Annotated in this window: 51 protein-coding genes and 1 pseudogene (1 of these 52 only partly in view); 16 read left to right on the top strand and 36 right to left on the bottom strand. The window is 45.5% G+C overall.

Going from position 1 to position 57,671, the window contains the following annotated elements:
- Positions 1 to 73 precede the first annotated feature (73 nt).
- On the bottom strand, positions 74 to 1,507 hold the full coding sequence (locus ACM1ND_RS03920; RefSeq protein WP_053324633.1) for a PTS transporter subunit EIIC: 1,434 nt from the start codon (positions 1,505 to 1,507) through the stop codon (positions 74 to 76).
- Positions 1,508 to 1,531: 24 nt separating this feature from the next.
- A complete protein-coding gene (locus ACM1ND_RS03915) occupies positions 1,532 to 3,724 on the bottom strand; it encodes an alpha-galactosidase (RefSeq protein ID WP_071559310.1) in 2,193 nt (730 codons plus the stop codon).
- 174 nt (positions 3,725 to 3,898) lie between these two features.
- On the opposite strand from ACM1ND_RS03915, the gene ACM1ND_RS03910 reads away from it, so the two are divergent.
- Positions 3,899 to 4,720 (top strand): AraC family transcriptional regulator, encoded by an 822-nt coding sequence (locus ACM1ND_RS03910; RefSeq protein ID WP_023986988.1) that lies wholly within the window; start codon positions 3,899 to 3,901, stop codon positions 4,718 to 4,720.
- A gap of 138 nt (positions 4,721 to 4,858) precedes the next feature.
- Here the strand turns inward: ACM1ND_RS03910 and mutY are convergent, their stop codons facing one another.
- Together mutY and acpS are read right to left on the bottom strand one after the other, a co-directional pair.
- Positions 4,859 to 6,091 carry an A/G-specific adenine glycosylase gene (gene mutY, locus ACM1ND_RS03905; RefSeq protein WP_071559311.1) on the bottom strand — a complete coding sequence of 411 codons (1,233 nt, stop codon included), beginning with the start codon at positions 6,089 to 6,091 and terminating at the stop codon, positions 4,859 to 4,861.
- A 4-nt stretch (positions 6,092 to 6,095) separates the two neighbouring features.
- A complete protein-coding gene (gene acpS / locus ACM1ND_RS03900) occupies positions 6,096 to 6,500 on the bottom strand; it encodes a holo-ACP synthase (RefSeq protein WP_023986981.1) in 405 nt (134 codons plus the stop codon).
- 184 nt (positions 6,501 to 6,684) lie between these two features.
- Between acpS and ACM1ND_RS03895 the strand changes: the two genes are divergently transcribed.
- On the top strand, positions 6,685 to 7,512 hold the full coding sequence (locus ACM1ND_RS03895; RefSeq protein WP_028541020.1) for an alpha/beta hydrolase family protein: 828 nt from the start codon (positions 6,685 to 6,687) through the stop codon (positions 7,510 to 7,512).
- A 212-nt stretch (positions 7,513 to 7,724) separates the two neighbouring features.
- Here the strand turns inward: ACM1ND_RS03895 and nadE are convergent, their stop codons facing one another.
- The 3 genes from nadE to ACM1ND_RS03880 form a co-directional block, all read right to left on the bottom strand.
- Positions 7,725 to 8,534, bottom strand: coding sequence for an ammonia-dependent NAD(+) synthetase (nadE, locus tag ACM1ND_RS03890; protein ID WP_025722646.1), 810 nt, complete (start codon positions 8,532 to 8,534; stop codon positions 7,725 to 7,727).
- 101 nt (positions 8,535 to 8,635) lie between these two features.
- A complete protein-coding gene (locus ACM1ND_RS03885; protein ID WP_023986978.1) occupies positions 8,636 to 9,070 on the bottom strand; it encodes a BrxA/BrxB family bacilliredoxin in 435 nt (144 codons plus the stop codon).
- Positions 9,071 to 9,211: 141 nt separating this feature from the next.
- Positions 9,212 to 10,951 carry a two-component system sensor histidine kinase NtrB gene (locus tag ACM1ND_RS03880; protein WP_028541021.1) on the bottom strand — a complete coding sequence of 580 codons (1,740 nt, stop codon included), beginning with the start codon at positions 10,949 to 10,951 and terminating at the stop codon, positions 9,212 to 9,214.
- Positions 10,952 to 11,242: 291 nt separating this feature from the next.
- Here ACM1ND_RS03880 and ACM1ND_RS03875 point away from each other — a divergent pair, with 291 nt between their 5' ends.
- Positions 11,243 to 12,502: an NAD(P)/FAD-dependent oxidoreductase gene (locus ACM1ND_RS03875; RefSeq protein WP_272639854.1), complete on the top strand. Its 1,260-nt coding sequence runs from the start codon at positions 11,243 to 11,245 to the stop codon at positions 12,500 to 12,502.
- Between the two features lie 282 nt (positions 12,503 to 12,784).
- On the opposite strand, the gene ACM1ND_RS03870 is transcribed toward ACM1ND_RS03875, so the two are convergent.
- From ACM1ND_RS03870 to ACM1ND_RS03845, 6 genes are all read right to left on the bottom strand, one after another.
- Positions 12,785 to 14,455: a ribonuclease J gene (locus tag ACM1ND_RS03870; protein WP_418027988.1), complete on the bottom strand. Its 1,671-nt coding sequence runs from the start codon at positions 14,453 to 14,455 to the stop codon at positions 12,785 to 12,787.
- Between the two features lie 112 nt (positions 14,456 to 14,567).
- Entirely contained in the window at positions 14,568 to 15,998 is a 1,431-nt protein-coding gene (locus ACM1ND_RS03865) for a YfcC family protein (RefSeq protein ID WP_028541024.1), read from the bottom strand.
- A gap of 2 nt (positions 15,999 to 16,000) precedes the next feature.
- Positions 16,001 to 17,584 carry an amidohydrolase gene (locus ACM1ND_RS03860; protein WP_418027085.1) on the bottom strand — a complete coding sequence of 528 codons (1,584 nt, stop codon included), beginning with the start codon at positions 17,582 to 17,584 and terminating at the stop codon, positions 16,001 to 16,003.
- A 135-nt stretch (positions 17,585 to 17,719) separates the two neighbouring features.
- Positions 17,720 to 18,433, bottom strand: a complete 714-nt coding sequence (locus ACM1ND_RS03855) for a GntR family transcriptional regulator (protein ID WP_220026973.1) — start codon at positions 18,431 to 18,433, stop codon at positions 17,720 to 17,722.
- Positions 18,434 to 18,529: 96 nt separating this feature from the next.
- The gene (locus ACM1ND_RS03850) at positions 18,530 to 19,342 is read right to left on the bottom strand and encodes a PfkB family carbohydrate kinase (protein ID WP_069080921.1); all 813 of its coding nucleotides are present in this window, start codon (positions 19,340 to 19,342) and stop codon (positions 18,530 to 18,532) included.
- Positions 19,343 to 19,370: 28 nt separating this feature from the next.
- Complete coding sequence (locus ACM1ND_RS03845) at positions 19,371 to 20,339, bottom strand: SIS domain-containing protein (RefSeq protein WP_053324625.1); 969 nt, start codon at positions 20,337 to 20,339, stop codon at positions 19,371 to 19,373.
- 271 nt (positions 20,340 to 20,610) lie between these two features.
- Between ACM1ND_RS03845 and ACM1ND_RS03840 the strand changes: the two genes are divergently transcribed.
- Complete coding sequence (locus ACM1ND_RS03840; RefSeq protein WP_081047444.1) at positions 20,611 to 21,243, top strand: LysE family transporter; 633 nt, start codon at positions 20,611 to 20,613, stop codon at positions 21,241 to 21,243.
- A 21-nt stretch (positions 21,244 to 21,264) separates the two neighbouring features.
- Here the strand turns inward: ACM1ND_RS03840 and ACM1ND_RS03835 are convergent, their stop codons facing one another.
- Both ACM1ND_RS03835 and ACM1ND_RS03830 read right to left on the bottom strand, forming a co-directional pair.
- Complete coding sequence (locus ACM1ND_RS03835; RefSeq protein WP_418027084.1) at positions 21,265 to 22,602, bottom strand: amino acid permease; 1,338 nt, start codon at positions 22,600 to 22,602, stop codon at positions 21,265 to 21,267.
- Positions 22,603 to 22,809: 207 nt separating this feature from the next.
- Positions 22,810 to 23,244 carry a hypothetical protein gene (locus tag ACM1ND_RS03830; RefSeq protein ID WP_053324623.1) on the bottom strand — a complete coding sequence of 145 codons (435 nt, stop codon included), beginning with the start codon at positions 23,242 to 23,244 and terminating at the stop codon, positions 22,810 to 22,812.
- Between the two features lie 290 nt (positions 23,245 to 23,534).
- On the opposite strand from ACM1ND_RS03830, the gene ACM1ND_RS03825 reads away from it, so the two are divergent.
- Positions 23,535 to 23,999: a MarR family winged helix-turn-helix transcriptional regulator gene (locus ACM1ND_RS03825; RefSeq protein WP_013369372.1), complete on the top strand. Its 465-nt coding sequence runs from the start codon at positions 23,535 to 23,537 to the stop codon at positions 23,997 to 23,999.
- A gap of 175 nt (positions 24,000 to 24,174) precedes the next feature.
- On the opposite strand, the gene ACM1ND_RS03820 is transcribed toward ACM1ND_RS03825, so the two are convergent.
- The 8 genes from ACM1ND_RS03820 to ACM1ND_RS03785 all read right to left on the bottom strand — a co-directional run bounded on the left by ACM1ND_RS03820 (position 24,175) and on the right by ACM1ND_RS03785 (position 33,896).
- Complete coding sequence (locus ACM1ND_RS03820) at positions 24,175 to 25,767, bottom strand: glycoside hydrolase family 32 protein (RefSeq protein WP_418027083.1); 1,593 nt, start codon at positions 25,765 to 25,767, stop codon at positions 24,175 to 24,177.
- 106 nt (positions 25,768 to 25,873) lie between these two features.
- Positions 25,874 to 27,373, bottom strand: a complete 1,500-nt coding sequence (locus tag ACM1ND_RS03815) for a glycoside hydrolase family 68 protein (protein ID WP_316243291.1) — start codon at positions 27,371 to 27,373, stop codon at positions 25,874 to 25,876.
- A 609-nt stretch (positions 27,374 to 27,982) separates the two neighbouring features.
- Positions 27,983 to 29,497 carry an MDR family MFS transporter gene (locus ACM1ND_RS03810; protein ID WP_023986965.1) on the bottom strand — a complete coding sequence of 505 codons (1,515 nt, stop codon included), beginning with the start codon at positions 29,495 to 29,497 and terminating at the stop codon, positions 27,983 to 27,985.
- A gap of 175 nt (positions 29,498 to 29,672) precedes the next feature.
- Complete coding sequence (locus tag ACM1ND_RS03805) at positions 29,673 to 31,232, bottom strand: ABC transporter ATP-binding protein (RefSeq protein ID WP_418027984.1); 1,560 nt, start codon at positions 31,230 to 31,232, stop codon at positions 29,673 to 29,675.
- A gap of 56 nt (positions 31,233 to 31,288) precedes the next feature.
- Positions 31,289 to 31,876 (bottom strand): ECF transporter S component, encoded by a 588-nt coding sequence (locus ACM1ND_RS03800; protein ID WP_023986963.1) that lies wholly within the window; start codon positions 31,874 to 31,876, stop codon positions 31,289 to 31,291.
- Positions 31,877 to 32,033: 157 nt separating this feature from the next.
- Complete coding sequence (locus ACM1ND_RS03795; protein WP_023986962.1) at positions 32,034 to 32,792, bottom strand: energy-coupling factor transporter transmembrane component T family protein; 759 nt, start codon at positions 32,790 to 32,792, stop codon at positions 32,034 to 32,036.
- Positions 32,776 to 33,372, bottom strand: coding sequence for a GNAT family N-acetyltransferase (locus ACM1ND_RS03790; RefSeq protein WP_023986961.1), 597 nt, complete (start codon positions 33,370 to 33,372; stop codon positions 32,776 to 32,778). Before ACM1ND_RS03790 ends, ACM1ND_RS03795 begins: the two co-directional genes overlap by 17 nt.
- Positions 33,373 to 33,590: 218 nt before the next feature.
- Positions 33,591 to 33,896: a hypothetical protein gene (locus ACM1ND_RS03785; protein WP_028541032.1), complete on the bottom strand. Its 306-nt coding sequence runs from the start codon at positions 33,894 to 33,896 to the stop codon at positions 33,591 to 33,593.
- 341 nt (positions 33,897 to 34,237) lie between these two features.
- Between ACM1ND_RS03785 and ACM1ND_RS03780 the strand changes: the two genes are divergently transcribed.
- A complete protein-coding gene (locus tag ACM1ND_RS03780; protein ID WP_023986959.1) occupies positions 34,238 to 34,717 on the top strand; it encodes a GAF domain-containing protein in 480 nt (159 codons plus the stop codon).
- 89 nt (positions 34,718 to 34,806) lie between these two features.
- Positions 34,807 to 35,283 carry a hypothetical protein gene (locus ACM1ND_RS03775; RefSeq protein ID WP_023986958.1) on the top strand — a complete coding sequence of 159 codons (477 nt, stop codon included), beginning with the start codon at positions 34,807 to 34,809 and terminating at the stop codon, positions 35,281 to 35,283.
- A gap of 98 nt (positions 35,284 to 35,381) precedes the next feature.
- Here the strand turns inward: ACM1ND_RS03775 and ACM1ND_RS03770 are convergent, their stop codons facing one another.
- Positions 35,382 to 36,146: a MerR family transcriptional regulator gene (locus tag ACM1ND_RS03770; protein WP_069080926.1), complete on the bottom strand. Its 765-nt coding sequence runs from the start codon at positions 36,144 to 36,146 to the stop codon at positions 35,382 to 35,384.
- 243 nt (positions 36,147 to 36,389) lie between these two features.
- On the opposite strand from ACM1ND_RS03770, the gene ACM1ND_RS03765 reads away from it, so the two are divergent.
- Positions 36,390 to 38,105 carry an FAD-dependent oxidoreductase gene (locus tag ACM1ND_RS03765; RefSeq protein ID WP_418027982.1) on the top strand — a complete coding sequence of 572 codons (1,716 nt, stop codon included), beginning with the start codon at positions 36,390 to 36,392 and terminating at the stop codon, positions 38,103 to 38,105.
- A 76-nt stretch (positions 38,106 to 38,181) separates the two neighbouring features.
- On the opposite strand, the gene ACM1ND_RS03760 is transcribed toward ACM1ND_RS03765, so the two are convergent.
- Together ACM1ND_RS03760 and ACM1ND_RS03755 are read right to left on the bottom strand one after the other, a co-directional pair.
- The gene (locus ACM1ND_RS03760) at positions 38,182 to 38,553 is read right to left on the bottom strand and encodes a MerR family transcriptional regulator (protein ID WP_013308707.1); all 372 of its coding nucleotides are present in this window, start codon (positions 38,551 to 38,553) and stop codon (positions 38,182 to 38,184) included.
- 115 nt (positions 38,554 to 38,668) lie between these two features.
- A complete protein-coding gene (locus ACM1ND_RS03755) occupies positions 38,669 to 39,583 on the bottom strand; it encodes a transcriptional regulator (protein WP_069080929.1) in 915 nt (304 codons plus the stop codon).
- 248 nt (positions 39,584 to 39,831) lie between these two features.
- On the opposite strand from ACM1ND_RS03755, the gene ACM1ND_RS03750 reads away from it, so the two are divergent.
- From ACM1ND_RS03750 to ACM1ND_RS03740, 3 genes are all read left to right on the top strand, one after another.
- Positions 39,832 to 40,296: an AbrB/MazE/SpoVT family DNA-binding domain-containing protein gene (locus ACM1ND_RS03750; RefSeq protein ID WP_023986953.1), complete on the top strand. Its 465-nt coding sequence runs from the start codon at positions 39,832 to 39,834 to the stop codon at positions 40,294 to 40,296.
- Between the two features lie 419 nt (positions 40,297 to 40,715).
- Positions 40,716 to 41,222 (top strand): hypothetical protein, encoded by a 507-nt coding sequence (locus ACM1ND_RS03745; RefSeq protein WP_069080930.1) that lies wholly within the window; start codon positions 40,716 to 40,718, stop codon positions 41,220 to 41,222.
- Positions 41,223 to 41,441: 219 nt separating this feature from the next.
- Entirely contained in the window at positions 41,442 to 41,960 is a 519-nt protein-coding gene (locus ACM1ND_RS03740) for a hypothetical protein (protein WP_076265261.1), read from the top strand.
- 178 nt (positions 41,961 to 42,138) lie between these two features.
- Here ACM1ND_RS03740 and ACM1ND_RS03735 read toward each other — a convergent pair whose 3' ends face one another.
- Positions 42,139 to 42,705, bottom strand: coding sequence for an NAD(P)H-dependent oxidoreductase (locus ACM1ND_RS03735; protein ID WP_028541035.1), 567 nt, complete (start codon positions 42,703 to 42,705; stop codon positions 42,139 to 42,141).
- A 423-nt stretch (positions 42,706 to 43,128) separates the two neighbouring features.
- Here ACM1ND_RS03735 and ACM1ND_RS03730 point away from each other — a divergent pair, with 423 nt between their 5' ends.
- The 3 genes from ACM1ND_RS03730 (at position 43,129) to ACM1ND_RS03720 (ending at position 45,436) form a co-directional block, all read left to right on the top strand.
- Positions 43,129 to 44,040, top strand: a complete 912-nt coding sequence (locus ACM1ND_RS03730) for a helix-turn-helix transcriptional regulator (protein ID WP_264454191.1) — start codon at positions 43,129 to 43,131, stop codon at positions 44,038 to 44,040.
- A gap of 88 nt (positions 44,041 to 44,128) precedes the next feature.
- Positions 44,129 to 44,479 carry a nuclear transport factor 2 family protein gene (locus ACM1ND_RS03725; RefSeq protein ID WP_023986948.1) on the top strand — a complete coding sequence of 117 codons (351 nt, stop codon included), beginning with the start codon at positions 44,129 to 44,131 and terminating at the stop codon, positions 44,477 to 44,479.
- A gap of 162 nt (positions 44,480 to 44,641) precedes the next feature.
- Complete coding sequence (locus ACM1ND_RS03720; RefSeq protein WP_076265259.1) at positions 44,642 to 45,436, top strand: SDR family oxidoreductase; 795 nt, start codon at positions 44,642 to 44,644, stop codon at positions 45,434 to 45,436.
- 112 nt (positions 45,437 to 45,548) lie between these two features.
- Here ACM1ND_RS03720 and ACM1ND_RS03715 read toward each other — a convergent pair whose 3' ends face one another.
- The 7 genes from ACM1ND_RS03715 to ACM1ND_RS03685 form a co-directional block, all read right to left on the bottom strand.
- Complete coding sequence (locus ACM1ND_RS03715) at positions 45,549 to 46,967, bottom strand: aldehyde dehydrogenase family protein (RefSeq protein WP_418027082.1); 1,419 nt, start codon at positions 46,965 to 46,967, stop codon at positions 45,549 to 45,551.
- A gap of 42 nt (positions 46,968 to 47,009) precedes the next feature.
- The gene (locus ACM1ND_RS03710; protein ID WP_023986945.1) at positions 47,010 to 47,438 is read right to left on the bottom strand and encodes a universal stress protein; all 429 of its coding nucleotides are present in this window, start codon (positions 47,436 to 47,438) and stop codon (positions 47,010 to 47,012) included.
- 27 nt (positions 47,439 to 47,465) lie between these two features.
- The gene (locus ACM1ND_RS03705; RefSeq protein WP_264454193.1) at positions 47,466 to 48,677 is read right to left on the bottom strand and encodes an MFS transporter; all 1,212 of its coding nucleotides are present in this window, start codon (positions 48,675 to 48,677) and stop codon (positions 47,466 to 47,468) included.
- A gap of 40 nt (positions 48,678 to 48,717) precedes the next feature.
- Positions 48,718 to 49,173 (bottom strand): MerR family transcriptional regulator, encoded by a 456-nt coding sequence (locus ACM1ND_RS03700; RefSeq protein ID WP_023986943.1) that lies wholly within the window; start codon positions 49,171 to 49,173, stop codon positions 48,718 to 48,720.
- A gap of 342 nt (positions 49,174 to 49,515) precedes the next feature.
- The gene (locus ACM1ND_RS03695) at positions 49,516 to 49,617 is read right to left on the bottom strand and encodes a hypothetical protein (protein WP_023986941.1); all 102 of its coding nucleotides are present in this window, start codon (positions 49,615 to 49,617) and stop codon (positions 49,516 to 49,518) included.
- A 113-nt stretch (positions 49,618 to 49,730) separates the two neighbouring features.
- Positions 49,731 to 50,315 (bottom strand): TetR/AcrR family transcriptional regulator, encoded by a 585-nt coding sequence (locus ACM1ND_RS03690; RefSeq protein WP_023986940.1) that lies wholly within the window; start codon positions 50,313 to 50,315, stop codon positions 49,731 to 49,733.
- Positions 50,316 to 50,569: 254 nt separating this feature from the next.
- On the bottom strand, positions 50,570 to 51,181 hold the full coding sequence (locus tag ACM1ND_RS03685; protein ID WP_023986938.1) for a pyridoxamine 5'-phosphate oxidase family protein: 612 nt from the start codon (positions 51,179 to 51,181) through the stop codon (positions 50,570 to 50,572).
- 115 nt (positions 51,182 to 51,296) lie between these two features.
- Between ACM1ND_RS03685 and ACM1ND_RS03680 the strand changes: the two genes are divergently transcribed.
- Complete coding sequence (locus ACM1ND_RS03680; protein ID WP_075153719.1) at positions 51,297 to 52,811, top strand: PLP-dependent aminotransferase family protein; 1,515 nt, start codon at positions 51,297 to 51,299, stop codon at positions 52,809 to 52,811.
- A 9-nt stretch (positions 52,812 to 52,820) separates the two neighbouring features.
- On the opposite strand, the gene ACM1ND_RS03675 is transcribed toward ACM1ND_RS03680, so the two are convergent.
- The gene (locus tag ACM1ND_RS03675; protein WP_028541040.1) at positions 52,821 to 53,459 is read right to left on the bottom strand and encodes a pentapeptide repeat-containing protein; all 639 of its coding nucleotides are present in this window, start codon (positions 53,457 to 53,459) and stop codon (positions 52,821 to 52,823) included.
- A 151-nt stretch (positions 53,460 to 53,610) separates the two neighbouring features.
- Here ACM1ND_RS03675 and ACM1ND_RS03670 point away from each other — a divergent pair.
- A pseudogene (locus tag ACM1ND_RS03670) lies at positions 53,611 to 56,909 on the top strand (DUF5695 domain-containing protein).
- A gap of 277 nt (positions 56,910 to 57,186) precedes the next feature.
- Here the strand turns inward: ACM1ND_RS03670 and ACM1ND_RS03665 are convergent.
- A protein-coding gene (locus ACM1ND_RS03665; protein WP_418027081.1) for a hypothetical protein crosses the window boundary here: on the bottom strand, positions 57,187 to 57,671 show its 3' portion. Its footprint extends 562 nt past the window's final position; the window shows 485 of its 1,047 coding nt (coding positions 563-1,047); its start codon lies off the right edge, out of view — the gene reads right to left on this strand; the stop codon is at positions 57,187 to 57,189.

The raw sequence follows: 57,671 nt of genomic DNA, 5'->3' as shown, positions 1-57,671 counted from the left end.
TCTTCTTTTAACCGTTTTCATAAAGCCTGATTGTAACTGATTAAGTTATTCAACTTATCAATACTCTCTTGGTTCAGAGTGTTGACCTCTTGCTCTTGATAGCACCGTAAGCCAATGTAAATAATGCTCCACATAACAGGGCAATAAGATGAGCGATGAGATAATTCATATGACCATGGTTCTCTGACGCTGCAATTGCAAAGCCAGGAAGAGCCGTGGTTCCGAATCCTATGGCTGTCAGCTTGCTTAAATATACATATGCTCCCGCAATCATTCCTCCAAGGCATCCAGCAATCAGGGGGAACTTATACTTTAAAGTGACCCCGAAGATCGCTGGTTCGGAGATTCCAAAAAGTACAGACCCGAATGCAGAGTAACCCATTTCTTTAACCTTGGTGTCTTTGCGATTCAAAAGAATATACCCCAAAACGGCGCCCCCTTGAGCCATCAAAGCTACTGATGCCAATGGGTTGATAAAATTTCTGCCTGTATCGGTTAACAGCTGCGCTTCTACCGCACCCATAACATGATGTAAGCCTGTAATAACAATGATCTGCTGAATGCCTGCAAAAAACATAAAACCGAATATCCCAAGGTTTTGCGTCATCCAAAGCAGCGAAACGGTGACCAGACTGGCTAGCTCTCGCCCAAGAGGGCCGATAATCGTAAACAATAGCAGGGAAGAAATAAAGACCGTCAGCAACGGAGCCAAAAATAGTTTAATCATGTCTGGAACCTTTTTGTTAAAAAACTGATCCAACTTGGCTACCACATATCCCATCATTAGAGCAATAATAATACCGCCCTGAAATCCAACCAACTGTACGGGAAGGCCGAAAAGACTGATCGATTCCGGATTTTGACTCCCTTTAGCTACCTCAAAAGCATCTGCCAGTGCCGGATGAAGCATAATCGCACCCAGCACAAGCCCCAGAATAGGACGACCGCCGTATCTCTTGGTTGCGGAATAAACAACAAGCAGCGGCAGGATTGTAAAAATACCCGTGGAAACGATTTGAACGAAGCGATTGATCCCTTGAAAAATTGGATACATCTCCACAATTGACTTAGGACCGAATAACCCCTTCTGACCTAACAGCCCGGTTATCCCCATTAACAATGCGGCAGCAAGAATTCCCGGCATGATCTCAATGAAGACATCTGACAGCGATTTAATGGCCTTTTGAAAAGGATTTTGCTTTTGTGCGGACTTCGATTTGACATCACTTAATGACATATCTTCTGTTCCGGTCAGTTTGGAGAACACGGCATAGATGTTATTGACCAACCCTGCTCCAAAAATGATCTGCAGTTGGTCCCCCGCTATGAAAACGCCTTTAACCAGATCAATATCTTCAATCTTTTTTAATTCCGCTTTTTCATTGTCCTCAAGTACAATTCTTAATCTTGTGGCACAATGGGCCACACCGATAATGTTCTCTTCACCACCGATATATTTTAAAATTTCTTGAGAAATTTGCTTATACTGCTTTTCTTTTGCTTCCATCTAGTAAAACCTCCTCTAGCTGAGTCAGATGTCTTCTTTAACAAATCTCCAGAACATGCCTAAAAAGTCCTGCTTTACCCTGGCAAGCGTTATGCCGACATGCATTAATTCATCACCGCCGAACAGCTCACCGGTTTCTACATTTCTATAAACGTAGTCTGGATTCAGACCTTTGAATTTTAATGTTTTAATCGCGGCAGCAGGTTGGGATAAAATCTTGAAATAGCTGGCCGCCATTTCCGTTTGATCCTCTGATACAAAGCTCCATGCGGCTTCATTTTCATCAAACGGATTAATTATTCTGTAAAACTTCCCAAATTGAATGAGCGATCTCATTTCTTTATATAGAGCTATCTGTTTTTTTACTATTTCTTTTTCCTCAACGGTTAATGTCGTCAAATCTAGCTCATATCCAAAATTCCCGGCCATGGCGACATAACCTCTTGTCTCCAAGGGAGTTATTCTGCCCACTTGATGGTTGGGTACTGTGGAGACGTGTGCCCCCATGGTAATTGGAGGGTAGACAAGACTTGTTCCCCATTGAATTTTCAGTCGGCAAATGGCATCCGTATTGTCACTCGTCCAGGTCTGAGGCATGTAATAGAGCATACCGGCATCAAAACGACCTCCTCCACTAGAACAGCTCTCGAATAAAACATGGGGAAACTTTGATGTAAGCTCTTCCATAATATTATAGAGTCCCAGGATATAACGATGCGCAGTCTCCCTTTGTCTCTCAGGCGGCAAGGCTGCCGAACCCACATCCGTCATGTGACGATTCATGTCCCATTTTACATAAGTAATTGGAACGTCCGATAAAATATCGGAAACCGACTTAATAATGTACTCACACACTTCCTTCCTCGATAAATCCAACATCAGTTGATTTCTTCCCAACGTATACGGACGATTAGGGACATGGATACACCAATCTGGATGCTTTCTGTATAAATCGCTGTCTATGGATACCATTTCAGGTTCAAACCACAAACCAAACTCCATACCCAGATTTCGTATGCGGTTTGCAAGATCCGGCAATCCATCTGGAAGTTTGCGACGATCCACCACCCAATCGCCTAATGAAGTATTGTCATCATCCCGTTTTCCAAACCACCCATCATCCAGTACAAACAGCTCCACTCCTACACTTTGAGCCTCCTTCGCCAACTGCTCAATCTTGTCGGCATCAAAGTTAAAGTAGGTGGCTTCCCAGTTATTAATCAGGATCGGCCGCTCCTTGTCACGAAAAGGCCCACGACATAATCTGCTCCTGTATAATTCATGATAAATTCTCGACATGCCGCCCAATCCATTTTCGGTGTATACCATGACCACTTCTGGCGTTTGGAAGGATTCCTCCGGTTCAAGCAGCCATGTAAAATCAAAAGGATTAATCCCCATCGCGACTCTTGTGTTCCGATAGGAATCTACCTGAGCCTGTGCCGTAAAGTTCCCGCTGTACACCAGATTAAAGGCGTACACTTCACCCTGTTCTTCATCTGTTCCTTCTCTTACAAGTGCCATAAAGGGTGCCTGTTGAGGGCTGCTGGCTCCACGGCAGCTGTCTACCATTTGAATTCCGGGTAAAATTTTTCGCCTTGCTATATTTTTTTCATTATTATGCGCACCGTACAAGGTAATTAGTTCGTATTCATCATCACGAAAATCCACACTAGCACTTAACGCTCTAAGCAGTTTTAGCTGCTGTCGACCTTCATTATCGAAACGGACTGAACGGGTAATGACATCCCACTTTTGATAAAGGCTATAGGATAGTACAATCTTTACATCAATTAATGGGTCTTCAAGGACGATTTCCAGAGTTTCTACTTCGCCATCATCCTCTGCATAAGTAGAAGGAAGCCCTTTCAATTTGGGCTTGCCTTGGTAAACCTGATGTTCTTTATACCGAAAGTCTGTCACGGTAGAACCATTCTCCAATTGAAGCTGATACGCAGGAATTCTGAAATCACTATTTCCAAATGATGGATACTCTTGTGGGATGGTGTCCAGTGAAAAGGCTCGATCCTCACCATCCGGATTGGGTGAAAATCCTCTATCCATAAAGATGATCTTATTGCTTCCCCGATAGTTCTGAATTTTCTTTCCCCAATACAGATGGGCTAAATAACCATCTCGTATAACCTGCATGACATAACTCGTATTGCTGCCTTGTAAATGGAATAAAAGATTCTCTTTATCGATGTGTATAGTCATAGCAACCCCCTTATAGCGCCAATAGTACGTTTTTTCAAAATTATAAATTATGTTGTTTTCTTATTGTTTACATCCTAATAATAATTGAATAGTTTTAATAATTATATGGAATAATGTAGACTCTATATGAAACGGTGTGATAATATACAGAGATGAATTAAGGGGTGAAAACAAATGAGTTCGCACTTTTCCAATCATTCCTATAACAACCTGGATCTCAATTTATACACATGTGGCAAAGAAAGCTGTACCAGCAAGCACTCTTATGGTCCAGCCATTCGAAGCGGGTATATGGTGCATTATATTTTAAAAGGAAAAGGGATCTTTAAAGTCAACGATAAAATCTATCATTTGGAGAAAAACGATGCTTTCTTCATTGAGCCGAAGGTTTTAATTTATTATGAAGCAGATGAAATGGACCCATGGGAATATGCCTGGATTGGTTTTAATGGGGTGCAAGCAAAAGAATATCTAAGCCGAACCTGTATCAATAGGGACAATCCCATTTTCCGGTTTGAAGCGGAGGGTAGCCTTGCCCGCTGTATGGAGAGCATCGTCGTTTCTTCTACACTGAAATCCAACAAAGACCTGCTGCTTGCATCCAAGCTATATGAATTTCTGTATTTGATGTTTGAACATTACCCTAATCAGGAAGTCAACCATGAAGTAAGACAGCAGCGGTATATTAAAGAAGCGCTTCTCTTCATTCAGCAAAACTATTCACACTTCATTACCGTAAGTGACATTGCCAAGTACATTTCAATTGACCGTTCGTATTTGCATCGTTTATTTAAACAGCAACTAAATAAGTCACCGCAGGAATTTTTATTACATTTGAGGATTGAAAAATCGTGCTCCCTATTAAGAAATACTTCCCTTAAAATCGGAGATATTGCGCGGTCTGTAGGGTATAAAGATGTACTCCTATTCTCCAAAATGTTCAAAACGGTCAACAAGGTGACTCCATCCGAATACCGAAAAAATCCCCCAAAATAACACGCTTCGTTCGCAATTAAATTAGGCATATTCATTCCAAAAACAGAAAAATAGCGGCAGTATGGATCAACCTCATGTCCATACTGCCGCTATTTTTTTAACTACCATCTTTTATGGGCAAAACCTTTAGTTTGATAATTAGTTCTCTTTTTGCTTCGCATAATACTCGGTGATCAGATCAAGGAACACCTTGGGAAATGCCAAGGTGGCCATATCCGCCTCGCTGATCCAGCGGTACCCCGCTGGCAGCACATTGCGCGTGTACTCCGCCTGCTCTGCCAGCGTAATCAACGCCCCCGGCTTCGCTCCGGTACTGTAGCTGGCCCGCTGCTCGGCAGCCAGCGGTTGTCCTCCCGCCTCCCCGGCAGGGGCGGCGACCTCTTCACACTGGAACACACGTAGGTTCCAGTGAATGTGGCTGAACGTGTGCTCCGCCTCACGTACAAACCGCACCGGGCGCGCAAGCACGCCCTCTGCCAGCAAATGAGCCGCCAAATGGTCCATGGCGGGCTCATCCGGCACCGGGCCGTTGTAGCCCTCCGGCCCGGCAAGCTCATGCGGCAGCTCCCACATGCGGGCCAACAGGCCCTTGGCCGGGCGCTGCCGTACGAGCAAGCGGCCGGCGTTCGCTCCGCTGCCCTCGATGAGAGCGACGGAGCGCGGCTCCAGCCGAGGCGGCTTCGCCTTGGTCTTGACCGGCAGTGTCTCCTCGCGACCTGCCAATCTGCCCGAGCAATGCTCCATGACCGGGCAGGTCAGACAATGAGGCGACTTCGGCGTGCAGACCAGCGCCCCCAGCTCCATCAGAGCCTGATTAAAATCAGAGGCTCTTCCTTCGGGAATCAGCTCCCGTACCAGACTTTCCATATGCGCCCGCGTGCTACCCTTCATAATATCCTCTTCAATGAGAAAATAACGCGACAGCACACGCATCACATTCCCGTCCACAGCAGGCTCTGGTCGGTTAAAGGCGATACTCATAATCGCCCCCGTCGTATATGGGCCTACTCCTTTCAGTGCAGCGACAGCTTGTGTATCATCCGGTACCTGCCCGCCGTGAAGCTCAACTACTTGTTTTGCCGCAGTTTGCAAATTCCGGGCCCGCGAATAATAACCCAGCCCTTCCCACAGCTTAAGCACATCCTCTTCGGGTGCTTCCGCCAGCGCTTCAATTGTAGGAAAACGTGCAATAAAGCGGTTAAAATACGGAATGACCGTATCCACACGCGTCTGCTGAAGCATAATTTCCGAGATCCAGATATAAAAAGGATTCCGATGGCGGCGCCACGGCAAATCGCGTTTGTTACGTGTATACCAATTCAACAGTTCAAAGCTGAAATAACGCTTTTGTTCCAATGTATTTGTAGTCATCACATCACATCTCCTTATATTCGACAATCACAAAAGCAGAGGCAATGTTAGGCTGATGTGTAATACTCAAGTGAATGCTGTAATTCGAGTCACCTGTAGACGGCAACCTCAGTCTATCCCACGCGGATGAAGACAAATAAACTACTGGCTTCCCCCCAGGTTCCGGTAAAATATCCATATCGCCGAACCCGATGATTTGCCCAATTCCACAACCGAAGGCTTTCGTTATCGCTTCCTTGGCGGCAAAGCGCCCTGCTACGAACTCCGTTAGTCTACCCTTGCGTTCCACAGCAAGCTCACGTTCTGCCGGGGTCAGCACCCGATTCAAAAACGAATCTGCATATTTACCTGCCAAAATATTAGCCATACGGTTTATTTCCAGCACATCATGTCCAATTCCGTAGATCATTTGGGTATTCCCCGTCCTTTTTACTTTACTGGATCTATTGTAACAGTGCGTCCACACCCTGGCGAGTCACAAAGGCGTAAAACCGGCACCAAAATATGTTAAAATAAGAAAGGCTATAGGTGAATGTTTTGAAATTCAGCTGATATGCCCATTAAAAAAAATTCCCGTAGAAAGGAAGGATAGGATGTCAGAAACCATTATTGTTGAAGCAGGTACCGAAGCAGGAACAGATGCGGTGATCCGCGCTTCCTGGTTTCCCGCTAAAAATACAGCCAAAAGCCTGCTCATCATCGCTCACGGCTACAAAGGATTTAAGGATTGGGGCATGTTCCCCTATATAGCAGAAGCATTGAGTATGGATAACCATGTTGTGACCTTCAACTTTTCACATAATGGCATAGGTGAGGATCTAGAGAATTTTACCGAGCTGGAAAAGTTCGCACGCAACACCTATAGCCGCGAACAAGAGGATTTGGAACTATTGCTATCCAATCTGAGAGCACGTCATGAGTTCAGAGAATTGCCGTTGTTTCTGTTAGGACATAGCCGAGGCGCGGGGAGCTGCTTTGTATATGCTCTAGATCATCCCGGTGAGATTGCTGGCGTCATTTCATGGAATGGCGTGACAGATCTTGATCTGTTTACTTTACCGCAAAAAGAAGAAATGCGCGCCAAGGGGCGCAGCTATGTGGAAAACGCCAGAACCGGACAACAGCTTCCGCTGGATGCTGTCATTCTGGAAGACCTGGAACAAAATCGCCAGCGTTTTGCCATTGTAGACAGACTTGCCAACAGCCAGCTCCCAGCTGTACTGATCCAGGGAACCGAAGATTCCAAACGTCTACGGGAAGGCTCTGCCCTGCTCACTTCCGTTCGTCCCGACATCGAATGGGTACAAATTCAAGGCGGCACTCATACCTTTAATACCGTTCATCCATTCCAGGGAGGCAGTCTTCCACTCGATCAGGCGATTACCGAAACCCGCCGCTTCATTGAGTGGATCGCCAATTAATTATTGCCCCTTCAATACAAACGGCGATCCGCCAGGCGGATCGCCGCATTTATTTACTTCAGGATTTTGCAAAATTCGATTCCAGTCGCTCCAAGTGCAATATATAGACGAACTAGACCATTTCGATCTATATATTGTTTATTGAAAATCGCTTATTGGATTTTTGCAAAATCCTCACTTGAGCATTTTTACAATTCCATAATGATTAATGCTTACACTCCTGGGATGCTTGTCCGCTTATGCGCTGTACGTGTAAAGAAGCTTTCCAGCTTTTCGCGTGCCGCCGGGTCAATTTCCTTGCCTTCTAGGTAGTCGCTGTTTGCTTCGTAGGAGATCCCCAGTTCTTTTTCATCCGTCTGGCCTTCCCACAATCCTGCTGTAGGCGCTTTGTCCAAAATGGCCTGCGGAACTCCGAGATAGCTGGCCAGCAAGCGCACCTGACGTTTGTTAAGCGTGCTAAGTGGCGTAATATCGACCGCTCCATCGCCCCATTTGGTATAAAAGCCTGTGATGGCTTCTGAAGCGTGATCTGTGCCAACGACGAGCAGATTCAGCTCATTCGCGAGTGCGTACTGAACCACCATACGTGTTCTTGCCTTTACATTCCCTCTCACTTGCGGAGTAATGGAACGCTCCAGACCGATATCCTTTAACGTATGCTCCACTTCCACGGCAACCTTGTCCACGGCTTCCTTAATGTTCGTTTCCCCAGCATATTTCAGGTCGAACGCTTTGGCTACCGCGTAGCTATGCTCGATATCTTCCTGTTGGCCATATGGCTGGAATACACCCAGCGTTTTGTATTCGTCCCCTTGCTCCTGCGTCAATTCATCTGTAGCCCGCTTGCACAAAGCGGCTGCTACGGCACTGTCAATCCCACCACTGATGGCGATCAACAGCCCTTTGCTTCCCGTTTTCGTTACATACGACTTGAGGAAATCCACACGCTTGCGGACCTCCGCTTCTACGTTAATCGTAGGCTGTACTCCCAATTCAGCAATAATCTGTTCCTGCAAACTCATCAGATAAGCACCTCTTTTTTAGGAATTTCCTTCACAAGCCAACATGCAAAAGCCCCGGCAAGTTTCGCAGGCGAAAAATGCGGGGCATAGCTTGAGCAGTCTTACCGGCAAAAACGATCAAATGCACTGGTCAAATCAGCAGCGATCTGATCTGCCGAACGATCCTCCACCTGATGACGCTCGATGAAGTGAACCAGCTCGCCGTCTTTCAACAACGCGATAGAAGGGGAAGACGGTGGGTAAGGTGCGAAAAATTCGCGAGCCTTTGCTGTTGCTTCCTTGTCCTGTCCGGCAAAAACCGAATACAGATGATCTGGCGTAAGATCATGCTTCAGTGCTTCAGCCACACCTGGGCGGCATTGGCCTGCGGCACAACCACATACCGAGTTCACAACAACCAGCACTGTACCTTTAGCATTAGGCAGCTTGGCCTCCACATCTTCAGAAGTACGCAGTTCCTGAATCCCAAGATTCGTCAGTTCATCACGCATTGGCTGAACTGAATCTCTCATATATTGATCGAAAGACATAGACATATTCTTTCACTCCTTTTCCAAAAATCATGTATACTACGTTTCTAATTTCATCCTTTGCCGTAGTAAAGGCATGGACATCTAAACTTCATTATACAATCTTTTTCACGTAATTTGCAAAAATCCGGCTATATATTTGCACGATTATTTCTGTATCGAATTCATGACAGGAAACTCAGAATGATCCCGGTAAGTCGGAACGGTTCTACGCAATCGAACTTTAAACTGCGTGCCCATTCCCTCCACCGAATCTACGGCAATTGTACCGTGATGACGCTCCACTATACTTTGACATAAGGCCAGACCTAGACCTGTACCTTTCGTTTTCGTAGTGTAAAAAGGTTGGAACAGCTTTTCAAGCTGCTTTTGCGGAATTCCCGGACCTGTATCCTTTACTTCCATTTCCACGAAATCCCCTTCCTCATGAGTCGAAATGGTCAGCACTCCCTTTTCCCCCATAGCTTCCATCGCATTACGCGATAAATTAAGCAGCAATTGCTTCATTTCCTTAGGGTTCAAATGCAGCATCGTCACATGATCCTCTAACTTTAGCTCAATCGTCTGTCCCCTCAGATTCGCATCTGCCCACAATAAAGGCGTCAGTTCGCGAATAATATCATGCAGATGACATTGCTCCTTCTCGACAATTCGATTCTGGGCCAGTGAAAGAAAATCGTTAATAATCCCGTTCGCCCGGTCAAGTTCCTCCATCACAATGCGGTAATAATGGTTGAGGGATTCTGGGCTTTTCTCACGCATAAGCTGTAAAAAACCACGCACAACCGCCATCGGATTACGTATTTCATGAGTAATGCCTGCTGCCATCTGTCCAACCAGACTGAGCCTTTCAAAATTACCCAGCTCACTGCGCAGCGTCTCCAGCTCTGTAATATCTTGCAAGGCGATAATGACACCTGTCGTTTGGTTTGCATGTTTATCCCGAATAGGAAGGAAACTTGAGAAGAATACTTTGGGGGTAACATTTATAAAATCAGCCCCCGCCTCTCCTTCCAACGCTTTCGCAACTCGTTCGTTAACCGCAGGCAAAGCGCTAAAACCATATAACGAGGTGAATGGACGACCTACTACCTCAGGCAGCGTAATGTAGGGATCGTAGTCCCGATAGAGTTCCAGCATCGTTTTGTTCATATGTATAACTCGTTCTTCGCTGTCCAAAGTAACAAGAGATAACGGCATCAAATCCATAACTTGACGCAGCTTATCCACTTCAATTAAATATTTGCTCGTAAACTCAGTCACATCACGCCGTAACGCCAGCTTCTCAAAGGCATTATGCATCAGGCTCACGACCGTAAAACTTGCCAGTACCCCTGCACCAATATTCCAAAACGTTGTAAGTAAGTCAGGAATGTATACCGCAATATCCTGTTTGCCCCACAGTAGCGGAAATATCGCCTTAAACAGCATATCAGCCACAACATATGCGGAGATCAGGAGCTTTTTGTCCAACATTGTTCCTCTTTGAAAAAACTTGACATGCAGGAGCATAAAAGGAAAAAGGATAAAACCCGTGCCCACATACATCGGGGACATTTCTGTCGACTGGGCTATAATTAGGACTCCCATCAGTGCGGAAGCGGCGAGCACGAAGGCAGTGCGACGTCTACCGTACATGATGCCAACTGCAAGGGGAATAATACCGAGATTGGAAGGTAGACCATATGGAGACTGATATTGAAAGAGTGTACATAGCAATATGGCTGGCAAGCAACACAAATACAGTATTCCTTGATTGGGTCCAGGAAGCAGATTGCCACCCCAAACCTTTTTCTTATCCCCATAATCCGTTAATATAGAGAAAAAACCCGCCGATATAACGGCAAGGAGAACTTGGAGCACACTTTCCTTCAACGCAATTAACAAGGACTTCTCCCCCTCATCATCTTTCCTTGACGCCGTTAGTTGAATTAAAGCACAGGCTACAATATATTACAATATATGTGTTAAAATCCCGGTGTAGAACGACAAAATTTGCTAAATACTAGATGTTTATAAGAGGAGCGTTTTTACGCAATCCATATCCCTACAATTGAAAGATATACGCGTTTACTGTACTCGAAATCTATCTAAAGTGACGGTATTACGTTATGATGAAAAATCGGTTACGCCGTTCTGAATGATTTTGAAAATTTGTCGACGAAAAGGAAGAGGTTAATGACTTACGACGTTATTGTGATCGGAGGCGGCTCAGCCGGATTAATGGCTGCTGCTGCTGCCAGCGGTGAAGGTGCCAAGGTGCTTTTGCTGGAAAAGGGAAATAAACTCGGGCGTAAGCTGGGGATCTCTGGTGGAGGCCGTTGCAATGTCACGAATGCCAAAGAGCTGGACGAACTCATACGGCACATTCCCGGCAATGGCCGATTTCTGCACAGTGCACTGGCGGCTTTCGGCAATCGGGATATCATCGCCTTTTTTGAACAGTTGGGTATAGCCTTAAAGGAAGAAGACAACGGGCGTATGTTTCCAGTGACGGACAAAGCCAAAACAGTTGTCGATGCTTTGATCAACAAGGTACGCTCTCAAGGAGTCGAGATTCGGACAAGCTGTCCTGTTCAAGAGGTTATTTACAATGAAGGTCATACAGCTGGGGTGCGACTGCGTTCCGGTGAAATCCTACATAGCCGTAATGTCATTGTAGCCGTTGGTGGCAAATCCGTCCCGCATACAGGCTCGGAAGGTGACGGCTATGCATGGGCAGAACAAGCAGGGCATACCATTACGGAGCTGTATCCAACAGAGGTGCCGTTGACCTCAGGCGAGACGTTTATCCAGACGAAAGAGCTTCAGGGACTATCCTTACGCGACATCAGTCTGACCGTATGGAATGCGAAGCAAAAGAAAGTTGTCGTCCATGAAGGAGATATGATTTTTACACATTTTGGTCTATCTGGCCCGACTGCTTTGCGGTGCAGTCAGTTTGTCGTCAAGGGAATGAAAAAGGATAAGGTGAACACGGTGTTGTTGACTCTCGATTTGCAGCCTCACAAACATGCCGATGAAGTCTACCGTGAGACGCTGGAATTGGCATCGGTCGATGCTAAAAAAGCGATCAAAAACGTGCTTAAGCCTTATTTACCGGAACGCTTAATTCCATTGTTGCTCCAGCAAGCCGAACTGCGTGAGGACTTGACCTATGATCATATTCCCAAGCAGCAGTGGCAAGAACTTGCTCATCGCATTAAGGCGTTTCCAATCCGTGTGAACGGTACGCTCTCTCTGAAGGAAGCATTTGTTACCGGGGGCGGTGTGAATTTGAAGGAAATTAATCCGAAAACAATGGAGTCCAAGCTGATGCCTGGATTGTTCTTCTGCGGTGAGATTCTCGATATTCATGGTTACACTGGAGGTTATAATATTACAGCAGCGTTTACGACAGGGCATACAGCAGGAACCCAAGCGGCCGTAAGCGATTAAGACGCTGCGCGTAGGATTTGATCTTACGATCGCTGTTGCCACGGGATTCTCTTGATTATATAAAACATTTAAGGGTAAGAATTCCGTGGCAAAGGCGAACGCTGTCGCTTCTCCAGATTCAAATCCTCCGCTTCGCTAGAAACCGCCATTACATCCGCATTCTTATAGGAAAAGTAGGAAGGAAATCAAAAAGGCTTAAATCAGTCATGTTACTGATTTAAGCCTTTTTTTAAAAATGGCGTAAAGAACAAGCTCCATCTTGTTTTGACGTTTGCCGCTATTCTATACCTCAATAATGATAGGTAAAATCATGGGTCTTCTCTTCGTCTGACTGTAAATAAACCGGCCAACATCATCTTTTAACATCTGCTTAATCAGTCCCCACTGACTCATTTCGATTTCTGTTAACTCGTTCACTGTGGACATAATCGTGTCGTGGATCTGGCTCATGAGCTCTTCGGAATCCTTAACATATACAAACCCTCTTGATATGACCTCTGGCGTTGCGAGCATTTGCTTCTCGTTTTTGCTCAACGTCATCACAATAATCAGCATTCCGTCTGATGAAAGCTTTTTACGGTCTCGCAGTACAATATTACCTACGTCCCCTGTGACCAATCCGTCTACCAAGCTATTGCCTGCTGCTACTTTGGGGCCTAGGGATGCCCTTCCCTCTTCGATTTGAACAGTGTCACCGTTATGGACGATAAATACATTCTCCATCGGAATCCCCACAGACTCCGCTAGCTGACGATGCTGATACAACATCCTGAATTCGCCGTGTATGGGAATTAAAAACTCGGGTTTCATCAGGGTCATCATTAATTTTAATTCTTCCTGGCTGCCATGACCGGACACGTGCATCCCTGTGGTGCTGCCTGATCCATAAATAACGTTGGCGCCCAGTACGTACAGGTTATCAATGACCTGGGAAAGATTCCGTTCATTCCCGGGTATGGCTCCTGCAGCAATGATTACAGTATCACCAGGCAAAATTTCGATTCTGGGATGAAGGGAATTGGCTAGACGGGACAGTGCAGCCATTGGCTCGCCCTGACTTCCTGTACATAAAATAGCAATTTCTTCTGCAGGAAACCGTTCTGTTTCTCCCGCCTCAATCAACAAGTCCTCAGGCATGTGCAAGAAACCCAGCTCCTTAGCCACTGACACCACATTTATCATGCTGCGACCCAGTAGAACGAGTTTTCTGCCTGTTTCTACAGCCGCGTCAATGACTTGTTGGACACGGTTCACATTGGATGCAAACGTAGAAATAAATACTTGCTGTTTGGCTCTGGCAAAAGCATCCAAAATATGTCCGCCAACCAAACGTTCTGAAGGAGTAAATCCTGGCCTTTCGGCATTTGTACTTTCGGAGAGCAGCACTTTTACCCCCTTCTTTCCTATTTCAGCCATGCGATGAAGATCGGGGAAAGGTCCACTGACGGGAGACATATCGAATTTGAAATCCCCGGTATGGACCACATTTCCTTCCGGTGTCTGAAAAAAGACACCCAGGCAATCCGGGATACTGTGGACGGTAGTGAAAAAGGATGCCTGAATCGTTCCCGCTTGAACGGTTGAATCCGCATCTATAAGATGAAGCTCAGCATCACGTAAAAGGTTGTGCTCCCTTAACTTAATCTTAATTAATTCGATGGTGAGCTTTGTGCCATAAACGGGCATATTAATCTGCTTCAGCAGATAGGGAATACCTCCGATGTGATCCTCATGCCCATGAGTCACAATGAGCGCTCTGACTTTATCCTGATTTTCCAGCAGATAGGTGACATCCGGCACAATGAGGTCAATACCAGGCAAGTTCTCATCAGGAAACTTGGAACCACAATCGATAACGACAATATCCCGATCGTATTGGATAAAATACATGTTTTTCCCGATTTCATTAACACCGCCTAGAGCAGCAATGAGTAATCTATTATCAGCATGCATCAATTTTATTTCCTCCTTAGGAAAATGCTATCCATATTATTCATTTTCCACGTAAACTTATGCACAAAAAGAAACCCTTGTCTCTAAAAGACAGGGGCTCTCACTTGATTTATTAGATACCCACCGCAGCCGAAATAGCAGCAAAAATAGCAGCAACTAACCACAGGATCGGGAATAGCTTGAAGATTACCTTCAGCCACTGTCCAAAGCTGATCCGGGCAATGGCCAATCCCGCCAGCAGTACTCCGCCTGTCGGTGAAATTAGATTGGTTAACCCGTTACCGAATTGGTACGCTGTGACTACTGCTTCACGATTGATACCTACAAGATCGCCAAGCGGTGCAAGTACAGGCATGGTTAGTGCTGCTTCCCCCGAAGAAGATGGGACTAGGAAAGTAATAATATTATGTGCAACCAACATAATGGTAGTGAACAAGTAACTTGGCAATCCTTCCAGAATGCTTGCGAGTGCATTCAATACGGTATCGATGATCATACCCTGCTCGGCGATGATCAGAATTCCGCGGGCGAGACCTATGATCACTGCAGCGTAGATGAATTCTCCACACCCTTTTACAAAATTCTCAGCTATTTCCTTCTGGCTCATTTTAGTAACTACCCCGACAAAAAGACCGAGTGCGAAGAAAAGGGCACCAATTTCAGTCATATACCAGCCTTTGGACAAAATTCCCCAGACAATTGCTCCAAGCGTTACAATAAATCCACCTATTATTAATTTGTCCCGAAACGTGAAGACGACGTCCTCACCTGTATTTTCTTTTATAAATTGCTCACGATTTATAATATCACTCTGAAAAACAATGGATTTCTCCGGATTTCTCTTAACCCGATGCGCATACCACATCGTAAAGACAATAGAAATCATAGTAAATACAAGCCATTCAATAAATCTCAGCCAGAGCTGAGGATTCCCCTCCACTCCTGCGATCCCCTGGGCAATCAATACTGAAAATGGATTAACAGTCGAACCAACATAGCCAATTTGCGTTCCCAGAAATAGAATGAGAATAGCAGTCATAGAATCGAAGCCTAGGGCAAACATTAACGGAATAAAAATCGCATAAAGCGGAATAATTTCTTCGCTCATCCCAAAGGTAGAGCCTCCGAGACTGAATATAACCATGGCAATTGGAATAAGCAGAATCCCCTTATTCTTCAGCCGTCTGGCAAGAGCTGTCAGGGCACGATCGATGGCTCCCGTCTGCAGTATAATCCCGAAGGAGCCGCCCACAATAAGGACAAAAGAGACCACATCCGCGGCATTGATAATCCCCTCAATAGGAGCGCTTAGGATTTGAGGGAGTCCTTGTCTTAAATCACCGTTCTCACCAGTTTTGGGTACAGTGTGATAGGTTCCCGAAACGATCGCCGTTTTGGTCACACCGTTCACTGTCACTTCATGACGCTCAAATTGTCCGCTGGGCACAATCCATGTCAATGCGGCGACTGTAATAATAATCAAAAATATTAAAGTATAGCTATGGGGCAAGGATAATTTCCATTTCATATTCTTGATGTTCATGTTTATCCCTCATTCCAAGAATGGTTATACGTAACCTTCCCTCCCATAATGGTCAATATCACTTGGGCGTCCCTGATGTCACCAGCGGATGCGTTAAGGAGGTCGCGATCAAAAACGGCGATGTCAGCATATTTTCCAGCCTCTAGCGTGCCTGTAACCTCTTCCATATAACAATGTTTGGCTCCATTAATGGTCCATGCCTTTAAAACTTCGGATGGCGGCATCCCCCGATCGGGATACCAGCCTCCAGCAGGTGATCCGTCCGGAAATAACCGATGAGAAGCTGAGTACAGTGAATCGGGAACACTCGTGATAAATAAGGGCAGATCAGTCCCAATGGTTATTGGCACGTTAGCCTCCAGCATAGATTTATAATTATAAAACCGATTTTCATTACCTTTGCCTACCACAACAGGCATATAGGCCTCTTCATAGGTTGGATTCAGTAGCAGGATTTGAGCGTAGACTTCGGCAAAAATTTCGTTTTCACCCATTCTGATCAGATCATCTGGATGAGGATACTCTAGATCACTGATCGAATGTCTGATAAGGTGATTACCTTGTTGTTCGCGGCATTTTTCAATCATGGATACCGCTTGGCGAATCGCAGCATCACCTTCTGCAGTTAGGCAGCATTTGATACCTTGGCTGTCTGCTTCCAGCACAGAGGCTTCAATCTTTTTGTAGTCAACCGTCCTCAAAGTCGTTACTCCGGGCATATCTGCGTAAGGTTCCAGCATGTCCCCCGTATGATCTGCTACGACACCGTCAAGCATCAGCTTGTATCCTTGGAAACGAATAAGGTCTCCATTATAAAGTGCTTTATACTTCATACCGGTGGCAATATCAAGCGATTCAACAACGGGTTCAAGCGAGAAATGAAATCGGAGTGGCAGTTCCCCTGTTTCTTTCAATTCTTCTAGAATCGGCAGCAGCTCGCTATGCCGGTCAAAGCCAATATCTTTTATGGAAGTAACTCCTCGTGCAGCTAGTATGCGGCAAAACTCCAAAAACTCTTGTTTGACAAGGCTGTGGTCCTGCATCATAGCTTGGAGTAGCAAAGCTCGTGCCTCAGCACTGCATTGATCCGGCAAAAATTGATATTTCTCCTGAGCCAGTCGGTTCATCCAGCAGTAGCTTTTATTTAGGTTAATGGCAATTACCGCCCGATCAGGGAACAGCTCGTCCAACAAGCTTTGCTCAGGCAGCTTGCCCCATCCTTCCTCGCTCCAACCGTAAGCGGTTACATCTTTCCCTGGCGGAAGATTGTTTGCCGCTTGTAGCATGGATTCCACTGCTTCTTCAATCGAGGCTGCATGAGTCAAATCCACGCCCCGATGCATCGACATATATCCGGTAAAAAATACATGGTTGTCATGAACTCCTGGCATGATAAAAGCATCACCCAAATCACAGACAACCGTTCCCGCTCCTATCCAAGCTTGTGCTTCCTCGGGACGCCCCACTGCTGCAATACATTCTCCTCGCAGTGCAATAAACCCAGGTGAGGCTTCATTTTCCAAGCCATTAAAAATAGCATTTGACAGTAAAACTTTGTCCGATAATGTGTCATTCTTCCCTTGCACAATTTCACCCCCTCATTATTTATCCGCCCTATAACATAACGTAATATAACGTTATAATATTGCTTCTGCTTCTCTTATGAAGTGGAAGCAGAAGCTGCGCCGTACCTGAATAACATTACCTAACAGGCAACGGATTTATATTGAGAATTGATAACGGTCTCCAATGATGTACTGCTTACCTACATGAACGGGGCTTCCATGCTGATCATAAATAATCGTGTGCATGTAGAACAACGCCTGTCCGATGGCCGTCTCCAGCAGCTTTGCTTGGTATTCATCCGCCAAAGCGATTTGTAATATCGTCTCTCCCGGTTGGTTAGGATCGATGCTGTATTTATGACGCAGCAGTTCGTATACAGAGCCCTCCAACTGTTCTTCCATTAGAAAAGAAAATCGGTCATAAGGATAAAAGTTATTCTCCAGCATTAGCGGTCGATCACCGGCGTATCTCTTGCGCTGAATAAATAACACTTTTTCTCCTTGTGGCAGCTGCAACTGATGTGCAATTTCCTCATCTGCTTCTATGATTTCACGTTCTGTGACCACACTGTGTGAAGAGAGGCCGTTGGATTTGCAGGCAGCTGTAAAGCTGATGATATGTTCAATCTTCCGCCCAATTTTGGGTACATTGACAAAGGTACCTTTTCCTTGACGTTTGGTCAGATAACCTTCATGAACCAATTCGGCAATTGCTTTTCTTACGGTAATTCGACTTACATTGTAGGTCTCGCTTAGCTCAGTTTCGGTAGGTATACGACTTCCCTGCGTAAATGTTCCATTATGAATAGCGGTTTTGACTGCTTTTTGTAATTGAATATATAATGGCTCTGCTTGGTCTGAATTCAACATAATGTGCCCTCACTTGTCATATAACGTTATATTACTCCCACTTAGAGTATCAAATGTTACATATTCTTACAAGTGAAGATATTTGAAAATATTTTATTAGTAGCGGACGCCGTATCCGAAAGAACCTTCTACCAGACAGCTCTGGGCGGCAACCCTCGAGCCTTCTGCCATAGCGTCCTGAATGTTGCTATTTTTTAAAAAACTCAGTAAAAAGGCGGTTATATAAGAGTCTCCTGCCCCCATCGTATCCACAGCGTCAACGGAATCAGGCATTTGAAAATAGAACTTAGTACCATCATAGGCAATAGACCTATCTCCACCGCGTGTGGCTACCAGGATTTGCCCCTCTTTTTTTCGATTGGAGCGGATATAGTTCTGTGTCTCTTCATCCGTCATATGGCTGCAAGAGAAGAAAGCGAAATCGGCATACGCAATATATTTCTCCACTTGTGCATCTACGAAATCATCCGAAAAGTCAAAAGAAAGAGGGATTCCCAGCGTCTCCAATTCAGGCAGCAAGTGCCCTGTATGACTGTACAAGCCCGTGTGTATAAGGTCGAATCCGCCAACATAGGCCTTGTCTTCTTCACTCAGCTCCAGCGGATGGAGACGTGTAACTCCTCCCTCATTGCTGCCCAGAAATACTCTGTCTCCGTCTTCCAGGGTTACACGTGCGCAGCCGTTCTCACCGCTGTGATATCTGCACCGTGAAATGTCAATTTCCAGCTCACGGAGAATGTGTTCTACATGCTGCGCTTCGTTATCATCTCCGAATACTCCTATAAAGGCTGCATCTACTCCCGCTTTTTTGGCAAATACACTGAAATTAAGCGCATTGCCGCCAGGATACATCATGCGCAGATGAACATATTTATCTACCACATTATCGCCAATGCCTAGAACTTTCATGATGGTTTCCTCCTGTTGGTAAGAGCGCTTAGTAAGCTACTTTGCCCATATAACGGCGAGTTTCCAGTGGGTGATTGCGTACATTTGCGAGTGCTTCACGATAAACACATACAATGCTGTAAAATAAAACCGGGTTAAAAAACTCGACGACCTCGTCGGCAATGGTTCCGATTCCAAGCTCCTTCGCATCGATCACTTCCACTTTCTCGGCATATTGACTCAGGAAAGTCCGTGCCCGCTCATCCAGTGCCCGTGTGCGTCCTTCGTTGATCATCAGAATAAATGGAGTTTCTTTATCCGTTACTTCAAACGGACCGTGGAAAAATTCACCGGAATGGATTGAAGCCGCATGGAGCCATTGCATTTCCATCAGAGAACAGATAGCAAATCCGTAGGCATGTCCATAAGAAGCTCCGCTAGTCAGAATATAGAAGAGATCTTCATTGCGATATTTGTCAGCGAATACACTGGCACGCGGTTCAACTTGTATTTTTGCCCGGTTAATAATTCCATTGATTGCTCCCAAGCCGTTCTGGAAAGCTTGATAATGCACATAGCCTTCAGCGATTTGAAGCAGCTCAACAGTAAGCTCTAAAATAATAGCCATAGGGTTATTTTTGACATCGCTCTCATCTCCCCATTCGTAGAGGAATGAATAATCGGAATAATTGAGCAGTGTCGCTTCACTATTGTGGGTTAAGCCGATGGTGTAAGCGCCTTTCTCTTTGGCTGATTTAGCAGCCGCAACCGATTCCGGCGTGTTTCCACCATGGGAGCAAACGATGACTACTGCGTTTTTACCTAAACGTTTTGGCAGCGCGTGCACAAACTCATTCGCCGTATACATGCCTGCTACCAGCTTCTTTGCTTCACTATCCAGAAAATATTTTGAGGGATACATATCGACTAATGAGCCCCCGCAGGCTACTAAATAAACCTCTGAAATCTTCCCACTCGCTTGTTCATAAATCGTTTGAACCGTCTGATGTACATTCATTGTTATCTCTCCCTTTTATATAACGTTATATAACGTATTGTTTACGAGATAAATATAAGCGCTTTCAATAAAAGTGTCAAGCCCAATTATTCGATCAAATAGACTTTTTTTATAACCTGTCATTAAAAAAGCTCTAATCCTTTTATGTAAGGGATTAGAGGCTACTCCTGCAATATACGTACAAAAAAATGGTCTTACAGATGGGTTTGTCCGAATAAACTAATATAGACAAATACATAACATCAAATAATACTCAAGGAGGAAAAAGGACATTAATACGTTTATCAGTTATATTTTTCTCGGTTTGTCACTTTCCGCTCCCATTGGACCGATTAATGCCGCACAGTTGGATCGAGGTATTAAGAATGGGTTTTGGCACGCCTGGTTTATTGGGCTTGGTGCAATAACCGCAGATATAATCTATATGTTGCTTGTTTATTTGGGAATGATCCACCTTCTTAATGCCCCGTTTGTCAAAGCTTTTTTATGGATGTTTGGTTTTTTCGTACTTGTGTATACAGGTGTTGAAAGCATCAAAAATGCAGGTGTGATTTCAGAGTCTGAATTAAGGGGAAACGGTAATACCCTAACCAACTCATTTCTAGCGGGCTTCCTGATGTCATTATTCAATCCCCTCTCCATCCTGTTCTGGCTTGGGATTTACGGGTCCATACTCGCAAACGTCGCTAATACATATCCAGTACAACAGCTAATGATCTTTAGCGGAGCGATTGTATTAGGTGTGCTACTCTGGGATGTGACTATGGCAGCCGCTTCAAGTATTTTCCGTAGGTTTCTAAAAACCGGATTGCTTAAAACCATCTCTTGGATGTCTGGATTATCTCTTATCGGTTTTGGCTTTTATTTTGGTGTACAAGCATTTCAATTACTTTTTTTACACTAACTCTTTGGCTTCTTGGCAAAATTACCGAGATACCTTCGTATGTTTTCGGCGAATCCATTGTACGATAAGGTCACATATTGCAATTAACAAGACAAGCAATAAGCTGATGTACACTCCCGGACGGCTAAGCTTATGAAAAAATGATCCGACCACAGCCATAGCTATCAACAATAATCCAATCCAACGTTTAATATGGTTTGATCTACTCGATTCCAGTAGCTTACCTGAAGACAGCAAAATAAAGCACCAATTATACAACAGCATTAAACCCGCTGCAGTAGTGATATATTCATATACTTTTCCCGGTAGTAGCAACGACATTACGATGGCTGAGATTAATCCAACGGAGATCAAACTAAGTGCATATAGAGGATATTTACCCTTCCACTTCCGTGAAAATAATGTGGGTGCATCTCCTTCCTGTGCGAGTGTAATCATCATAGATGTCTCTGCATATAGGGATGCTGTCATTGTTGAGAACCCTGCAATAATAAGCACTCCATTAAATAAATGGGGCATAAAAACCAGATGATCGCTGCTGAGCGCAAGCACAAAAGGACTTTCTTTCGGGTTAAAGGCACTTAATGGCACCATAGACACAGCCAGACCAATCGAAAGCACATACACTGCAACCAGTGTAACCAGCATTACTTTTCCTGCTTTAGGTGCATCCTCCGGTTTTTGAAGCCGATTTGACATAATTCCGAGCACTTCAATACCTCCGTATGCATAAAAGGCAAAAATAAAAGATGACCACAATCCTATACCGCCGGTAGGGAAAAACTCTTTGTAACTGTTGGGGAGCTTTGGATTATATTTTCCTCCTCCGATCCAGCCTGCCAAAAGAGCAACGGCCAAGACCAGAAACATAACAATAGCTGCCATCTTAATGATGGCCAATACATTTTCAACTCGATCAAAACCCTTATTGCCAAAAAAAACAATCACAAGCCCTAAAATCCCGAAGCCTGCTGCAAAGATCCACATCGGTACCTGAGGAAACCAAAAACGTGAGAATATAGACAACGCAGTTAACTGGCTCCCATTAATAAGGAGTTCCGAAAACCAATATACCCAGCCACTGCCGAATCCTGCCCAACTTCCAAATGCTTTTTGGGCATAGGAACGGAAAGAACCCTGTTCAGGCTGATCTGCCGTCATTCGTGAAAGAGCATCAAACACTACATATGTTCCAACCGCTGCCAAAAAGTACGCAATCAGTACGGCTGGACCGCCAATAGAAATCGCTAAGCCGGACCCCAGAAAATATCCTGTACCGATAGTACCTGCAACTCCTAACAAGCTAAGTTGCCACCATTTTAGTTTTTGTTCTTTTTGCATATCAGACGGTTTGTCCATTTAAAAAATCACCCTACTCCTGAATTTTGAGACAGATCTCTCCATTCTTTAGATTGCCCTCTCCAATATATTTCATGTGAATGAATGACTCTTCTTTATCAATAAAAAAGCACCAGCTAACCCGCTCAAGGTTTACTGGTGCTTTTTACTTCACAAAACATTTGGAACATAAACAACCGCCTAATCGACATAGCGTCATCATTTGGGTCAAATATGGATGCTTCCAGAAAATCCATCCACTTCGTCTTCCGGTTGTTGATCAGAGCTGACGTTGTGCTCCCCAGTTGTGTTGCTGTACGTTCGAGAGGAACCGTTTTTATACGCTTCACTCCAATCCTCATTGATCGTGTGCGCTGGGATAATCCAGTCCTCCGGGCTATAACCTGGATTTTGTACACCGACATTTCCTTGCAGATCGGGAATTGCATCCGGTCTAGAGAAAAGAGTCCCTGCCTCAATCATACTTCCTTCGTAGGCTTGGCAAATCTCCAATGCAGACAGCACATCCTGGTTCTCAATATGAACGCTGAGTCCTGTGTCACCATTTGTGCTGGCAGAGTATCCAATTTCCTTTAATGTTTCACAGGCTTGGGCAGCTTGCTGCGGATCACGAAATTGAAAACGGAAAGAACCCGTATCCATGTGTTTCATCTCCTCTGAAGTAGCTTATTTTGTTAATTGGGGTTCATTAGGTTAGGTATGTTATTTTTAATATAACCAACCGGAACAGTATTTTTACATTCAAAACCTTTATTTTTCAAAAATTTACTTTAAAGCTTTGAAATTAAATAGTTAAAAAAGCAGCTACTGTGACAAATCGCATGTTTTCGCTACGTAAATCCCTTTATGCTAGTAACAAGGGTATGGTTGCCCGGTCATCCGAGCCGAGCGGTCAAAGGATGCCCAAATCCATACATAAAGGCGGAATGAAGATGATAGATTACCGAACATTGGTGACACAGCAATCCATGCATTTGTATAGCGTGTTTGCCAAGTCATTCAAAAGTGTAAACGAACATGCGGTTGCTGGCATCAAAACGGTGGGCTTCAACCCAACGGCCTTCGCCGTGATGGAAGTTTTATATCACAAGGGCGCGCAGCCAATCCAACAAATTGGAGCAAAGCTGCTTCTGCAAAGCGGAAATGTCACTTATGTTATTGACAAGCTGGAAAGCCGCGGTTATTTGCACCGTCACCCGTGCGACCAAGATCGTCGGATTATATATGCAGAATTGACGGACGAAGGACAACGTGTCATGGACGAAATTTATCCTGATTATACACGTCAGATTGAACGTGCCTTTAGCGGAATCAGTGAAACCGAAAGAGATCAACTCATCGGCTTGCTCAAAAAATTGGGCCGTAGCGCTGATAACCTGTCACCTTATCACAAATAGAACGAATAGTAATTTTAGCAACTGATCGTTTGTGAATAAACGAACAATCTTATAGCTGTGCTAAACAAAAATTTAGATTTACACAGAAAAGTCCACCCTTATATTCATGGGTGGACTTTTCATATACCTGAATAGAGCGAAATATGCCCAAGCTTACGAGCAGCATAAGTACCTGCTATCGACTAAAATGTTTGACCACTACATTATTAAAAATTGCTGGACCGCCATCGGAAAACAGAGTGATTTTCTGATCCTCTAACCGTGGAAATATTAAAGAGGAATAAGCTACTTCTCCACCATCGACAAACACTTCAATACTGGTTTTATCGACGAGAATGTTCAGGTGGACCTTTTTCTTATCGGGATCAAAAGGCGCCTTGCTCTCTACATATTTTCCACTCTGATCCGGCTGCCCCGTGTTCGCTCTGTTTACGTAAGAGTATTGACCGTCCACTGAGACACCCACATCGACATGACGCTTGCCATCCGTCGACTCTCGAAGCCTCAATCCTACATTTTTTAACGTGGACCAAGAGACATCCGCCTCTAGCTGATAGGCATCGCCTGCTACCGGAAGCCGGTGAGTACCCTCTACTTTAATCGTTCCTAATGATTTTTTGGATGTTTGGAATCGCTCCAAATTGGGTACCGGCTGTGAAACCAATCGATATCCAGCATCTGCCGTATGTTTCAGTCGAATTTGGCGAACAATCGAATCCATTCCATTAAAGCCTTCCTTTAGGGTAGGCGTGTTATTGGCATAATCCCAATTGTTCATCCAGGCCAGAGCATAACGGTGACTATATTTATCTTTGTCTTTTCCTTCCTCGAACGTAACTGCACCATACCAGTCAAACCCATAATCCAGCCACTCAGGTTCACTGTGATCAGGGAGAAATGCTTCTCCATTAAAATCTCCCGTCCAATAGGCATACGTGTTGGGCCCGCCTGTTGATTTGCTATTGGCGCTCACGCCTAGAATCCATTGATAGGTTCCATCATCCGCACGCATCCGGTAAAGGTCAGGACACTCCACAAGCCCGATATTTTCCGTTTGAAAGCCACTCGTATACCGCCAATTCTTTAAATTATCAGACTCATAAAAGCCAATCTTTGTTCCCTCTGCCATGACCATCACCCATTGATTACGTTGAGTATCTCGGATGATTTTGGGATCTCTGAAGTCCTTTGTACCTGGGTTGGACATCACAGGCTTGTTGCGGTAAGAAGTAAACGTCTTGCCTTTGTCCTTACTGTACCACAAAAATTGTTCCTGCTTTCCGCCATCTGCGGAGGGCTGTGTCACAATGGCTACCAGCGTGCCTTTTCCAAAACCTGCGGTATTATTATCATCGATCACGACCGAACCGGACCAAGGATCTCCATTTGGGTTCGTATATTTTGGAATCGCCACCCCTTCATCTTTCCAATGTACCAGGTCGGTTGATGTGGCATGTCGCCATTCTGTACCGTTCTTTTTGGGATAGTCACGATTATACAAATAGTAATAATGATATTTTCCATCAAAATAAATGGGCCGTTGAGGATCATTCTTCCACTTATCCGGAACAGTAAAATGATAGGATGCCCGATAGGTCGGTGTTTTATGCTTACTTTGATTAGCTTGATTTTTGGGAATTGCAGCAGGTTTTTGGGGTTTGGCTGCATCCTTTTGGTACATACTCCATCCCATAGCTATAAATATAGTTAAGCCTGTGATGATTACAACGGATCGTATCCAAATGCTCTTGGGAGCTTTTTTTCTCATTATGACGATCCTCCTTACCTCTCATTGCATTGTTATGTATCGTCCGACGGACGGCAGATCGGTAAACTACCAAACCGCCGCCTTCGGACATACTGCATATACCTACTTATTTCTTCCCATACTCATTTGGAGATTCTTTTTTGTCATTCGTTGGATCAACCGTGATTTGCCCTTGCTCCAAAATACCGTTTTTCACAACAGACGTTTTCGAGCCTTTAATATTCAGCAGGAAGCTTGGCGCGAAAGTAGATTTGTGATCTGGGAAAAGCCCTCGATTAGTCATATAACTCGAAACGACTACGTTATTGCCTTTGCCTTGCGGGATAGCAAAATGGGCATACGTCCAGGTAATATCATCACGATCCAGATCCTGATGAAGAACGAGACCGGTTCCATTCAACGGTTTATAAGGCCCTGTCAAGGAAGTAGAAACATAACCCAGCATGTAAATATCATCGTCTCCGATCGCATCTACAGTCACCTTGGAACCTCTTGTACTCGTAAATAAATACCACAAACCGTTCATTTTGAACACATTCGCCCGTTCAATTTCATCTGTTACCAGATTGGAAGCAATCAAAGGAGGCATTACATTTTTCAACGTATAATCATCATTCAATTCAACGATGCCCAGTGCGCCGTTCGCCAGCTCAGCTCCTTTTTTCTTAGGACTTTGCTGCAGATTAGAAAGCTCTTCCCTGAAGAATTTCTTATTGCCGCCATAATAAGCTGAGTTTTGAAGCGAATCTTCGCCTTGGTAGCCTGTCTCTGTCCCTGTATTGGCTTCAAATATAATATATTTGTGGCCTTGATCCTCGACATAGTGAGGGTCTCTAAACGTATGGTTATCCATATCCACTCCGACGCTTTGCTGCACATTTTGATAGGTTTTCCCATCTCCACCGTCATAGATCGATTTCAAATCCTCGACTCCATCTACTTTCAGTGTCTTATCATCAGGCTGAGAGACATTAATTTGAGCCGTGCTCAAGGTTTGCTTGCCGTATAATGTGTTATTCGGATCATAGGGCTGTCTGCTGGTATAAAATAAACGTACTTGTCCATCAGAGGTTAAGGTAGCTGAACCTGACCATTCTTCTGACTGATTTTTTAGAATCGGATCGTTGGCAAGCAATTTATCATTGTCTTTAAATACTCTGCCGGCATTTTTCCAGCCGCTCAGTGAAGTATTGCCCGCTTTTTGATAGAACAGGTATATGAATGTATCCTCGCCTCTTTTAGGATCGCCTGCCAATCCAAAAACGATATTATACCCTTTGTAATTGGCTACTGTGCCATCGGCATTTTGTAACGGCCAAGAGTCCCAGACATCGAAATCAATTAGCTTGCCTGAGCTGTCGCGACCAATAGCAGAAGGAATATTCTTAATTGTAGACGCATCGAAGGACGGAACCTCATATTTTTCTTTGCCTTGCTGTTTGAAAATATTCAGCATGTCATTACGCGTAATTTGGGTAAATGCATTGTCTGTTTTGAGATCAGATGCATCATTTTCCTCGGCAAAAGCCTGAACGCCGCCTCCTAACAGCAAGGTAGTTGCTACTGTTGCAGTGGCTGCTTTACTGAACCATTTGTTAAACTTCAAGTACTCCATCTCCCTTAATCTAATTATGCTTCTAGATTTGAAACCCAACTTTTTGGTTGGTAGGGCCATTTTATATGGTATGTCAAACGATTGATATAGACTGAAAAGCCCTATTATGTGAGGTAAGCAAACAGGTGCCTCTTGAATTTCATCCTCATATTTTCCTAGTAATTTTCTGAAAATTCCTATATTTTTCATTTTTATTACATTCAGAAAAATTTGCTACTTGATTTTTTTCCGTGTCCCATTTTGCTAGGTTGGTTGCTTCATTCACATGCAAAATCGTTCTAAAATAAATCATACAAAGCCCGATTTGTAAGCGGGTTCAAAAAAATGGTTCCTTAGTACCCTACAGCTCAATTCAGAAACATATTTTTTGTTACAATTTCTTAAGACTTTTTTACCATTTTGTTACCTATACCCTATGGATATATAGCAACTCTAGGGGATTTTTATCTCCTTTTTGTATACTGGGGAATTTATCGGTCCTATACGAGGTGGCTATTTTGCTGAATCAGTAGGAGGAGAGACCATTGCATAAAGAGACAGCCCGGACCCTTATTTGGTGTACCGGACTGTCTCTTTATCATGAAAGATTTATATTATTTTTTATGCATGTTCTCTTTGTGGTGTCTTTACGCGCTGATCTGCCTCTTCTTCAGTGCCCGGCGGACGGTTCCGCAGTCCGAGGACGACAAACCAGCTAATAACCGCAATAACGACCATGATAACGAACAGGGAATGCAGACTGTTTTCCAATACAGAACGAAGTAATCCGGCAACCTTGTCACTTAGACTCTGTGAAGCATGAGGTGCAAGCAGACCGTTAATATCCTCCTGCGTTACCCCTTGCTGTGTAAGCTGTCCGTCTGCTGTCTGGGCAGCAATGCGATAATTCAGCCATGAACCGAAGGCTGCAACCCCGATCGTTTGCCCCAACGTGCGCAGGAATGTATTCAAAGCTGTAGACGCGCCACGCAACTGGAACCCGACCGAGGACTGGGCAATAATCGTAAACACAGTCATCGAGAAGCCAAACCCCAGTCCATACAACAATGTAGACAGGAACAGCAGCCAGATCGGAGCCGTTTGGCCCATCAAGGTCATGACGAAAGCCCCCAAAACAATCAGGGTCAGCCCAATCAAAGAGGTTCGACGTGAGCCCAGGGTCAGCAAAATGCGTCCTCCGATCATGGAGCCAAATAGCCAGCCTACGGACATTGGAGCCAGCGCGAGACCAGATGAAGCGGCATCTCCACCGTGTACACCTTGAATCCATAGTGGAAGATAGCTAGTCAGTCCGATCAGCAGGGTGCTGACTAACAGTGCTGCGGCACAGGAAAAAGCGATATCCCGTATCCGAAATAGCTTTAGTGGCACCATCGGTTCCTGAGCGCGTTTTTCGATAACCAAAAACAGAATCAGGAACAAAATGGCTACGGCAGCCAAGGCCAACAATTCAGGAGAAGCCCAGCCGATATACTGCCCGCCCAGTGCCAATACGAGCAAGAGGGCTGTCATCCCGATGGTAAAGGTAACCGCTCCCGGCACGTCGATACGCGCAGTACGCTTGCTTACCTGTTCCCGCAAGTAACGGGCGATGAAGAACATAGCCAGCAATCCAAAGGGAACGTTAAAACCGAAAATCCACTCCCAGCCAAAATAGGTAACCACATAACCACCCAAGAGAGGCCCGATCAGGGAAGAAATCCCCCATACGGAGCTAATCATGCCTTGGACTTTGCCGCGTTCCTCCATTTTGTAGATATCACCGATGATGGTAAAAGTAACAGGAATGACACCACCCGCACCAATACCCTGAATGGCCCGGTAGATAATAAGTTGCTCCATACTACCAGCCAGCATACAAAGCAAAGAGCCAAGTACAAACAACGAACAGCCGATTAAAAATATGGGTTTTCGGCCAAACAAATCGCTAAGCTTGCCGAAAATGGGTGTGGTCACAGCCATAGTCAGCAAATATGCCGTAAAAATCCAACTGAGCAAATTCACGCTGCCCAGCTCGCTAACAATCGTCGGTCCCGCCGGACCGATAACCGTTCCTTCAATTGCGGCCAGAAAAGTGGCCAATAGAACACCTGTCAGCACGAGTCCGCGCTTCATGGGTTTATCGTTTGCCAAGCAAATCACAAATCCTTCCCTTATAAAAACTGTGTTGTATCTGTGCGCGGTTTGCCTTTCCAGATTGGATTATTACCCGCACTGCATAATCGTAAACAGGCGGCCTATATAGGCCGCCTGTTTTGTACGATGTATATATATTATTGTCTACATGTCGTTAATTTTTGTCAACTGTAATCGTATGATAAATCTCACTATTTTCCACTTTATAGAGATGACCCTCTTCCATGCACAGAACATCGCTGGCAAAGCTTTCAGCCACCTGCATATCGTGGGTGATGACCAGAAAAGCCGCACCTTCGGCAGACTGCTCTGTGCACATACGGAGCAGAATTCTCGCCCCTTCGTAATCCGTTCCTGCGGTAGGCTCATCCAGAATGTATAGCTTTTTGGGCAAGATGAACTGTGCCGCAACGCTCAAGAGTCTTTTTTCGCCTCCACTTAGTAGGTACGGGGAGGCATCCAGTCTGTGCTCCAGCCTGGCGGCGGCCAGTAAGCGCTGCGCCCGTTCCACATATGCGGCGGGAACCGGCTCACCGGTCCGTAAACCAAGCTTGGCGCGCACGCTGTATAAGCACTCCTCCCACACCGTTGCAGCTGCAAACTGATGCTCTGGCTGCTGGAACACATAGCCGATTCCGGCAGCCAGCTGGTGAATTGGCAGCTTCGCCATATCCTGCCCCTCCCACCGCATGCACCCCTTCGGTGCTGGGAGCAGGCCCATGAGCAACTTGCCGAGCGTGGTTTTACCCGAGCCGTTCTCACCCAGCAACACGGCTCGTTCACCGGGCGCAAGAGCTAGGCTCACGCCCTTTAGCGCTGCCCGCTGGCTACCGGGATAGGTGAAGGTCAATCCCTTCACCTCCAACAATGGCTGCCCAGCGCGGTCTGCCGCTGAGCCGGGATTCACCTCCGGCTCACCCGTCATGTCTCCCCTCCCTGCGGAAGAGGGGAGCAGCCCCAAAGCGGCCAGCTGCGCACCATGTTCGCGCAGCAGCGTTTCGGGCGGACCCTGCAGCTGCACGGTCCCGCCCTTCAAGACGATGACGCGCTGCGCTGCCCGCACGCCATCGTCTATGCGGCCGGACGCGGTAACCACCGTCCGACCCGCCGCGTGGAGCCGCCGACATAACTCTACGAAGTCGCGTACAGCCGGCGGGTCCAACTGCGCAGCTGCGTCGTCGAACACGACCAGCGGCGCTTCCAACGCCAGTACCGCAGCAATCGCGGTGCGTTGGCGCTGGCCTCCCGAGAGGCGCCGCACGAAGGAGTCGCGCTCGGGAGCTAGGCCGACGGCTTCCAGCGCAGCAGCAATGCGCTGCGCTATTTCTGCCGGAGGCACGCGCAGGTTCTCCGGCCCAAAAGCAATCTCATCTTCGACGATTCCCTGCACCAGCTGGGCATCCGGGTCCTGAAGCACGACGCCAACAGTGGTGGCGACAGTAGCCAGATCAGCGATATCGGGGTCCATCCCGTACACGGTCAGCTCCCCTGTCCGTTCGCCCTCACCGGAACGGGACAATCCACCATGAAGCAGCTGACATAGCGTAGACTTTCCACTTCCACTAGCTCCGACAATGGCTACATGCTCACCCACCGCAATGTCCAGTGTCAGACCATGTAACGCTGGCTCTACCTGATCATCATACCGATAGCCAAAATTCTTCAAGGATACGGCTATTTTACGGCTAGAATTATAATCGCTATGTTCAATCATAACTGAAATATCCTCGATCCCCATTGTTGAAGATATAACCACATGCATAGCCACGGCTATGCACGTGAAGCGCGTCCCAGTTCAAACCGTTTTAACAGTCCCGTACGATTTAAGGCATCGCCCAGCACTTTCGTCAGCAGACCGCACAGGACAATGCCGCTCAGGATACGAACGACCAGTGCAATCGTCAGCACCTTCCACCCCCAATGCATATAGCCAAACATATTGGCTGCGACAATAAACCACAGCGGAACCATAGCCCCACCCACTAGCATCAGCGAAACTGCGTTCCAGCGCCGATACCGCAACAAGGCAAATACCAACTCAGCCGCAATCATATAGCAGACAGCCGCCGCGATAATAGAAGCAATTCCATAGGCAGAGCCCATAAAAGACTGCACTACCGCGCCAAATGCATAAGCAATAACCGCCGTACCTGGCTTACGAATAATATAATAGGCCAACAAGCCGTATATCATGTACAGCCCGACAATAGCGGAAGTTGCGATAGGCCCTCCCAGACTGTTTAATGTTTTGTTAATGAGCGACAAATACACGGTCATGACGCCGTTCAACGTGGCCAGCATCGCCATGAGTACGATATCCAGCGTTGTAAACTTTGCAAACATACGAGATTCCTTCATATGTATTTCTTGACTCCTCTCCCTATCTAATCTATAAGATTACAGCTCTGATCCTTGTACAAGCTGCTACTGTATAAATGTATTCATTTGCAGCCTTATTGTCAACCTAATTATATTTTACAGGTTGACAATAAGAACAAAAATAAGAGGCTTCACTTTATAAGCTCCACCATAAAACAGCCGTAGTTAATACAGCAGTCACAGCACATAAGTTGCCTACACGCCCATTGTTCAGTGTACGAAGATATGTCCGTTCTGCATAAGCGCCGAAACCTTTGCCCTCCATAGCCAGCGCCGTCTGCTGAACCCGTCTTACAGCATTCACCAACACGGCAGCCGCATACCCGCTCCACCATGATAACCGATTGCCCCACCCTCGTGGTGGTTCCTGTCCACGAACACGCCGTGCTGCCATAATTGTTCGCCCTTCTTCTTCCAATAAGGGGAGAAACGTCAGTGCCACTGAAATACCGAACGCAAACCGATAAGGAACACGCAAGCGCAGATTCAATGCCTGCACAAAATCTCGGGGATCGGTCGTCGAGAGATAGATATAAGATGCCAAAAACAACACAAAAATCCGCAACGTTAACGCCCCTGCGATATCCAGTCCCTCTGCTGTAATGACAATGGGTCCCCATGAAGCCACGGTATGTCCTTCTCGAATCGCTAGGATAGACAGTATAAAATACGGGATACCTAAACCAATCAGGAACGACATAGCCCGAAGTTGGCGTGCTAAGGTCAAACGTGCGCCCAAGCCAGCCACAGCAATCAGTACAGCCAAGAGTGCTGCTTCCCGCAACGTCGAATCCCATGCCATCGACAGGAGGCTAAAGCACCCCACCCATATTAGCTTACTTAACGGCCCTAGCCTGTGCAGCGGCGACGAACCGCCGTTATACTGAAACAGCATTTCGTTGTGCCTCCAGTCTGAGCCATTCTTCATGCAGTAAAGAATACATCAGCATATCCTTAAAGCCTGTAGATGTATGCTGTACCTGCCGCAACAGTCCTTCCTGTGTCCAGCCCATCGAGGACAGCAGGGCTTGCGAGCCTGTATTACGCGGGTCCACCAGCGCTTCGATCCGATTCAACCGAATCGTGTTATACCCGAATGACAGCACCAAGCGTAGCGCCTCGGTCATGTAACCCTGTCGCCAATAAGGCTTGGCTATCTCATAACCAATCTCGGCTTTATAAGCTCCCTCCGTCTGCCAATAATTAAACCCACAGCTTCCAATCAACTTCCCATTCTCCTTCAGTTCTATTCCCCAGCGCAGCGCATCCTCCGTCTTCGCCAGCTCATTCAACAACTCAATCATATCCTCTGCATCCTCACGTCCTGACATACCAGAAAGGTTCATATAACGGTGAACCTCCGGGTCAGACCAGCAAGCGAACATCGTAGCCGCATCCCCGCTTTCCATCCTTCGCAGCCGAAGACGCGGACTTTCCAGCGGTGGTATATGCCCCTTACATGCATATGCACACATGTTCAATCATCCTTCCAACATTAAAATGACAATAAATATACGCTACATTTAAGCATACACCTTTAACAAACACAACCTTATTTAAAACTGAGAAGCTTAAATATATAAATAGCCCTCCTGTTCCTAGGATTAGGAATTAGAAGGGCATCTTCTATATTATAAGAGATTAAACCGTGCGAGCTTGTCTTCCGAATCAAAATTATCGAGCCTCTAAGCCTTTAAGAAGAGACTCGGGTATTGGTGCGAGTCGGTTTCTTCACAACATCCTTGTACAGTACGCCCAGCATCGACTGAATTTCCTGTAATTCATCGATCCCTGCACCGGTAATGCTAAACATATCATCATGCGGTGTCAGAAAGTTTTCCTGCGTCAAGTTTTCAAGCTCCTGCTTGACCTCACGTTCTCCTACACGGTAACCGCGTTCTTCCAACACAGGTTGAATATCTCTTACCGTGAGATCGTTCTGATGTGCATAAGAAAGCATCTGTATACGGATAAACAAGTTCTGAACATCTGCATGCATAATTGCAACTCCTCCCTGGCCTAGGCCAACCATGTTACACTGTTTTTACCCATAGAGGATAAGCTGGAAACAGATGAGGGCAACCCTTGCTGGATTACTTTATATACTGTTTGCCCCGCTAAAACGTATAGCTTATCCCCTTCCCAAAATGATTCTGTACAGAGGTTAGAGTACGGAGATACCCAAAGGTTACAGAGTGATTTTTCACTTGACTGAATATATACAATCGTTATATCTTAAATTAATTAACCAATGGTAAAAGCGAATTGCATAATTACCTATTTTTGACGATATATACAACAGTTAATGTAAAAATTTAATGTTAGGAGCGTGAACTCTACATGTTTCAAACCATACCTTACGAGGGCACACGTCATGAACAATTCGAATCGGTTCTCGGACAACTCCGGGCACTTATTCATGATGAATCCAATACCATTGCCAATCTGGCGAATGCTTCAGCACTACTTGGTCATTTCCTTCCAGATATTAACTGGAGCGGCTTCTATCTTTATGATGGTACTGAGCTTGTACTTGGTCCTTTCCAGGGCTTACCTGCATGTATACGGATTCCATTGGGACGTGGCGTATGCGGTACCGCAGCAGCTGAGCAACGAACACTTGTTGTAGATGATGTGCATGCGTTTCCAGGACATATCGCCTGTGACGCTGCTTCCAATAGTGAAATCGTTATTCCCCTTGTCAAGAATGGGGAACTGATTGGAGTGCTGGACATTGACAGCCCGCTAAAAGGCCGCTTTGATCACGAAGATCGTGTATTCCTAGAGGAATTTACGGCTATTCTGGTGTCTAGCTTGTAACCAAAATTGTGCATATATATGGTCTCCCTTCGCCACAATAAATGAGGGTCTGAAACCCAAAATTATGCGGCGAAGGAGATTGATGATTCATGTACAACAACATGGCTCCACAACAACAACTTCATCAATGTGAACAAATCATGCAGCAATTGGTACAACAAACACAGCAAGGAACTGCCATGTATCAGCAGTTGCTGCAACAGGAACAACAAAATGCATCCAGTCTTGAAAGCCTGGTGCAACGTGAACGAAGTGCAGCTCAAATGATCCAAACTGCAATTCAGCATCACCAGCAGGCTATGCAGCAGTACCAGCAAGTTATTCAACTGTGTAGTCAGTTGGAAAACTCCATCCGTTCCAGCAGTCAAATGACTCAGCCCGGATTTGGCGATAGCTACGCCTCACGCAGTATGCAACCATCCTCCTATAATGCAGGAAGCCACATGAATCACAGCTTCCCGCAACACATGGGGACGACTGGACAGCATTATGTAAGCGGTAGTGGCATGCAGCAGTACGGAAACAACAGCCAGCAAGGCATGAGAGCGACACAAAGCAGCATGTAAACTGCTCTACACACAAAAAGGGTGAACAGCAGGCCATCGGAATTGGCTTGTTGTTCACCTCTTTTTCAGACCTTTTACAGCCCTTCTTCCCCGCTTTGTTAATTTAATTCCCGTTCGGCTAGAACTTTCATCCCGTCTCGCAAATACTCAGCTAGTCCGGGGCGATAGCCTTCATACATTTTACTGAAATCCTCATGCTCCACATACAAGTCTCCCAGCCCGCTATAAATTTCTGCTGTAGGAGTATAGAATCGGCTTACCCATTGAAGATGACGGCGGATCAGCGCCTGTACTTCTTCACTATTATGCTTCAATCCTTTATTCATGGCTTCAGCCAGCTGCCGATGAATCTGATCAGCCTCTGCCTGTGAATCCAAATAATCCTCTTTGCTCCAGTTCTTTGTCGCCGTCTTGCTTTCCTGAATTGTTTCCTGAGCCTCTTGACCATAACGGTCTGTCAAATCACGTTCGTACATTTCCTGCTTTTCCGGGTTAAACCCTTGGTACATGTGCTCTGGTTTCATTGCTTGTTCCCCTTTCAAATGAGCCACCGTTTCGTCGATGGTCTGTAGGAGAGTATGCAAGCGGAAGACTTTGGCCTCGACCTTGGCTCGATGCTCCTGTAAAACCTCGGCTTTTTGTTCCTTGGTTTGCTCCAGCACCTTTCCAATTTTAGATAAAGACAAATCCAGTTCCCTGTACACCATGATTTGCTGAAGCCTCAAAAGTTGTTCCTGTTCGTAATAGCGATATCCATTATTTCCAATATGATGCGGTTTCAGCAATCCGATTTCATCATAATAATGCAAAGTTCGTACGCTGATTCCCGACAGATTAGATACTTCCTTTACCGTATAGGCCATTCCGCTTCACCTCCCTTGCTTGACAGTCTAGTGTCTCACGTGGCGTGAGAGTCAACACCCCCACTTGCCCACCTTGGTACTACACTTTTACCCGTTAAGCGTGTGATGAACCGTCCCTGTGACAAGGATACAATCAATTCTTTTGTTTAAAGATCGTGATCAGACGACTCATATATTCACGCATATTTACAATTAAATTCGAGTCGCCATCATGAAGACACCAGTTGTACATGACCCCACGAGCTGCAGCGGATTCATGCATACGGCACAAAAATATTTCTACAATTATCCGCAGGCTTTGGACGGGTAAGCATCCCTTCAATTGTAGGTAAAACGGCTGTCGCTCCCTCTCCTATCCCTCATCGCTGGCTTCCCGATGTAATCTGTCGTGAGCTAACTATCGATGAAATTCACACCTACGTCAGAAAATTTGCGGAATCTGCGGCTATTGCCAAAAAGGCAGGCTTTGACGGTATTGAAATCCATGCGGTTCATGAAGGCTATTTACTGGATCAATTTGCGATTTCTTTCTTTAACCATCGGAAAGACCAATACGGCGGAAATCTGAGAAACCGCTTAAGATTTGCCATAGAGATCGTCCAAGCCATCAAAGCCGAATGTGGACAGGATTTCCCGGTATCTCTTCGATACAGCATCAAAAGCTTTATTAAAGATTGGCGTCAGGGCGGATTGCCAGGCGAAGAGTTTCAAGAACAGGGACGGGATATTGAAGAAGGAATTGAAGCGGCCAAAATATTAGAGGAAGCTGGATATGATGCTTTTAATGGTGATGTTGGTTCGTACGATTCATGGTATTGGGCACATCCACCAATGTATCAGGAAAAAGGACTCTATCTTCCTTATAACAAAATTTTAAAAAACATTCTAAAGGTACCTGTCATTACTGCTGGCAGATTGGATAATCCAGACTTGGCCAGCAAGGCAATACGTGAAGGAAAAACCGATATGATTGCACTGGGTCGGCCATTGTTGGCTGATGCTGACATCCCCAACAAAATCAAGGCCGGGAAAATAGAAAAGATTCGTCCTTGCCTCTCCTGCCAAGAGGGCTGCATGGGTCGATTGGCATCTTTTGCAACGATTTCATGTGCCGTTAATCCGGCTTGCGGCAGAGAAAAAGACTATGCACTCGGAAAAGCAGATCAGTCCAAAAAAGTCTTGGTGATCGGTGGAGGACCCGCAGGATGTGAAGCTGCCCGTGTAGCTGCTATTCGCGGACACCACGTTACCTTATTCGATAAAAATAACCGATTGGGAGGTAATCTGATCCCGGGTGGAATTCCAGACTTCAAAGAAGACGATCATTTACTTGCGACCTGGTATGAAGGGGAGCTAAAGGATTTAAAAGTTGACGTTCAATTGAATACCGAGGTTAACCGGACTACCGTAAATGAATATGCAGCAGATGTTGTTATTTTTGCTACCGGCTCCTCTCCCAAAACCTTCTCCATTGGTACATCTACTAAGGTGTATTCCGCAGAAGAAGTTTTGCTTGGGAAAAAAGATCCCGGTGCTTCCACCGTAATTGTCGGAGGTGGGCTTGTGGGATGCGAAACTGCACTTTGGCTTGCTGATCAAGGTAAAAAAGTAACGCTGGTGGAAATGCAAGAAGATATTTTAACCGTCGGCGGCCCGCTGTGCCATGCAAATGAAGATATGCTGCGTGACCTTGTTGCATACAAGGATATCCATCTCCTGACCAACGCCAAAATTGTCGATGCCAACGATCAAGAATTCGTTCTTCAAAATAAAGATGGTGAAGAAACGATTCTAAACGCAGATTCAGCGATTCTGGCTGTAGGATATACTCCTCAGCAATCGCTTTATGAAGACATCCAAAATGAGGTTTCCGAGTCCTACTTAATCGGCGATGCCAAGCAAGTACAAAATATTATGTATGCTGTCTGGGACGCCTATGAGGTTACTAGAAATATATAGTACCCCGCTACCTCCAAAGCCGTTTACTATGTAAGCAGGCGGCTTTGGCTTTTTTACCTTTGCAGCAATTGCTTAGTTAAGAGAGGCTTTTCCCCATAACCACATGATCATAAAAAGCTATCTTTTGAATAATTTTCTCCAAATTGTGCTGCGTTTGTGCCACATGTGCTTCCACTTTCTTTTTGTGGGCTACAAGAAAATCTCTTCTCTCTTGGATTGTAGCTTCTCCTTTTACATTTAGCTCAAGGTATGCCTTAATTTCTTCAATAGTCATCCCTGTATCTTTCATAGCCATAAGGAACCTAATCCAATCGATTTGTTTTTCGGTATATACCCTTCTTCCACCTTCATCCCGACCGACATCAGGTAATATGCCTTCTTTTTCATAATAACGAAGGGTGGATGCGGGCAATCCGCTCTTGATTTGAACTTCTTTAATGGAGTACATGGTTATTCCCCTCCTCGTTCTTTTAATTTCTCTTCAAGTCAGCTTTAACGATAAGTATAAGTTTTCATAGTAAAGAGTGCAAAATTAAGATTCCGATATTCGTCTAGCAGAAAAGCTAGCCCTCTCCCTGTCCTTCTTCTCTCAATTTCCCAATACAACTCCTAACATTCTCCTCCGGATGGTTCACTTCCCAATGATCCAACAGCCGATTAACCTCCTCATCCAGAGGGTGCAGCCGATAATAAAATATGGCAGCTCGTAATTGGTGATGCTCCTCGACAGGTTCATCGTCGGGCCAGTGGTACTCTTGCTTGCCATTCCCATCGGTAGTCCCTATAGCTCCATCCAGCAAGGGAGAACGGCCTTCTAACCCTTCACCACGGGCAATTGCTTTGAGAAAATCGGCATGCCTCATGGCAACATCCGGCGAACAACGGTACAAATTCTCGAAAATATCAAAGGCATCAATCGGATCGTATTCCAGATTCTCAAGGAAATGCCTTTGCAGCAGCGAAGCAACCTTCTTATTGCCCGTCAGTCCGGACAGAAAATAGAACGTGGGCATTTGTGCTTCATAACGAAAATCGTCGACATGGCTGATAATATCGTCCACAATCTGGTCGGTCTGAAGACCTTCACGTGCTAATCGAGTTAGTACCCGTACCGCCTTATATTGGGTCCAATCGTACACACCAAACGCCACCTCATACAACATGGGAATCGATTGTTCCTTGTAATAGTAGATGATCTCAAAAATCGCATCCTGTTGAATATGAAGCCAGTCGCCCAAACCTTCGTACTTTCCCGCCAAGCTCTCTGGTTTCTGCAACTCCGTCCCAAAAAAATAACGTGGAAATAGAGCCAGTGCCTCTTCCCCCAGCATAGCAGCAGACTTCTTCGCCTCGGCGGTAAATTCCTCTGGTTGATCTATTAATCCGCCAACCTTTATAATCGCTGCTGGAATAGCAGTATCCAAATCGATTGCCACTACAGCTTTCTTATTCTTCTTCCAAAACTGAAATATTCTCATATGTAATTCACAGCTCCTTATCCCGTGTTACTAACAATTTCATTGCCAACTAGAATATTCTTTATGAATATATATCGGAAATTCTTTATAATCTCCTCAACACGTTTCCCCCAATAACAAAACATATTTTGGAAATTACTTGTATACTTTTCAACAGTTTACTAAATATATGCGATTGCTTCTCTAAGCCTATTCTTTTTTATCATAACTATTTAGTATTATAAGGATATAAAAAAGGAGGTTATCATTTGAAAAGTACAGGTATGACACGTCCCCTAGATGCGTTAGGCCGTATCGTTATCCCCAAAGAAATGCGAATTTCCATGGATTATAATGTGGGTGATCCTGTTGAGATTTTTGCAGATGAGGAAACTGGTATTCTCGCCTTTCGAAAATATACTGGGGTGACGTGTAAAATGTGTGGTTCAACAGAACAATTAACTTATTTTAGAGACAGCTTTATTTGCGGGGAATGTATTGAAAGTTTAAAAAAGGGAATACATTTTAGCCCTATCCTAAGACCAGCCAAGTCAGCTTTATCCAACTCACAACGATCTAATAAAGAGTCCAAACGTCTGCGGCGATCGACACAACAGATGATCGAAAGTCTAAAAGAATTAATGCAAAAACACCCCAATGCAGCACAGCACGAATATGCCAAAATACTTGAGGTTTCCCAAGCCCGTATATCCCAGCTCAAAAAAATGCTCTAACTACAGCTTGATACCCTACATAGATATACACCAGAGATTTCATCATGTGCAGCTACTTTTGAACCGTGATACGCAGCATCATAGCTAACCGACAAAACGCATGAACGTCCATACGAAAATTCCACACTAGGTATAAAGAACTAGTGAATGACTTGCAAGCGAGAACGCCTATAAGCAGAAGGCTGTGCTACATTTAATAATGGTTCCTGAATTAAAAAATGACCTTCTTTAATTAGAGAAGGTCATTTCATTTATTTATTCATTTTTCTATAGTAAACCACCACACACTTCTAATGTTATTTTTCAATTAATCCACTTTAACCCCAATAATGCAAAAAAAATTTTACAACTATGATTTATCACAAAAAAAGTAAAACTGTTTTTACATATGGTTGTAAATAAGGATGGGTGAATCTAATATGAACAGACCTGCTCAAATTATTTCTATTCTTATATTTTCCGTAAGTGTAAGTGTGTTTGCTGGTTGTGGAAAGCAGGAAACAACGGATACATCTACCAATGGAACAATACCAACAACCTCAGAAACGGTAGTAAAAGAAGAAACAGATCAACCAGCCGCCCTGCAAAACTTGGACGAGATCAAATGGAATGATGTTAAAGACCCTCTAATTGAGGATGCCATGATAGCAAAACTCAAAGCAGCAATAGCTGCCTTCGTGTCAAAAGATTTGGATCAATTCCATGCTGCGCTCGGTCCAGACGTTGGAACAGGTCACGATTACCTCTTCGATCATCCGGTGAAGTTTACTGGTATTGCTGAAGCTATGAAAGAAAATAATCGGATATTGATACCCATTGTAGGGGAACGGCTGAAAAATGAAGAAGGATATTCACCCGATATACGATATACCTTCTATTTAGAAAAAGATAAAGATGGTGCATGGCAAATTGTTTCAATTGATTAACTAAATTCTCTAAGATGCATTTATCTCGATTTCATCCATGATGCTATAAACCAAATGCTTTTCATTCGTAAAGGTATGTTTTTAGTAGTCGCTAAAAGCACACTTTTTTGGGACAATGAATTTTTCCAAAAAAATATCTTGTAGCAACATTGCCCATTCCAACAAGTACGTTTGCACATATGATGTCACAAAATTCAATCTAAAGGAGAGATACACACCTTGTCTAAACATTCTTCTCATCGTTCGATGGGGCCGTTACAACCACATTTCGCGACCACTACTGAAGTGAGCAATTTTGTTAATTTATGGGGAATATTTACTGTGAATGGTCAACAGATCGTTGCTTTTGTAAAAAGCGTAGATCCCGCTAACAAATCAATGTTAGTGCTATATCCTAATGGTACACAATCATATATTGATGTAACTCAAATCAGTCAGGCACAAGGCCCTTATCCAAGTATGCCTTCTATTCCAGGACAAAGCAGTGGTCAGGGCGGTCATCAAGGCGGTGGATCGCCTTGGCCTCCTCACGGTCAAGGCGGTGGTCAGGGCGGTGGGTCGCAGTGGTGGCCTCAACATGGTCAAGGCGGCGGTCAGGGCGGTGGGTCGCAGTGGTGGCCTCAACATGGTCAAGGTGGCGGTCAGGGTGGTGGATCACAGTGGTGGCCTCAACATGGTCAAGGTGGTGGATCACAGTGGCCTTCCGGTGGATCTCGTAGCGCCAATCGGAAAAACTAATACCCAACCCTTATTGTAGCAATTGCCGTTTGCCATGAGCGAGTGTCGATTGGAACACATTCAATATTGGACCAAACAAAAAGGCGTCGCCTGCAAATGCACGCGATGCCTTTTGGATTAGCCACTGGCTACTTCGATTCCCCTAATTCTTAATCCTCTGCTCCTAAACATATTTCCATTAGGCTTTGCTGGCCATGTCTGCAATCTGGCGAAGCCACACTTTACGTGTATCCTCATCGGATTGGGGTACCGACTCGAAGAACAGATGATACATGACGTCAAGCCCACAGTATTCAAATATACCTTTGTCGGACGTCAAGCGAAGTGCTTGATCCATGCCATTGCTAGCATATTCCGCATGTGATTTTCCTTGCGTATTGAGGATAATAGCTTTCTTTCCCTTGAGCATTCCCATCTGCACTCCATTTACATATTTATAAGCAAATCCATAAGAGAATACACGGTCAATATACCCCTTCATAATAGCTGGCATCCCCGTCCACCAAATAGGATAAATAAAGGTGATTACCTCTGCCCATTGCAAAAATTCCTGTTCCCGTACAACATCTTCTCCGATTCCTTCAATGACCTCGCTGCTGCTAATCACAGGTTGAAAGTTGATTGCATATAGATCACGAACAACCACATCATGTCCTTTTTGCTTTAGCCCCTCGACTGCTGTGGTCAAAATTGCATGATTAAAGCTTCCCTCGGATGGATGTGCGTAAATAATAAGATGCTTCATGTTCTCTCCTCCATTTACTTTAAAATAAGTGATTGATCAATTACTTAACTACGTACTCCTTCAATCAACTGAATATGCTCAATCCATAGTTCGGATAAAGATACGTTTGAGTAAACTTTAGCGGTATCCTGCTCATGAATATCACCTCCGTTGCTTAGTTAGTGATTGATCAATTACTAATGATTGGCCTCAGTATAGTATATTCCTTTTTACTTTACAAGTGCTTTTTGTTCAACTTTATATAAAAGATTGTAAAAAGGTCTGATCCCAAAACAGTGTTATTATCGCTGTTCAAAGTAAATTAAGTCCCCCAGTTGGTTTTAAACAGATTGATGTCCATCATGGTGTGATGTCAAGCAATCACTTAATATGACTTTATAATGTCATATTATAAGTTGTATGCTACTGAGAGAGGTGAAGCGTATGCCGTTAAGCAGACATTTTGAAATCGTTTATATGTTACTCCATAAGAAAAAAGTGACTGCTGATGAATTGGCAGAGCATTTTGAGGTTTCCACACGAACGATTTATCGGGACATAGATGCCTTAAGCGCAGCTGGGATTCCCATCTACAGCAGTAGAGGCAAGGGTGGCGGAATATCATTGATGGAGGGTTATGTCTTTAACACCTCTTTACTGTCCGAGCAGGAACAAGATGATATCTTAATGGCCCTTCAGAGTGTAGCTACAGCTACCATCCCACAGGTAGAAGAAGTGCTAAACAAGTTGAGTAGGCTTTTTAAAAAAGACATGGGAAACTGGATCGAAGTAAATTTTTCGCCATGGGGAAGCCAAAACAGCCAGAGACAGCTATTCACTCTTATACGCAACGCAATAATCACAAGCCGTGTTATAAAGTTCCGCTATTATAACGTCGCCGGGGAACAGAGTTATCGTAGCGTCGAACCTGCCAAGCTCTTGTTTAAAGATAAATCCTGGTATGTGGAAGGTTACTGTTTAAATACCGAAAGTCATCGTGTATTTAAGATTAGCCGAATGAAAGAGATTACAGTTACCGAAATTAGTTATGAGCCAAGAACGGTCGTAGCATCTACAGATACAAAGATGAACGACTTGCTTCATACCATTGAAGTAACTCTTCACATTTCTGCTCAAGGAGCTTACCGCGTATACGATGAATTTGCCGAGAAAACAATTACTCAGAAGGAAGACGGCTCTTATACCGTCACGGCACAATTTCCTGTAGGCAATTGGCTGGACAGTTATCTGCTGTCCTTTGGTCCCCTCCTTATAGAGGTTAGCCCCGAACAAGTACGTACAAGAATATTGTCTCTTTTAGAAACGATGAAAAGAAATTTAAATGATCCTCTATAATATGACACCATGTAGTCATATTATTACTGCTATGATGAGTTTGAAGTTATCGCTCACAACATACTCACCATAGGAGGTTGAAGGATTAATGAATCCACATAAAACCATGCCACCGGCAGTAGAAACTTACTTTACATCAGCGAACAAATCCCAGCTTGAAGTATTTACTTCCGCTTTCGATAAAGATGCGTTGATCTTGGATAATCATCGCGAAATCAAAGGTATGGAAGCCATAAAATCATGGTGTGAAGCAGAAATATTGGAGCCGAATGTCACCTTCGAGATCGTGGATATGGATGACAGTAATAATACCATCGTCGTAATTGCGAAAGTAGACGGAGACTTTGATAAATCGAATCTTCCCGACCCACTCCTCCTTAAACATCAATTTCTAGTAAACAACAATAAAATTAAAGAACTGATTATTACACTTCCATAAAGGAATTTAAAAAATAAGAAAGGGAAAACGAATATGCCTGCTTATGTTGTTTTTATACGTGAACAGAGTACCGATCAAACTGAACTCCAACTCTATTCTCGGAGTGGAGATACCTAGAGGTATTCCTCAACCACATTGTAAAATTTAGGAGGAATTATTCGCATGAGTTTTCAATTAGAAAGCATATTAAGTGAGTTTAAAGGCAAAAGAGCCTTGGTCACAGGCGGTACCAAAGGAATGGGAGAGGCTATTGCTAAGAGACTTACGGCTGCAGGTGCTACCGTAATAACTACGGCTCGAACGACTCCAGTTAATTTAGAAAATCCAGACCTGTTTATTCCAGCCGATATTAGTACGCCTGAAGGTGTAGATAAAGTAGTAAACAGTGTTCTTGAGCGCCTAGGCGGTGTAGATATTCTTGTCAACAATGTTGGAGGCTCGTCAGCCCCATCCGGGGGAGCTCTTATCTTGACAGACGAGCATTGGCAGCAAACTTTTAACGCCAATCTGTTTGCTGCCGTCCGTTTAGACCGTGGACTGCTGCCGGCTATGGTGGAAAAGGGTTCCGGTGTTATTATTCATATTTCATCCATTCAACGTCGCTTGCCGCTATATGATGCAACATTGGCTTATGCTGCGGCCAAAGCAGCTTTAACTACTTACAGCAAAGGGTTATCCAAGCAGTTTTCACCTCAAGGCATTCGTATTAATACAGTTGCGCCAGGCTTTATCGAAACGAAGGCAGCACAAAGTTTGATTGATCGGATTGCTGAGACGACAGGTGACCGAGAAAGTGCATTAAAGCAACTGATGGACTCGTTGGGCGGAATTCCAATTGGTCGTCCAGGACTACCAGAAGAAGTCGCTGAGCTTGTTGCTTTTCTGGTATCCGACCGGGCCGCTTCAATTACAGGAAGTGAATATAATATTGACGGTGGAACAGTTCCAACGGTCTAAAACTTTATTTTCATCTGACAATCATGCAGAAGGTGCCAAAAAAGCCTATCTAATGAGCAGACATACGCAAAACGTATTATCTATGTTCATCAGATAGGCTTTTAAATAACCACTACCGTTTAAAAACGATCAGCTTTGTTTCCAGCATTTCTTCCATGGCATACTTTATGCCTTCGCGTCCGGTACCACTTTGCTTCACACCACCATACGGCATATGATCAACACGGAAGCTTGGAATGTCATTGATCATCACGCCGCCAACCTCAAGCTTGTCCGCTGCATCCAACGCGGTCGTGATATTACGAGTGTAAATTCCCGCCTGCAGGCCATAGATCGAATCATTTACATGGTTTACGGCTTCATCTATAGAGCTAACAGAATGAATCAGCACAAGCGGGGCAAACACTTCACGACAGGACACCTTGGAAGTCGGGTCCACATTAAGCAAAACCGTCGGCTCCAGAATACCTCCCTTGGCTTGGCCCCCCAGAGCGATCCTTGCGCCTGCTTGAACCGCTTCTTCCAGCCATTCACGGACACGTTCGACATCCTTGGCTGAAATAAGCGCGGATACATCCGTGTCCGGCTCTAGCGGATCTCCAATTTTTAAACGTTGAGTTGCTTCTATAAATCGGGATACAAAGGTATCATACAGTTCATCGACAACGTAAATACGTTGAACTGAGATACATACCTGCCCCTGATTGGCAAAGGCTCCACTCACACAACGGTCGATGACCGCGTCTACATCCGTATCACGGTCGATAATAACGGCCGCGTTGGAACCCAGCTCCAGCGTGACCCGCTTCAAGCCAGCCTTGGAGCGAATTTCTGTACCGACCGCCGGGCTACCGGTAAAAGTGATATAGCTGACGCGCGGATCAGTGACAAGTATGTCGCCAATGGTTTTACCATCGCCGCTGATCACGTTAAGAGCGCCCGCAGGCAATCCAGCCTGCTCCAGCAGCTCCGCAATCAAGTAAGCCGACAGCGGCGTCTGCTCCGCAGGCTTCAATACGACCGTATTGCCTGCTGCCAGCGCGGGACCCACTTTATGAGCGACCAGGTTCAACGGGAAGTTAAATGGTGTGATAGCTCCTACTACCCCTACAGGTTCTTTGAGCGTGTAGGCCATACGACCCTCGCCGCCCGGTGCGGCATCCAGCGGAATGATTTCCCCGTGAATCCGTTTGGCTTCTTCAGCTGCGAACTTGTAGGTTTGCACCGTCCGGTCAACCTCCGCCAGCGCAGCCTTCCATGGTTTGGACGCTTCACGTGCAATGATGCGCGCTGCATCCTCACGCCGCTCTTCCAGCAGGTCGGCCAGCTTCTCCAAAATGGCTGACCGCTGGTGCGCTGGCATGGCCCGCATCTCCGAGCGTGCATCAGAGGCCGCCTGAATAGCAGCCTTGGCATCCTCTGCTGTGGCCTCTGCCACCTCAGCAATGATTTTTCCGGAATAGGGTGATTTCAACGTCGTGTACGATGAAGCTGCTTTCCATTCTCCACCAATAAATAAATGCTGCTGCATGCTTTTTCCTCCTTCTCTTGATATCAACGTTCCTTTTAACATCTATTTTACCGTCAACACCGGACAAGGTGCATGCTGAATCACCTGATGGCTCACGCTACCCAGTATCATTTCGGAAACAAGTCCTTTGCCTCGCGTTCCCATAATGATCAAATCCGTCTTTTCCTGCTTTGCACTTTCGCAAATGACACTCGCCGGATCACCGTGACCCGCCAGCATACGGTAAGAAATACCCTCGTCCTTCAAATAGTCGGATGCTGGTTCCAAGATATGACGACCTTCCTCTTCGATTCGCTCATCCACATCAACCCCAACCGGGGGCTCATTCATGGATAAAGCCGGGTTTACATGCAATACAGTCAGATGTGGATTCCCCTGAAGCTGCTTAGACAACGTTTTGGCTGTCTGCAACGCATTCATAGCATGTTCCGAACCATCAATCGCGACCAGAATATGTTTGTATTCGCTCATACTCTTTTCCTCCTCAGAAGTTCGATCTTAGTGTGCATCCACCTGAATATCCTGCATATGTCGACGACGTACGATCAGCACAGCTACGCCAATCAGTACCATCAATGCTCCAAAATAAAATGGGGTTTCTGCTGAGTACCACTCTGACAGCTTCCCTGCAAGCCACGGCGAAATTGCCCCGCCCAAAAACCGCATGAAGCTGTAGGCCGCAGATGCTGTCGAGCGCTCCACTGGAGCAGCCTGCATAACAGCAGTTGTAATCAATGTATTGTTAATCCCCAGAAAAATACCAGCCACAATGACGGCGACAATGACAGTCGTTGGTGAACCAGCTACCGTCCCGATCGCCATAACACCTAAATCAATGGCAAACAGCGTCAGCATGATACTAATGGAAGATACCACGCTCAAGCGTGCTTGAATCTTCGGTGCTACAAACACCGAGGTAAAGGCCAGCATAATTCCCCAGCCAAAAAACACATAACCCAAACCATGCTCGTCCAGATTCATTACATATGGAGAATACGCCATCAACGTAAAAAATCCAAAGTTATATAACAACGCTACAATACCGAGCGTGAGCAAAGCCGGATAACTGAGCGCTTTGAACGGATCGGCAATGGAACCGCGTTTTTTGGGCTTTGGAATGGAAGGCAGCATAAACGTAATGAACAAAAATCCCACTACCATCAGTCCGGCTACACCGAAAAACGGACCGCGCCAGGAAATGGAACCTAACTCACCGCCCAGCAACGGACCCACTGAAATCCCGAGGCCCAATGCCGCTTCATACAAAATAATTGCTTTAGCTGTTCCAGAAGTGGACAGACCTACAATCGCAGACAACGCTGTTGCGATAAACAAAGCGTTCCCCAAACCCCAGCCTGCCCGGTAGCCCACAATTCCGCTAACTGTACTGGCTGTGCCGCCCAGTCCAGCAAACACAATAATAAATAAAATCCCGGTTAGTAGTGTCCATTTGACACCCAATCGACTAGATACAACGCCTGTAATCAGCATCGCAACGCCTGTTACCAGATTATAGCTGGTGAACAGCAATGACACTTGGCTTTTCGTAGCATGAAGCTGATCAGCAATGGCCGGAAGAATCGGATCGACCAATCCCAGACCCATAAATGAAATAACACAAGCAAAGGCGACTGCCCAGACCGCTTTAGGTTGAGACAGCAAGCCTGAGCGTTCTTTTAACTCTTCAGGTAATGCATGTTGTGAACTCATATTATGATGTTACCTCCACATCTGAATGTAAATGTTCTTGTTATGACGGGTCGTGATCAAGTTCATCATCCAGAAGAACCTTGCGTTCACGCACCCTAACCCGTAACTCCTCCAACTCAGTCTGGAGCATACGGATGCTGTTGATTTTTCCCTCCATTAATTCCAACTGCTCGTTCAATGTACTTTCCATATCCTCCAACATGGCCCGTCGCTCGTTCGGTTGCAAATGCTCCGTTCGCTCGCGATATTCCTCCCGCTGACCCTTAAGCATTTCCGCTGCGGACATGTAACGCTGAAGCTCTTGCAAGGAGAATCCAAGTACTTCCTTGGCACTCACTATTTTTTTTAGTAAGTCCACATCCTCCTGCGTATACAGGCGCATATTTCCTTCACTGCGCTGCGGAGAGGGCAATAAGCCGATTTCCTCATAATAACGAATGGTTCGCTTGGTTAATCCGCTTTGTTTGGCGACCTCATCAATTTTATACGTAACCATGACACCCACCTTATGAAAAAGATTATATATAAATACTACGCCTCTATAACGTTAACGTCAACGTAAACTTCAATATAAAAAAAACCGCCTCTAATTGGAGACGGTTCCTATTTTGACTAGTACGGTCATAGACCCGAGCATCGGTGCTCAAGCCCATGAATATAGCTTTAGATGAAACAAGTACGAGTGATGATAACCAGTAAAATGAAGAGAACCAGAATAACACCAGTGGAGGTGAACATGTTACAACCGCCACAACCTCTATCTACTTCACCCATTTCGTATTCCTCCTCCCTACTGATTCCAGCAAATCTTCCGAATTTTAAATCCTTGAGCTACGAATTAGATGATAAATGCTTTGGAAATAATAACGAGCAGAATGAAAAGTACCAGAATCGCTCCTGTAGATGTAAAAGCTCCATAACCAGCGCCTACTCCAGACATGGTGATTCCTCCCTTCATGGTTTACAAGAGCATCTTATGCTTATGCCATCATCCATGATAGGGACAAATGCCGCGCCTGCCGCCCAAATCTAGGTTGGGGTTGTACTGTCCTGTTATTCTTCGGACCCGAGCATGCCGTGATACAGGAGGTTTCGTGCCTGCTTGGCAAGCACAGACGGACTTTCACGTCCAGGCAGCAATTTAGTTAACGTCAGCCGTTCAATCAAGCCGATCACGCATTCTGCTGTCAGTTCAGGGTCCAGTTCCTCACGGCAGGAGCCCCATCGTTGCGCCGCCAGCAGATGCTTTTTGATATGCTCAGCCATTTCCGCCTTAATACGCACCGAATCTGTCGCCTGGTAAAATCCGACACGAGTGATCGCCGGATTATTAGACAACACGCGAAAAATAGCTTCCAGAAACACCTGTCCCCGTCTCAAAATTTCAGCCTCGCTTAGGTCTGGGCCTATCTTCATGCTTTGTACCGTATCATTCACCAAAGTACCGAAGCTCTCCACAAGCTCCTCGTACAACTGTTCCTTGCTTTCAAAATGAATATAAAAATCCGGCTGCGTCAATCCTGCACGTGCCGCGATCGAACTTACCTTTGTCTGATAAAACCCCGTCTGAGCAAACTCTTCAGCCCCCGCTTCCAGTAACAACCGTCGACTCTCCCGACTTCTGACTCCTGCTCTCATCACGGTCTTGCCCCCTTACGCCACAAATCTATCGTATTATAAAGTTCCTTTGCAGTAAGAACAACGGGCTTGAGGATGATATATACCTGTCCTTCAAAAGTCCTAATACAGAAGGACTGAACGTTTTGGAAAATCAAGGGCATCTCCCTACAAGGTATAATTAACCAATCTGACGGTGAGCGAGCAGGAATTATTACGTGGAATTCAAATATTTATACTTGAGGATTTTGCAAAATCCTGACTTTCGATATATATCAGTGATGAGGACAATATTTGCGCATCATCTCAATCGTTGTCAGATCATCATCCAACCCCCGTTGTTGCAAGCCGTCGATAATTTGCTGACGTTCCTGATCTTTAACATTTTGACCGAATTTAAACTTGGCAGTCCATTCCTCCGGTACAATTTTGATCAGAGCGACCCCTTTTAAACGTGAAGCATACCGAGAATCGCTGGCATCAATCGTGTCATACCCGCCTTCCGGTTGCAGCTTGCTCATAAAAATGGAAAAGGCCGATGCTTTTTCTTCCAGATCCACTACATGCTCCGCATGACCACGCACGGTAATACTTTTAAAAAATGAAGTCGCCGGACATGCCATATGTTCATCCGTAAAATAAGACGGAATGAGCGCATATTCTTTGGCGGCTGAAAAAGTAACTCGATTATCTTCTTTCATCCGTTCCATCTTTTCTCCAGCACGGCTGCCATGAATATAAAAAACGCCATTTCCATAAGCGAAATTCAAGGGAACCACACGCGGAAAACCATCCTCGCTGTTCATGCCTAAAAATCCGAAACTGACCTCGCTTAGAAACTGCTCTATTTCCTCTAGTTCTGCTACCGTAAATTCTTTTCTTCTCATAGGGAACTCTCCTTCCATCTATTGACCAATGATACATTTCAGATTATGTTGAAAATGGATTCATAAAAAGATCCAATATGAACGAAAATGAGTGGCCCAATCGAAGGAGAAGAGTATGGATATTACGATTGCTTATCAGCGTGCGCTTCAAAAGTATCATTTAAAATATTTGGCATTGTATCATGCTCTTCGTGAGGGAATCCTCAATGGCTCCCTTGCCAGTGGTACGCGTCTGCCTTCCACTCGTGATCTGGCTGTGATGTATGGAATTTCGCGAGGGAGCGTTAAAGAGGCATATGATATGTTGTTGGCAGAAGGATATATAGATTCGGCAGTAGGCAGAGGAACCTTTGTTATGGAACAGACAGCGGTGCTGCCCGACAAATCTTTAATCAACCAGCAGAACCAGAATTCACCTGTTGTAAAACAAAAAGCCCCTGCTCTATCAGCTTGGGGACAACGAATCATGCAGATCGAAAGGGAACGAAACTTACAGCGGTCTCCTGCTTCTGCTACAAATAGAGACAGTGCGCAACAGCCTTTGATTTCTTTTCAGGCAGGAGAAGTTGTATTGGAGGGCAACTCACAGATCGCATGGAAAAGCGCAATGACTGCCGCTGGAAAGGATCTGCAAAAGCCCTCGGCTGACGCGACGACTGCACCAGTGAGCGGTGATGAATGGCTGCGTGAAGCGATTTGCCATCATGTTGGCAGAACACGCGGAATTACAGCCACGCCGGATCAAGTCGTATTATGCAGTGGTTCCATGGAAGTGATCACGTTATTAAGTCAGTTGCTTATTCATGAACAAGATCGAATTGTATTAGAAAACCCCTGTTATTCCGGCATCTACCGTGCAGTTACTGCCTCAGGCGGACAGATACATGCTGCTGAGATGGATCAACATGGAATTGTCCCACAGGATTGGGATTCCAAACTCCTATTTGTTACACCTGGACGACAGTTTCCAACCGGTGCAGTGTTGCCATTAACACGCCGTCAACATATTTTGCAATGGGCAGCATCCAAGGGAGCGTGGATCATTGAGGACGATTATGACAGTGAATTCCGTTGGGCAGGACGACCCATTGAACCATTAAAAGCACTGGATCGTACAGAATGTGTCATCTATGTCGGCTCCTTTTCCAAAAGCATGTTCAGCAGCCTTCGACTCGGGTTTGCAATCTTGCCCGTTGAATTAGCCCAAGCGCTGACAGCTGCCAAACGACTATACGATCCCCTGCCGCCTGCCCGCTTGGAACAGCGCGCACTGGCACGTTTTATGATGCGCGGCGACTACGTTCGCCATGTGCGACGGATGACTCGAATATACAGATCACGCTACGACGTGTTCCAACGTGAAATACAGCAGTTAAGTGAACTGTTTCACTGGCATCAGAACGATTGTGGACTACATGCCTATGCCATCTGGAAGCAGGAGTCTGCCCAGTACCATCATTTGATGCAGACAGCACAATTTTACGGAGTCACATGGCGTGATGCCGCCGATTACCAACTGACACCGGGACCTCCATCAGCCTGCTTTATCTTTGCCCATTTAACGGAGCAACAAATTGTTGAAGGGTTTAACCGTCTGCGCCAGGCTTGGGACCATATTAAAAATCAATGAGGAGTTCCCTTATTTAATCACTAGCCCCAACAGCCCTACAAATGATGAAGCTTGATGCGGTGAGATGATGCAGCCATTCAAATCTTCTATATCCACCTGTAACCCATCAAATTCACAATCGCTCAGATCAATCCCGTTGAGCTTGGACCCCGATAGCATCGCTTGATCCAGATTGCAACGGTTAAAAAAGGTTTTTTGTAGTGTTAAATGATACAGATCGGCACTTATTAAAGAACAATCCTCAAAACCAACTTGCTTAAAATTAGCAAAACGGAACATCGAATAATCCGCTAAGCAATCCGAAAAACGAACGTTTTGGAGCCTGCTTCTGGAAAAGTCTGTTCCAAGCAATTTGCAGTTTTTGAACTCTACCCGATGGATAAAGGAACCGGAAAAATGAACATTAGACAGATCGCATTTATCAAAAATGACGTCTGTCCATTCACTTTCCGGTAATGACGATTCCATGATCGTTACATTTTTAAAAGTCATCTTCTCTAATGAAACCTTAACCGCTTCCACATTATCCAAAATCATATCTTCTACAGACCCCATACTATATTCGCCTTTGGACCGTAAGGAATACATTTCTTCGTTTAGTACGGGCAAGTCCACAGGAATTTTCGGCAACTCCATTTTAATTTTCATAATAACTCTACCTCCACGATTGAGAGCCCTCTAGGACATCTATATGAATCTATTTTCTATCAATTCTCATACATAGGGTAGCAAAAGTATTTCTCACACATATATTAACGTAGTGAGCACGCTCACGAACCTTTGTTAGGAGGTTGATAGCATGGCAGTACAACTATCTAATCAAGTGTTCTCCATCTCTGTCGGAGATTACGGCGATCTCTCTTCCTTACGGCTGGTAGGGGACACTTTTAATACCAACTATGTCATGAACAGCTCCAACGCACCTAAACAGAATACGTCGGATCATCAGTGGCTGGGTGAACTGATGTTCACCTATCGTCTCGGCAACGGAGCGTGGACTCGGGCATGGACAAGTAATTCTGCTGATGCGCGCCAGATCACCTCTTCTGGAAACAGTGTCCAGGTAGCCTATCAGAATTCATCAAACAATCAGGGAATACGTAATTTCATTTTACATGAAACTTATTCGTTGGTTAACGATTATTTGCATTGGCAAATGAAAGTAACGAACACCTCTAATCAAACACTGGAGATCGGAGATTGGGGACTGCCGCTTCCGTTTAACGAGTACTGGTCCGGCGGCAATAATGAACAAATTTATGAAACCAGAGTACTCTCACACTCCTTTGTAGGCCATAACAGCTCCTTTATTACCGCTGGACGACCTAGCGGCATCGGACCGTATGTACTGCTGATCCCTGATGCCTCAACGGGTGCTGGTCTCGAATATCAGGACCATTGGAGAACTGAGGAGCATCCAGGCAGCACATGGGCTATGGAGCAAGGTGGCTGGTCCGAAGGACTGAATGTGTTCTATATCCATTCCAATGTCATCAAGAGCACCAACCGTGGCTATCTTGGAAGCACCAGTCTGTCGCTGGCTCCTGGTGAAAGCAAAACGTATGCCTTTAAATTTTACAAGGTAGCGGACGAGCAGGCCGTAAAGGACAGGCTGTACAGTGAGGGACATGTGGATGTGACCGTGGTTCCGGGCATGATTTTCCCGACGAATCTCAAGGCCAAATTCGATCTGCATACCAGCAAATCCATTACCTCTGTCACAGCGCAATATCCGTCTGAAACGACCATCAGCTATCTGGAAACAGCCCCTACAAACCATAAAATATATGAACTTACACTGGGACGACTGGGACATAACAATATTACTGTAAACTATGGTAACGGCGAAAAACCGTTCTCCAGTTCTATGCCATCGAGCCAGTCGAAGCTGCACTTCAGCGTCACTCTACCTTCATGGTCAACAGCACCCAATGGAACGTGCCGGGCGACCTGAGGGACAAGGTCTTTGATGACTGGATGATGCAGTACAAGGCTAGACGCAACAGCTTTGCTGGTTACTGGGGCTGGGGTGATGATTGGGGACTAACTCACGGCCAGTTTCTGGCGGAGAAAAACGTTCAGAAGCCCGTGGCATCTGAGATCAAGGCAGTCGATGATTATTTGGAAGTAGCCATCTGGACGAATTTGATGGAAGGCCATCATACCGATTATCTGGTCCCTGATTTCCTCATGCCGCAGCCTAACACGACACCAACGTACCGTGGCTATGCCTATCCGCACATTTATAATACGTTTTTTAGCATGTATAAAATTGCCAAGCTGTATCCCAACCTGATCAGCTATCGCAATAGCAAAAACACATATTTGCTACGTGCTTATCGTATTTTTAAAGCGTTGTATGAAGGCCCTGTTGCTTATAACTGGAACACGGGACTCATGGGTGAGCTAACTACACCTGATATGATTAAAGCGCTTCAGGAAGAAGGCTTGACCACCGAGGCTAACGACCTGATTGGCAAAATGGCTACCAAGTACAACAATTTCAAAAACACCACCTATCCTTATGGCTCTGAGTATAACTATGACAATACAGGCGAAGAAGCCGTATATACACTCGCCAAAATGAACAACAACACGACGATGATGAGCAAAATCAACGCCAAAACGCGTGCTGCACGCGGTCATATGCCTGTCTGGTACTATTACACCGATCCGGTCACCATCACCGGAGAGAATTGGTGGAACTTCCAGTACACCACCTCACTGGCCGGCTATGTGATGGATGACTGGACACGTCGGCATTCGTCCAAGCCCGAAGTGGATCAGCGTCTATCCTATGCCGCCAAGCTGGCGAACATCGGAGCGATTAACTCGGGACAGATCAGCTCTGATCCTGCCAACATCGGGGCGGTATCGTGGACATATCAGGCGGGCAAGGGCAATTACGGCGCACTCGGTCTGGACGGTGGCCCTCTCTTTAACGGATGGCGCGGCATGTCCGGGGAAGCCGATCTGGGACTGTTTGGAGCCATCAAAATCCTAAGCTCGGATGTTGCTGTAGATCCAATATTCGGCTTGTTCGGCTATGGCTGTGACGTTACAGAAAGCAGTAACAGCTACGCGATTACTCCAAAGGACGGTGTATTCCAACGTCTGCATCTGATCACCCAAAAGCTGAGTTTGGAGCTGAATCGGGATCAATATAGCTTGGCCATCGTGTCCAAGTCCAAGAACAACATCCGTCTGACACTGAAAAATATGACCCCAGGCACGACTCATACCACCGTTATGAGCTTGACCGGACTCGCGGCAGGTACGTATGACGTGCTCGTAGACGGCACAAAAACCGGGTCAGTCACGGCTACTAACAGCTCTGCGACCACGGTCAGACTGAATATTGGTACGGCAGCCAACTATGATATCCGTATCCAGTCGAGTACAGACAACCCGTCTCCCGCCGGAGACATTGTAGCCCGTTATGAATTTGATGAAACGGCCGGATCTACCGCAGCCGATTCGTCAGGTTATGGACAGCAGGCCAGTGTAAGTGGAGGCGCGTGGGGCGCCGGACGAAAAGGTAATGCCCTGTACTTTAACGGTACAGACGCCTATGCTAGCCTGCCCGGTGGTATCGTTAGCAGCATAAATGACTTTACGATTGCCGCGTGGGTACGGGTGAACACGCATAACGGCTGGGCACGCCTGTTTGATTTTGGAGCAGGCACGGATCGGTATATGTTTTTGACACCCAAGGCCGAGGGAACTGGCATGCGCTTTGCTATCACCGTCTCGGGGAACGGAGAGGAACAACAGTTGAATGCGCCAGAGCTGGCAACTGGGGTTTGGAAGCATGTCGCCGTGACTTTGTCAGGCAATACTGGAATGATGTATGTGGACGGTGTAGAGGCGACGCGTAACACCAACATGACGCTGAAGCCTTCTAGCCTTGGACTGACAGACCGGAACTATATTGGGAAATCCCAGTTTGATGATCCCTATCTGAACGGTGCAGTGGATGAACTGATCATTTACAACAGAGCCCTGACCGCTCAGGAAATCCGGGGCTTGGCCTCGGCAAGCAGCACCATTACAGCCCATGATGAGGGAGCCCGTTCATATGCCGAAGGAGCAGATTAGAATACATTTACGCATTCATTCATGCCGTTAACGTTTTAGATTGTGAATGATTTGTACTGTGAATCATTTGTGTCGTGAATCATTTGCGTCGTAAATGATTGGTATCGTGAATGATTCTTGCTTATATTAGCTCTACCCCCGGATTTCTTAAGTTAAGTCTGTAATCAGGGGAGAAATCCGGGGAGATGATGCTTCCGAGCAAGCCACCCTATGGAAAGCATTTAAAGCGACCGCCTTACCGGGACGATCAGCGGCAACTTTTCCATCTGGAGGGCGTTTAGCTCCGTCTAATGCGTGTCGTTCTTGGTCTTAAGCGAACCAGTTCCTCACTAGTGAGTTGCCTAGTATAGGAGCGAGGGGAAGATCCTGTATCTATCCTCAGTACTCTGCCTGCCCCGTTGGGGCGGGCTACCCGTGTGTTGAATACCTGCATGGCCCACTGCACCGGAAAGGCTATGGATAAGCGACCATCTGCCGTACCTGCATAGTTGACCGCAGCTGCATAATTATCTGACTGTCTGAGCCATACAGAGCCGGAATCCCCAGGTAGTGATACGGGAGTCGTACCTCTAATAACCGTCTGATCTTCGAAGGTCAGTAAGCCCAACTCTCCACCATAATTGATTTGCAGGTCCGTATAGACGGACTCTACCGTGCCATTGACCCGCCCGGTCGTACGCCCTACCTTCTTCAATCTTTCCCCTATGCGATATGCGGTCACATGACCCGGAATCGCTCCTACTGTAGCATAACGCGGATTGA

Source organism: Paenibacillus sp. JJ1722 (assembly GCF_048282685.1).
In the GTDB taxonomy this organism is placed as follows: domain Bacteria; phylum Bacillota; class Bacilli; order Paenibacillales; family Paenibacillaceae; genus Paenibacillus; species Paenibacillus polymyxa_B.
Note: the sequence above shows the minus strand (reverse complement) of the source record. Positions and strands in the feature narration are given on the sequence as shown.

Excerpts from the sequence above, each read along its gene's own strand:
- ACM1ND_RS03920 (WP_053324633.1), bottom strand. The coding sequence starts at position 1,507 with ATGGAAGCAAAAGAAAAGCAGTATAAGCAAATTTCTCAAGAAATTTTA.
- ACM1ND_RS03915 (WP_071559310.1), bottom strand. The coding sequence starts at position 3,724 with ATGACTATACACATCGATAAAGAGAATCTTTTATTCCATTTACAAGGC.
- ACM1ND_RS03910 (WP_023986988.1), top strand. The coding sequence starts at position 3,899 with ATGAGTTCGCACTTTTCCAATCATTCCTATAACAACCTGGATCTCAAT.
- mutY (WP_071559311.1), bottom strand. The coding sequence starts at position 6,091 with ATGACTACAAATACATTGGAACAAAAGCGTTATTTCAGCTTTGAACTG.
- acpS (WP_023986981.1), bottom strand. The coding sequence starts at position 6,500 with ATGATCTACGGAATTGGACATGATGTGCTGGAAATAAACCGTATGGCT.
- ACM1ND_RS03895 (WP_028541020.1), top strand. The coding sequence starts at position 6,685 with ATGTCAGAAACCATTATTGTTGAAGCAGGTACCGAAGCAGGAACAGAT.
- nadE (WP_025722646.1), bottom strand. The coding sequence starts at position 8,534 with ATGAGTTTGCAGGAACAGATTATTGCTGAATTGGGAGTACAGCCTACG.
- ACM1ND_RS03885 (WP_023986978.1), bottom strand. The coding sequence starts at position 9,070 with ATGTCTATGTCTTTCGATCAATATATGAGAGATTCAGTTCAGCCAATG.
- ACM1ND_RS03875 (WP_272639854.1), top strand. The coding sequence starts at position 11,243 with ATGACTTACGACGTTATTGTGATCGGAGGCGGCTCAGCCGGATTAATG.
- ACM1ND_RS03870 (WP_418027988.1), bottom strand. The coding sequence starts at position 14,455 with ATGCATGCTGATAATAGATTACTCATTGCTGCTCTAGGCGGTGTTAAT.
- ACM1ND_RS03865 (WP_028541024.1), bottom strand. The coding sequence starts at position 15,998 with ATGAACATCAAGAATATGAAATGGAAATTATCCTTGCCCCATAGCTAT.
- ACM1ND_RS03855 (WP_220026973.1), bottom strand. The coding sequence starts at position 18,433 with ATGTTGAATTCAGACCAAGCAGAGCCATTATATATTCAATTACAAAAA.
- ACM1ND_RS03850 (WP_069080921.1), bottom strand. The coding sequence starts at position 19,342 with ATGAAAGTTCTAGGCATTGGCGATAATGTGGTAGATAAATATGTTCAT.
- ACM1ND_RS03845 (WP_053324625.1), bottom strand. The coding sequence starts at position 20,339 with ATGAATGTACATCAGACGGTTCAAACGATTTATGAACAAGCGAGTGGG.
- ACM1ND_RS03835 (WP_418027084.1), bottom strand. The coding sequence starts at position 22,602 with ATGGACAAACCGTCTGATATGCAAAAAGAACAAAAACTAAAATGGTGG.
- ACM1ND_RS03830 (WP_053324623.1), bottom strand. The coding sequence starts at position 23,244 with ATGGATACGGGTTCTTTCCGTTTTCAATTTCGTGATCCGCAGCAAGCT.
- ACM1ND_RS03825 (WP_013369372.1), top strand. The coding sequence starts at position 23,535 with ATGATAGATTACCGAACATTGGTGACACAGCAATCCATGCATTTGTAT.
- ACM1ND_RS03820 (WP_418027083.1), bottom strand. The coding sequence starts at position 25,767 with ATGAGAAAAAAAGCTCCCAAGAGCATTTGGATACGATCCGTTGTAATC.
- ACM1ND_RS03810 (WP_023986965.1), bottom strand. The coding sequence starts at position 29,497 with ATGAAGCGCGGACTCGTGCTGACAGGTGTTCTATTGGCCACTTTTCTG.
- ACM1ND_RS03805 (WP_418027984.1), bottom strand. The coding sequence starts at position 31,232 with ATGATTGAACATAGCGATTATAATTCTAGCCGTAAAATAGCCGTATCC.
- ACM1ND_RS03800 (WP_023986963.1), bottom strand. The coding sequence starts at position 31,876 with ATGAAGGAATCTCGTATGTTTGCAAAGTTTACAACGCTGGATATCGTA.
- ACM1ND_RS03795 (WP_023986962.1), bottom strand. The coding sequence starts at position 32,792 with ATGCTGTTTCAGTATAACGGCGGTTCGTCGCCGCTGCACAGGCTAGGG.
- ACM1ND_RS03790 (WP_023986961.1), bottom strand. The coding sequence starts at position 33,372 with ATGTGTGCATATGCATGTAAGGGGCATATACCACCGCTGGAAAGTCCG.
- ACM1ND_RS03785 (WP_028541032.1), bottom strand. The coding sequence starts at position 33,896 with ATGCATGCAGATGTTCAGAACTTGTTTATCCGTATACAGATGCTTTCT.
- ACM1ND_RS03780 (WP_023986959.1), top strand. The coding sequence starts at position 34,238 with ATGTTTCAAACCATACCTTACGAGGGCACACGTCATGAACAATTCGAA.
- ACM1ND_RS03775 (WP_023986958.1), top strand. The coding sequence starts at position 34,807 with ATGTACAACAACATGGCTCCACAACAACAACTTCATCAATGTGAACAA.
- ACM1ND_RS03770 (WP_069080926.1), bottom strand. The coding sequence starts at position 36,146 with ATGGCCTATACGGTAAAGGAAGTATCTAATCTGTCGGGAATCAGCGTA.
- ACM1ND_RS03760 (WP_013308707.1), bottom strand. The coding sequence starts at position 38,553 with ATGTACTCCATTAAAGAAGTTCAAATCAAGAGCGGATTGCCCGCATCC.
- ACM1ND_RS03755 (WP_069080929.1), bottom strand. The coding sequence starts at position 39,583 with ATGAGAATATTTCAGTTTTGGAAGAAGAATAAGAAAGCTGTAGTGGCA.
- ACM1ND_RS03745 (WP_069080930.1), top strand. The coding sequence starts at position 40,716 with ATGAACAGACCTGCTCAAATTATTTCTATTCTTATATTTTCCGTAAGT.
- ACM1ND_RS03735 (WP_028541035.1), bottom strand. The coding sequence starts at position 42,705 with ATGAAGCATCTTATTATTTACGCACATCCATCCGAGGGAAGCTTTAAT.
- ACM1ND_RS03730 (WP_264454191.1), top strand. The coding sequence starts at position 43,129 with ATGCCGTTAAGCAGACATTTTGAAATCGTTTATATGTTACTCCATAAG.
- ACM1ND_RS03725 (WP_023986948.1), top strand. The coding sequence starts at position 44,129 with ATGAATCCACATAAAACCATGCCACCGGCAGTAGAAACTTACTTTACA.
- ACM1ND_RS03720 (WP_076265259.1), top strand. The coding sequence starts at position 44,642 with ATGAGTTTTCAATTAGAAAGCATATTAAGTGAGTTTAAAGGCAAAAGA.
- ACM1ND_RS03715 (WP_418027082.1), bottom strand. The coding sequence starts at position 46,967 with ATGCAGCAGCATTTATTTATTGGTGGAGAATGGAAAGCAGCTTCATCG.
- ACM1ND_RS03710 (WP_023986945.1), bottom strand. The coding sequence starts at position 47,438 with ATGAGCGAATACAAACATATTCTGGTCGCGATTGATGGTTCGGAACAT.
- ACM1ND_RS03705 (WP_264454193.1), bottom strand. The coding sequence starts at position 48,677 with ATGAGTTCACAACATGCATTACCTGAAGAGTTAAAAGAACGCTCAGGC.
- ACM1ND_RS03700 (WP_023986943.1), bottom strand. The coding sequence starts at position 49,173 with ATGGTTACGTATAAAATTGATGAGGTCGCCAAACAAAGCGGATTAACC.
- ACM1ND_RS03695 (WP_023986941.1), bottom strand. The coding sequence starts at position 49,617 with ATGTCTGGAGTAGGCGCTGGTTATGGAGCTTTTACATCTACAGGAGCG.
- ACM1ND_RS03690 (WP_023986940.1), bottom strand. The coding sequence starts at position 50,315 with ATGAGAGCAGGAGTCAGAAGTCGGGAGAGTCGACGGTTGTTACTGGAA.
- ACM1ND_RS03685 (WP_023986938.1), bottom strand. The coding sequence starts at position 51,181 with ATGAGAAGAAAAGAATTTACGGTAGCAGAACTAGAGGAAATAGAGCAG.
- ACM1ND_RS03680 (WP_075153719.1), top strand. The coding sequence starts at position 51,297 with ATGGATATTACGATTGCTTATCAGCGTGCGCTTCAAAAGTATCATTTA.
- ACM1ND_RS03675 (WP_028541040.1), bottom strand. The coding sequence starts at position 53,459 with ATGAAAATTAAAATGGAGTTGCCGAAAATTCCTGTGGACTTGCCCGTA.